This is a genomic window from Castellaniella sp. GW247-6E4 (genome assembly GCF_040276065.1).
In the GTDB taxonomy this organism is placed as follows: Bacteria; Pseudomonadota; Gammaproteobacteria; order Burkholderiales; family Burkholderiaceae_B; genus Castellaniella.
On the sequence record NZ_JBELOI010000011.1, the window covers coordinates 57,335 to 114,243 of the forward strand.

The 56,909-nt window shown below is 66.1% G+C and carries 51 protein-coding genes and 1 tRNA gene (2 of these 52 running past the window's edge); 33 read left to right on the forward strand and 19 right to left on the reverse strand.

Annotated features, from left to right (window positions below):
* On the forward strand, positions 1-320 hold the 3' portion of the coding sequence (locus ABS761_RS13715) for a UvrD-helicase domain-containing protein (RefSeq protein WP_350408901.1). The gene continues 1,990 nt to the left of window position 1, outside the view; the window shows 320 of its 2,310 coding nt (coding positions 1,991-2,310); its start codon lies off the left edge, out of view; its stop codon occupies positions 318-320.
* Here the strand turns inward: ABS761_RS13715 and ABS761_RS13720 are convergent.
* The 10 genes from ABS761_RS13720 to ABS761_RS13765 form a co-directional block, all read right to left on the reverse strand.
* On the reverse strand, positions 317-1,093 hold the full coding sequence (locus tag ABS761_RS13720) for an ABC transporter permease (RefSeq protein ID WP_502881441.1): 777 nt from the start codon (positions 1,091-1,093) through the stop codon (positions 317-319). The two genes, ABS761_RS13715 and ABS761_RS13720, sit on opposite strands and share 4 nt — an antisense overlap.
* Entirely contained in the window at positions 1,093-2,310 is a 1,218-nt protein-coding gene (locus ABS761_RS13725; protein WP_350408902.1) for an ABC transporter substrate-binding protein, read from the reverse strand. Before ABS761_RS13725 ends, ABS761_RS13720 begins: the two co-directional genes overlap by 1 nt.
* Positions 2,311-2,332: 22 nt before the next feature.
* Positions 2,333-3,157 carry an ABC transporter ATP-binding protein gene (locus tag ABS761_RS13730; RefSeq protein WP_350408903.1) on the reverse strand — a complete coding sequence of 275 codons (825 nt, stop codon included), beginning with the start codon at positions 3,155-3,157 and terminating at the stop codon, positions 2,333-2,335.
* 4 nt (positions 3,158-3,161) lie between these two features.
* Positions 3,162-4,268 carry an acyl-CoA dehydrogenase family protein gene (locus ABS761_RS13735; RefSeq protein WP_350408904.1) on the reverse strand — a complete coding sequence of 369 codons (1,107 nt, stop codon included), beginning with the start codon at positions 4,266-4,268 and terminating at the stop codon, positions 3,162-3,164.
* A gap of 17 nt (positions 4,269-4,285) precedes the next feature.
* The gene (locus ABS761_RS13740) at positions 4,286-4,828 is read right to left on the reverse strand and encodes a carboxymuconolactone decarboxylase family protein (protein WP_350408905.1); all 543 of its coding nucleotides are present in this window, start codon (positions 4,826-4,828) and stop codon (positions 4,286-4,288) included.
* Positions 4,829-4,973: 145 nt separating this feature from the next.
* Positions 4,974-6,914, reverse strand: coding sequence for an ABC-F family ATP-binding cassette domain-containing protein (locus ABS761_RS13745; RefSeq protein ID WP_350408906.1), 1,941 nt, complete (start codon positions 6,912-6,914; stop codon positions 4,974-4,976).
* Entirely contained in the window at positions 6,911-7,807 is an 897-nt protein-coding gene (prmB, locus tag ABS761_RS13750; RefSeq protein ID WP_350408907.1) for a 50S ribosomal protein L3 N(5)-glutamine methyltransferase, read from the reverse strand. The genes ABS761_RS13745 and prmB overlap by 4 nt, the downstream gene beginning before the upstream one ends.
* A gap of 31 nt (positions 7,808-7,838) precedes the next feature.
* Entirely contained in the window at positions 7,839-8,981 is a 1,143-nt protein-coding gene (dapE, locus tag ABS761_RS13755; protein ID WP_350408908.1) for a succinyl-diaminopimelate desuccinylase, read from the reverse strand.
* Complete coding sequence (gene dapD, locus ABS761_RS13760) at positions 8,981-9,805, reverse strand: 2,3,4,5-tetrahydropyridine-2,6-dicarboxylate N-succinyltransferase (RefSeq protein WP_350408909.1); 825 nt, start codon at positions 9,803-9,805, stop codon at positions 8,981-8,983. The genes dapE and dapD overlap by 1 nt, the downstream gene beginning before the upstream one ends.
* Positions 9,806-9,927: 122 nt before the next feature.
* On the reverse strand, positions 9,928-10,635 hold the full coding sequence (locus ABS761_RS13765) for a TerC family protein (protein ID WP_350408910.1): 708 nt from the start codon (positions 10,633-10,635) through the stop codon (positions 9,928-9,930).
* Between the two features lie 493 nt (positions 10,636-11,128).
* Between ABS761_RS13765 and ABS761_RS13770 the strand changes: the two genes are divergently transcribed.
* The 8 genes from ABS761_RS13770 to ABS761_RS13805 all read left to right on the forward strand — a co-directional run bounded on the left by ABS761_RS13770 (position 11,129) and on the right by ABS761_RS13805 (position 20,670).
* Positions 11,129-12,286: an alanine racemase gene (locus ABS761_RS13770; RefSeq protein ID WP_350408911.1), complete on the forward strand. Its 1,158-nt coding sequence runs from the start codon at positions 11,129-11,131 to the stop codon at positions 12,284-12,286.
* A gap of 322 nt (positions 12,287-12,608) precedes the next feature.
* Entirely contained in the window at positions 12,609-13,268 is a 660-nt protein-coding gene (locus ABS761_RS13775; RefSeq protein WP_350408912.1) for a GntR family transcriptional regulator, read from the forward strand.
* A 201-nt stretch (positions 13,269-13,469) separates the two neighbouring features.
* Entirely contained in the window at positions 13,470-15,497 is a 2,028-nt protein-coding gene (locus ABS761_RS13780) for a hydantoinase/oxoprolinase family protein (RefSeq protein ID WP_350408913.1), read from the forward strand.
* Between the two features lies 1 nt (position 15,498).
* The gene (locus ABS761_RS13785) at positions 15,499-17,514 is read left to right on the forward strand and encodes a hydantoinase B/oxoprolinase family protein (protein ID WP_350408914.1); all 2,016 of its coding nucleotides are present in this window, start codon (positions 15,499-15,501) and stop codon (positions 17,512-17,514) included.
* Between the two features lie 60 nt (positions 17,515-17,574).
* Positions 17,575-18,360 (forward strand): ABC transporter permease, encoded by a 786-nt coding sequence (locus ABS761_RS13790; RefSeq protein WP_350408915.1) that lies wholly within the window; start codon positions 17,575-17,577, stop codon positions 18,358-18,360.
* Positions 18,357-19,160: an ABC transporter ATP-binding protein gene (locus tag ABS761_RS13795; protein ID WP_350408916.1), complete on the forward strand. Its 804-nt coding sequence runs from the start codon at positions 18,357-18,359 to the stop codon at positions 19,158-19,160. The genes ABS761_RS13790 and ABS761_RS13795 overlap by 4 nt, the downstream gene beginning before the upstream one ends.
* Before the next feature lie 24 nt (positions 19,161-19,184).
* Entirely contained in the window at positions 19,185-20,153 is a 969-nt protein-coding gene (locus ABS761_RS13800) for an ABC transporter substrate-binding protein (protein ID WP_350408917.1), read from the forward strand.
* Between the two features lie 247 nt (positions 20,154-20,400).
* A complete protein-coding gene (locus ABS761_RS13805) occupies positions 20,401-20,670 on the forward strand; it encodes an I78 family peptidase inhibitor (RefSeq protein ID WP_350408918.1) in 270 nt (89 codons plus the stop codon).
* Between the two features lie 309 nt (positions 20,671-20,979).
* Here ABS761_RS13805 and ABS761_RS13810 read toward each other — a convergent pair.
* Positions 20,980-21,064 (reverse strand) — tRNA-Leu (locus tag ABS761_RS13810).
* A 120-nt stretch (positions 21,065-21,184) separates the two neighbouring features.
* Here ABS761_RS13810 and tig point away from each other — a divergent pair.
* The 4 genes from tig to lon all read left to right on the forward strand — a co-directional run bounded on the left by tig (position 21,185) and on the right by lon (position 27,081).
* Positions 21,185-22,495: a trigger factor gene (gene tig / locus ABS761_RS13815; protein WP_350408919.1), complete on the forward strand. Its 1,311-nt coding sequence runs from the start codon at positions 21,185-21,187 to the stop codon at positions 22,493-22,495.
* Positions 22,495-23,154, forward strand: coding sequence for an ATP-dependent Clp endopeptidase proteolytic subunit ClpP (clpP, locus tag ABS761_RS13820; protein WP_350408920.1), 660 nt, complete (start codon positions 22,495-22,497; stop codon positions 23,152-23,154). Before tig ends, clpP begins: the two co-directional genes overlap by 1 nt.
* A 10-nt stretch (positions 23,155-23,164) precedes the next feature.
* Entirely contained in the window at positions 23,165-24,457 is a 1,293-nt protein-coding gene (clpX, locus tag ABS761_RS13825) for an ATP-dependent Clp protease ATP-binding subunit ClpX (protein ID WP_350408921.1), read from the forward strand.
* A gap of 164 nt (positions 24,458-24,621) precedes the next feature.
* Entirely contained in the window at positions 24,622-27,081 is a 2,460-nt protein-coding gene (lon, locus tag ABS761_RS13830; protein WP_350408922.1) for an endopeptidase La, read from the forward strand.
* Between the two features lie 114 nt (positions 27,082-27,195).
* On the opposite strand, the gene lexA is transcribed toward lon, so the two are convergent.
* Complete coding sequence (gene lexA / locus ABS761_RS13835; protein ID WP_350408923.1) at positions 27,196-27,891, reverse strand: transcriptional repressor LexA; 696 nt, start codon at positions 27,889-27,891, stop codon at positions 27,196-27,198.
* A 106-nt stretch (positions 27,892-27,997) separates the two neighbouring features.
* Entirely contained in the window at positions 27,998-29,203 is a 1,206-nt protein-coding gene (locus ABS761_RS13840) for an amino acid aminotransferase (RefSeq protein ID WP_350408924.1), read from the reverse strand.
* Between the two features lie 105 nt (positions 29,204-29,308).
* Here ABS761_RS13840 and uvrB point away from each other — a divergent pair, with 105 nt between their 5' ends.
* From uvrB to iscA, 6 genes are all read left to right on the forward strand, one after another.
* The gene (gene uvrB, locus ABS761_RS13845) at positions 29,309-31,345 is read left to right on the forward strand and encodes an excinuclease ABC subunit UvrB (protein ID WP_350408925.1); all 2,037 of its coding nucleotides are present in this window, start codon (positions 29,309-29,311) and stop codon (positions 31,343-31,345) included.
* 226 nt (positions 31,346-31,571) lie between these two features.
* Entirely contained in the window at positions 31,572-32,063 is a 492-nt protein-coding gene (locus tag ABS761_RS13850; RefSeq protein WP_350408958.1) for a low molecular weight protein-tyrosine-phosphatase, read from the forward strand.
* A 223-nt stretch (positions 32,064-32,286) separates the two neighbouring features.
* Entirely contained in the window at positions 32,287-32,799 is a 513-nt protein-coding gene (gene iscR, locus ABS761_RS13855) for a Fe-S cluster assembly transcriptional regulator IscR (RefSeq protein ID WP_350408926.1), read from the forward strand.
* A 12-nt stretch (positions 32,800-32,811) separates the two neighbouring features.
* Positions 32,812-34,035: an IscS subfamily cysteine desulfurase gene (locus ABS761_RS13860; RefSeq protein WP_350408927.1), complete on the forward strand. Its 1,224-nt coding sequence runs from the start codon at positions 32,812-32,814 to the stop codon at positions 34,033-34,035.
* Entirely contained in the window at positions 34,035-34,424 is a 390-nt protein-coding gene (locus tag ABS761_RS13865) for an iron-sulfur cluster assembly scaffold protein (protein WP_350408928.1), read from the forward strand. Before ABS761_RS13860 ends, ABS761_RS13865 begins: the two co-directional genes overlap by 1 nt.
* Before the next feature lie 3 nt (positions 34,425-34,427).
* Positions 34,428-34,751, forward strand: coding sequence for an iron-sulfur cluster assembly protein IscA (gene iscA / locus ABS761_RS13870; RefSeq protein ID WP_350408929.1), 324 nt, complete (start codon positions 34,428-34,430; stop codon positions 34,749-34,751).
* A gap of 8 nt (positions 34,752-34,759) precedes the next feature.
* Here iscA and lysS read toward each other — a convergent pair whose 3' ends face one another.
* Positions 34,760-36,283 carry a lysine--tRNA ligase gene (lysS, locus tag ABS761_RS13875; RefSeq protein WP_350408930.1) on the reverse strand — a complete coding sequence of 508 codons (1,524 nt, stop codon included), beginning with the start codon at positions 36,281-36,283 and terminating at the stop codon, positions 34,760-34,762.
* 106 nt (positions 36,284-36,389) lie between these two features.
* Positions 36,390-37,494 (reverse strand): peptide chain release factor 2 gene (prfB, locus tag ABS761_RS13880; RefSeq protein ID WP_350408931.1). Its coding sequence is split into 2 segments (ribosomal slippage): positions 36,390-37,412 and positions 37,414-37,494, totalling 1,104 coding nucleotides; the frame shifts between segments, so codons are not numbered across the junction.
* A gap of 128 nt (positions 37,495-37,622) precedes the next feature.
* Between prfB and ABS761_RS13885 the strand changes: the two genes are divergently transcribed.
* Positions 37,623-38,735, forward strand: a complete 1,113-nt coding sequence (locus ABS761_RS13885; RefSeq protein ID WP_350408932.1) for a tellurite resistance/C4-dicarboxylate transporter family protein — start codon at positions 37,623-37,625, stop codon at positions 38,733-38,735.
* A gap of 57 nt (positions 38,736-38,792) precedes the next feature.
* On the opposite strand, the gene ABS761_RS13890 is transcribed toward ABS761_RS13885, so the two are convergent.
* Positions 38,793-39,323, reverse strand: coding sequence for a hemerythrin domain-containing protein (locus ABS761_RS13890; protein WP_350408933.1), 531 nt, complete (start codon positions 39,321-39,323; stop codon positions 38,793-38,795).
* Between the two features lie 235 nt (positions 39,324-39,558).
* Here ABS761_RS13890 and ABS761_RS13895 point away from each other — a divergent pair, with 235 nt between their 5' ends.
* The 4 genes from ABS761_RS13895 to ABS761_RS13910 all read left to right on the forward strand — a co-directional run bounded on the left by ABS761_RS13895 (position 39,559) and on the right by ABS761_RS13910 (position 42,984).
* The gene (locus tag ABS761_RS13895) at positions 39,559-40,335 is read left to right on the forward strand and encodes an ABC transporter ATP-binding protein (protein ID WP_350408934.1); all 777 of its coding nucleotides are present in this window, start codon (positions 39,559-39,561) and stop codon (positions 40,333-40,335) included.
* Entirely contained in the window at positions 40,332-41,327 is a 996-nt protein-coding gene (locus ABS761_RS13900; RefSeq protein WP_350408935.1) for an ABC transporter substrate-binding protein, read from the forward strand. Before ABS761_RS13895 ends, ABS761_RS13900 begins: the two co-directional genes overlap by 4 nt.
* A 72-nt stretch (positions 41,328-41,399) precedes the next feature.
* Entirely contained in the window at positions 41,400-42,173 is a 774-nt protein-coding gene (locus ABS761_RS13905) for an ABC transporter permease (protein ID WP_350408936.1), read from the forward strand.
* A 22-nt stretch (positions 42,174-42,195) separates the two neighbouring features.
* Positions 42,196-42,984 (forward strand): type 2 periplasmic-binding domain-containing protein, encoded by a 789-nt coding sequence (locus ABS761_RS13910; protein ID WP_350408937.1) that lies wholly within the window; start codon positions 42,196-42,198, stop codon positions 42,982-42,984.
* Positions 42,985-43,044: 60 nt separating this feature from the next.
* On the opposite strand, the gene infA is transcribed toward ABS761_RS13910, so the two are convergent.
* Positions 43,045-43,305, reverse strand: a complete 261-nt coding sequence (gene infA / locus ABS761_RS13915) for a translation initiation factor IF-1 (protein ID WP_350408938.1) — start codon at positions 43,303-43,305, stop codon at positions 43,045-43,047.
* Between the two features lie 296 nt (positions 43,306-43,601).
* On the opposite strand from infA, the gene ABS761_RS13920 reads away from it, so the two are divergent.
* Positions 43,602-44,510: a DMT family transporter gene (locus tag ABS761_RS13920; RefSeq protein ID WP_350408939.1), complete on the forward strand. Its 909-nt coding sequence runs from the start codon at positions 43,602-43,604 to the stop codon at positions 44,508-44,510.
* Positions 44,507-45,409: a DMT family transporter gene (locus ABS761_RS13925; protein ID WP_350408940.1), complete on the forward strand. Its 903-nt coding sequence runs from the start codon at positions 44,507-44,509 to the stop codon at positions 45,407-45,409. The genes ABS761_RS13920 and ABS761_RS13925 overlap by 4 nt, the downstream gene beginning before the upstream one ends.
* 1 nt (position 45,410) lies before the next feature.
* Here the strand turns inward: ABS761_RS13925 and recJ are convergent, their stop codons facing one another.
* Positions 45,411-47,129 carry a single-stranded-DNA-specific exonuclease RecJ gene (recJ, locus tag ABS761_RS13930; protein WP_350408941.1) on the reverse strand — a complete coding sequence of 573 codons (1,719 nt, stop codon included), beginning with the start codon at positions 47,127-47,129 and terminating at the stop codon, positions 45,411-45,413.
* Positions 47,114-48,028 (reverse strand): hypothetical protein, encoded by a 915-nt coding sequence (locus tag ABS761_RS13935; protein ID WP_350408942.1) that lies wholly within the window; start codon positions 48,026-48,028, stop codon positions 47,114-47,116. Before ABS761_RS13935 ends, recJ begins: the two co-directional genes overlap by 16 nt.
* A gap of 37 nt (positions 48,029-48,065) precedes the next feature.
* On the opposite strand from ABS761_RS13935, the gene ABS761_RS13940 reads away from it, so the two are divergent.
* The 7 genes from ABS761_RS13940 to ABS761_RS13975 form a co-directional block, all read left to right on the forward strand.
* Positions 48,066-49,337, forward strand: a complete 1,272-nt coding sequence (locus ABS761_RS13940) for a lipoprotein-releasing ABC transporter permease subunit (protein WP_350408943.1) — start codon at positions 48,066-48,068, stop codon at positions 49,335-49,337.
* Complete coding sequence (locus ABS761_RS13945; RefSeq protein ID WP_502881442.1) at positions 49,330-50,049, forward strand: ABC transporter ATP-binding protein; 720 nt, start codon at positions 49,330-49,332, stop codon at positions 50,047-50,049. Before ABS761_RS13940 ends, ABS761_RS13945 begins: the two co-directional genes overlap by 8 nt.
* 76 nt (positions 50,050-50,125) lie before the next feature.
* Complete coding sequence (locus ABS761_RS13950) at positions 50,126-50,944, forward strand: TatD family hydrolase (RefSeq protein WP_350408944.1); 819 nt, start codon at positions 50,126-50,128, stop codon at positions 50,942-50,944.
* A gap of 270 nt (positions 50,945-51,214) precedes the next feature.
* A complete protein-coding gene (locus ABS761_RS13960) occupies positions 51,215-53,779 on the forward strand; it encodes a DNA internalization-related competence protein ComEC/Rec2 (protein ID WP_350408945.1) in 2,565 nt (854 codons plus the stop codon).
* A gap of 141 nt (positions 53,780-53,920) precedes the next feature.
* On the forward strand, positions 53,921-55,150 hold the full coding sequence (locus ABS761_RS13965) for a 3-methyl-2-oxobutanoate dehydrogenase (2-methylpropanoyl-transferring) subunit alpha (protein ID WP_350408946.1): 1,230 nt from the start codon (positions 53,921-53,923) through the stop codon (positions 55,148-55,150).
* Between the two features lies 1 nt (position 55,151).
* Complete coding sequence (locus ABS761_RS13970) at positions 55,152-56,192, forward strand: alpha-ketoacid dehydrogenase subunit beta (RefSeq protein WP_350408947.1); 1,041 nt, start codon at positions 55,152-55,154, stop codon at positions 56,190-56,192.
* On the forward strand, positions 56,192-56,909 hold the 5' portion of the coding sequence (locus ABS761_RS13975) for a dihydrolipoamide acetyltransferase family protein (protein WP_350408960.1). It continues 542 nt past the right edge of the window; 718 of the gene's 1,260 nt are visible here — the first part of the coding sequence; it begins with the start codon at positions 56,192-56,194; its stop codon lies off the right edge, out of view. Before ABS761_RS13970 ends, ABS761_RS13975 begins: the two co-directional genes overlap by 1 nt.

Sequence of the window (56,909 nt, forward strand, 5' to 3'; positions counted from 1 at the left end):
ACCTGAAATGGCTCACGCCCCGCGCGCGCCAGACGTCCGATCGGCCCGCCTGGAGCGGGGCGTTCCGGCGCGGTGCGGGCTGGCATGCCGAGGGCGGCAGCGCCTTTGCGCCGCGCGAGCCGCGCACGGCCTCGAGCGGGGTGATGGTGGGCGATCAGCGTTTTCGCGTCGGCCTGGGCGTGCGCCATGCCCGCTTCGGCGAGGGGATCGTGGTGAGCCTCAGCGGCTCGGGGCAGGAAGCCCAGGCCCGGATCGAGTTCCGCGATGCGGGCGCAAAGACCCTGGCCCTGGGCGTGGCAAAGCTCGAGATCCTCGACTAGCGCCCGCGTGCCCAGCGCCGGTGCAGCTTTTGCGCAACGGTATCCAGCATGAAGCCCAGCGCGCCGATCAGCACGATCACGGCCATCAGCTCGGAGTAGGCCAGGCGGTCGCGGGTATCCAGAATAAAGTATCCCAGGCCCGAGCTGACGCCCAGCATCTCGCAGGGCACGAGAATGATCCATACGATGCCGATGGCCAGGCGCAAGCCCGTCAGGATGTGGGCCATCGAGCCCGGCAGCACGATGCGCCAGAGGATTTCGCGGCGGGTGGCGCTCAGGCTTTGGGCCAGCATCAGCCAGCGGGCATCGAGCTGCCGCACGCCGGCGCTGGTGTTCAGGATGATGGGCCAGACCGCGGCGAAGCTCAGCAGGAAGTAGATCGGCGCATCGCCGATGCCGAACAGCATGACGGCAATCGGCATCCAGGACAGTGGCGAGATCATCCGCAGGAACTGGAACGCCCCGCTGGTGCCCGATTCGAGCTTGCGCGAGGACCCGATGGCCAGCCCGATGGGGATGCCGAACAGCAGGGCCCAGAACAGGCCGACCGCGACCCGGCGCAGGCTCACCAGCGTGTGCACGGTCAGCTCATTGCCGATGATCAGGTCGCTCAGGCTCGAGAGCGCCATGCCCGGCCCGAACAGACGCGCCATGCCCTGGTCCTGGCCCATCAGGGCGATACCGCCGGCCCACAGGATCAGCAGGGCCAGCAGGCCGCAGGCGCTCAGGGCGAGGCGGCGGCGGATGGGAAGGGCGGCTATTCGGCTGTTCATCAGGTCACCGAGAAGGTTTCTGTGCGGGTAAAGGATTCAGGCAGCCCGAAGGTGGCCATGCCGCCGGCCGCCTGGATCGCCTGCTTGACGTAGCGGTCGTCGACCAGATCGCGAGCTGCAAAGGCCGGGTCCAATTCCTGGAGGAAATCGTTGCGGCCCAGAACGTAGGTCGTCTTCAGCAGTTCAACCAGCTTTTCGGTATAGCTCGGGAACGGGTAGGGCTGGAAATCGATGCGTTTTTCCCGCCAATCGGGGTGGCGGATGGCTCCGGTTCTGGCGTATTCCGCGTCCAGTTCGGCCGAGGGCAACAGCACCCGCCCCAGCGTCTCGCGGGTGTGTGGCGTGTAGTCGGCGGCGTTGTCGCGCGACAGGATGTCCACCGCCTCGGCGCGATGGCCGCGCGTCCAGATCTGCGCCTGGACGATGGCGTTGACGACCTTTTGCGACCAGTCGGGGCGCTCTTGCAGATCGCGCTCGTGCATGGTCACCACGCAGCAGGCGTGGTTGCGCCAGACATCGCCCGTGAAGCGCCAGACCTTGCCGACCTTGAGCAGTTCGGCCATGGCATTGAAGGGTTCGGCCACGATGTAACCCGAGATGCGGCGCGACCCGAGGGCCGGCAGCATGTCGCCCGGCGACATGACCACGAGCTTCACCTGCTTGGCGCCGGGTTCGCCTTCGCTGATGGACTCCAGCCCGGCATGCCGCAGGATGCGCTGCAGGACGATGTTGTGGACCGAATACCAGAACGGGATGGCAACGGTGGTGCCGCCCAGGTCCTCGATCTTGCCGATATCGGGCAGGACGGTGAGGCAGGATCCCTCCATGTGATTCCAGGCCACCACCTTGGCGGGGGAGCGGCTGCCGTAGCGCGACCAGATCGTCATCGGCATGAGCAGGTGCACCAGATTCACCTGACCCGCGAGGAAGGCCTCGACGATCTGCGACCAGCTACGAAAACGCCGCGGCTTTTCGACTTGCAGGCCCTGCGCCTCGAACAGCTTGTTGTGGTGCGCGACCAGCAGCGGCGTGGCGTCCGTGATGGGCAGGTAGCCGATGCGCACGGGTGCGTCGGGCTCGGCGGCGCGCGCCGCGCGGCCCGCCTGCAGCAGGGGCAGGGCGCCGGCAACGGTGAACAGCGATGACAGTTTCAGGAATTGGCGGCGGCGCGCCAGGGTGCCCTCTTCGGGGCCGCAGCACAGATCGAGCAGTTTCATTGGTTTCGGGTTCTTTGTGGTTTCAGGTTCTTCGGGTTGGGCGCGTGGCGCGCAGTTTCTGGACGATTTCGATGCGGATCGCGGTCAGGCGCGGGTCGACCTCGTCACGGGGGTGCGGCTGATCGATCGCCCATTGGGCGATCAGGCGACCAGGTTGCCCGCTGATCAGCAGGATGCGGTCGGCCAGGATCAAGGCTTCGTCGATGTCGTGGGTGACGAGGATCGCAGCCGTGCCGTGGCGTTGGTTGATGCGCAGCAGCAGGCCCTGCATTTCCTCGCGGGTCACTTCGTCCAGAGCGCTGAAGGGTTCGTCCAGCAGCAGGATCTCGGGCTCCCGCGCCAGCGTGCGGGCGAGCGCCGCGCGTTGGGCCATGCCGCCCGAAAGCTCATCCGGATAGCGTTTGCGCGCCGTGACCAGGTCCACCTCGGCGATGGCGCGGTCGGTGCGCCTGGCCCGCTGCGCGGCGTCCAGGACAGGCTGGTGCTTGAAGTCCAGCCCGAAGCCGACGTTCTCCTCGAGGGTCAGCCAGGGCAGCAGGCTGGGGTCCTGGAACACGAACCCCAGCCGTGGGTGCGGACCGCGCAGGACCTGGCCATCGACCTGGACTTGACCGCGCTCGGCCTTCTGCAGGCCGGCCAGCACGCGCAGCAGCGAGGACTTGCCCACGCCGCTGGGGCCCAGGATCGCGACGATTTCGCCGCGCCGCAAGGCGAGCGAGAATTCGTGCAGCACGATCAGAGGCGCATCGTGCGGTCGTGGGTAGCTCAGGACGATGTCCCGGGCCTCCAACAGCGCGGCGTGCACGTGCGCGCCGGAGCGTGCAGGGTCGATCGACAGCGTGTCCATGGCGTCAGGCGGCTTGCTGTTCTTCTAGCGCATGGATTTCCTTGCGCAGGTGCTTGAGGGCCGGGGTGACGATGGCGACAAACAGGGCCTCGCGCAAGCGGCGCTGGGCCGGGTGGCGCATCAGATAGCCCTTGGCGCCGGCGTGCAAGGCGGCGGATTGCGCCGCCCGCAGGGTCAGCTCGGAGGCGTGCGCCCGGGCGCGCAGGATGTCCAGCGGCCGGGCCGCGGCATCCAGATCCGCCAGCGCGCCGGCGGCATCCCGCAGCCCTTGCAGCTCGGCCTCCAGCGTCCCGGCCTGATCGTCCAGGAACCTGTTGACGTGGCCGAGCGCTCCGTTGCTCTCGCGGATGATCCGCAGGCAGGCTTCGGCGATCCCCAGGCCGATGCCGATCTGCGTGAGCACGAAGCCGGGCTTGATCCGCAGGATGTAGTCTTTGAATTGCGCCGGGTGGGCGATGACGTCGTGCGCAGGGATGAAGGCGTCCTTGAGGCGCACGTTGAAAGTGCCCGAGCCCGCCAGCCCCGCGAAATCCGGGCAGTCGTGCAGGATCAGGCCGGGCGTGCCCGGAGGCACGGCGAACATGATGTAGCCGTCGTTCTCGACCTGGGCGGCGACGATGATCAGGTGGCCTTCGCCGATGTTGGACACCCAGGGCAGCGAGCCGCTGACGCGGTAGCCGTCGCCCTCGCGGCGTCCGCGCAGGTTGATGCGCTCGATGCCGGCCAGGTGCTTGACCGCGTTCGACATGCCGGTGCCCGCCAGCAGTTCGCCGGCGGCGATCGGACGCAGATAGCGCTCGCGCGGACCCGCATTGGACGAGTGCAGCAGGTACCAGGCGCAGGCCGATTGGCACCAGGCGAGGAAGGCCGTCGAGCCACAGGCGTGGCCGACCAGGGCGATCGCTTCGATCTGCGCGGCCAAGCCCTGGCCTTGGCCCCCATGGGCCCGGGGGATGGCGGCTGAGAAACCGCCCAGGCGCCCGAAGGCATGGAGGAATTCGTGGGGATACAGGCCTTCGCGGTCGATGGCCTGCGCCTGCGGGGCAAGCGATTCCCGAACTAGGGTTTCGAGGGATTCGCTTTGCGCCGCGGACAGTCGTGCGGTGCTCATGGCGGGCGTCTCCGGGATCAGGCGAAAGCCTGGAGTTCTGGGTTGATTGGGGTCTTGGCCAGGTTGTTGGCGTAGTTGCACAGCGTGGCGAGGCTCACGCCCAGCACCACGTCCAGGGCGTTGGTTTCCGTATAGCCGGCGTCTTTGAAGACGGCGATGGCTTCGTCCGGGACTTGGCCCTTGTGTTCGAGCACGCTCAGGGTGAAGCGTGCCAGGGCGTCGAGCTTGGGGTCGGACAGCCCCTGGATATTGCGCAAGGCCTCCACGAGGGGCTCGGGAAGCTGCAGCTTTTTATAGGCGATCTTGGTGTGGCCCGCGACGCAGAAGCCGCAGCCGTTGTAGGTCGCCGCCGTGATCTGGACGACTTCGCGTTCGGTGGGCGTGAGGCTGTTGCGGCCGTTGATGGCGCCCACGACCTGGTAGGTCTCGAGGGCGGTGGGGGCGTTGGCCAGCACCCCCAGCAGATTCGGCAGGAAGCCGTTGGCTTGTTGCGCGGCGCGCAGACGGTCTTGCGCATCGGCATGCGCGGTTTCGACGGATTGGATGGTGAGGCGGCTCATGATCGGCAAACTCGGAATGAAAGTTAAAACGCTTTTTCATTCTAGGGACGCCGTTCTCCATACCGAACGAATATAACGGTATTAGATTATTCAGGTCTGGAATATGATGGTATTGAGTGATTCGTCCGGGCCTGGCCGCCGGGACTCAGGCGGGGTCCGCCTCGCGCTCGATCGCCTCGATGTCCTCCTGCACCTTCAGCCAATCGTCCTCGAGTGCCTGGTGGGCCTTGCTGAGCTCGCCGTGCTCGGCGAGCAGGGCGGGGCGCGCCTCCTTGTGCGCGTCCGTGTAGAAATCCGGGTCGGCGATCCGCGCATCGATTTCCTCGAGCCGGGCGCCGGTGCGGGCCATGTCGGACTCGATCCGGCGCAGGCGTTCCTCGAGGGGCTTGCGGAGCGCCGCAAGCTGCTGGCGCGCCTGGGCCTGGAGGCGGCGCTGGGCCTTGCGGTCCGGCTCGGGGCGGGTGTCGATACGCGCATCCTCGCGTGCCTGTGCCCGCGCGGCCGTGCCGCGCCGTTGCAGCCAGTCGCGATAGTCCTCGAGGTCCCCATCGAAGGGCTCGACGCGGCCGTCAGCCACGATCCAGAACTCGTCCACCGTGGTGCGCAGCAAGTGGCGATCGTGCGAGACCAGCAGGACGCTGCCGGGAAAACCCGCCAGGGCATGCGCCAGCGCCTCGCGCGTATCCACGTCCAGGTGGTTGCTGGGCTCGTCGAGCAGCAGAAGATTGGGTTTGCGCCAGACGATCAGCGCGAGGGCGAGGCGCGCCTTTTCGCCGCCGGAAAAAGGCGCCACCGGTGTGTCCACCATGTCGCCGCCGAAGCCAAAGCCGCCCAGCATGTTGCGCAGCGCCTGCTCGCGCGCGTCCGGTGCGATCCGGATGAAATGCTGCAGGGGCGTGAGCGCGGGGTCCAGGACATCGAGCTGCTGTTGGGCGAAATAACCGATCTCCAGGCCCTTGGCGGGCCGGTAGTCGCCGGCGAGCGGCGCGAGCTCGCGCGCCAGGGTCTTGACCAGCGTGCTCTTGCCCGCGCCGTTGGCGCCCAGGATGCCGATGCGGCTGCCGCCGCGCACGACGAGGCTGATGCCGGCGAGCACCCGCCGAGTCTCGCCGTTCGCCGCGTCGTATCCCAGGTCGGCCTCCGCGAGCGTCAGCAGCGTGTCGGGTGTCTGGACCGGATCGGGCAGGCGGATGTCGATCCCCGATTCCACGGCCAGCGGGGCGAGCGTCTGCATGCGCGCCAGCGCCTTGACGCGGCTTTGTGCCTGCCGGGCCTTGGTTGCCTTGGCCTTGAAGCGGTCGATAAAGGATTGCAGATGGGCCGCCGTGCGCGCCTGGCGCTCGCGGGTGAGTTGATTCTGGCGTAACCGCTCGGCGCGCTGCTCGAGAAACGACTCGTAGCCACCCTTATAGCGCACGAGCTTGCCCTGGTCGAAATGCAGGATGACTCCGGCGATGGCGTCGAGGAATTCGGTGTCATGCGAGATCAGCAGCACTGTTCCCGGATAGGCCGATAGCCAGCGCTCCAGCCAGAGCATGGCGTCCAGGTCCAGGTGGTTGGTCGGCTCATCGAGCAGCAGCAGGTCCGAGGGCGCCATGAGCGCGCGCGCCAGGGCGATGCGCATCTGCCAGCCGCCTGAGAAGCTCGCGACGGGGCGCTGCCACTCGTCCGGGCCGAATCCCAGGCCGGCCAGCAGTTGCTCGGCGCGCGACGGCGCGCTCCAGGCCTGGACCTCGACCAGCGCGGCCTCGAGCTCGGCGATGACCTGGCCGTCCTCGTCCGGCGTCGCCGCGCGGCGGGCCTGGAGCGCACGCAGCCGGGCATCGCCGTCCATGACGAACTCACGGGCCGCCCGACCGGTATCGTGCAGGATCTGTTCCACGCTGGCCATGCGCCAGCCGGGGGGAATATCGAGGGTGCCGGCATCGGGATCGAGTTCGCCTTGCAAGAGGGCGAACAGGGTCGATTTGCCGGCGCCGTTTTTGCCCACGAAGCCCACGCGTTCGCCGGGGTGCACGACGAAGTCGGCGCCCTCCAGCAGGATCTTGACGCCGCGCCGGACGGTCAGGCCGCTGGCCCGTATCACGGTTCGAGCTGCTCGCGCTGGAGCAGCATGATTTGATCCGTGGTGGCTTCGGTCTCGACCCATACGGGGTCGAGTTGCGGAAAGGCCGCCTCGAAATGCGTCCGCTCGTGGCCGATCTCGAGCACCAGCAGACCCTCTGGCGCGAGGTGGCGCGGGGCATCGTGCACGATGCGGCGCACCAGGTCCATGCCGTCGGCACCGCCGGCCAGGGCCAGTCGCGGTTCATGCCGGTACTCGGGCGGCAGCGCCGCCATGGATTGCGTGTTCACGTACGGCGGGTTGCAGAGGATGACGTCGTAACCCGTTCCTGCCGGCACCTGATCGAAACCATCGCTGCGCAGGGCGTGGACACGGTGCTCCAGGCCGTGGAGCGCGATATTGGAGCGTGCGACTTCCAGTGCGTCCTCCGAGATGTCCGCCGCGTCGACTTGTGCGGATTCGAAGGCCAGCGCCGCCAGGATCGCCAGGCAACCCGACCCGGTGCACAGATCCATCACCCGGCTGACCGACTCCGGTTCCGCGACCCAGGGCGACAGCGCCTGGGAGAGCAGTTCGGCGATGGGCGAGCGCGGCACGATCACGCGCTCGTCCACCAGGAAGCGCCGCCCCTGGAGCCAGGCTTCGCCCGTGAGGTAGGCGGCGGGCTTGCGGGTGATGATCCGCTGTTGGATCAAGTCGATGCAACGCTGGCGCTCGCGCTCGAGCAGGCGGGCATCGAGAAAAGGTTCCAGCGTGTCGAGCGGCAGGTGCAGGCCGTGCAGCAGCAGGTAGGCGGCCTCGTCCCAGGCGTTGTCGCTGCCGTGGCCGAAGTGCAGTCCGGCCGCGCGAAAGCGGCTGATGGACCAGCGCAGCAGGTCGCGCAGCGTGAGCAGTTCGGAATGCGGTGTAGCCATTGGGGCGATCTCTGGAAAAGGCGCCGGGTGTTCAGGGCGCGTCCGGCAGCAGGCGTTCGAGCGCGCGCCGGTAGATGTTCTTGAGGGGCTCGAGCGTATCGAGGCGGATGTGTTCGCCGGACTGGTGGATGGTCGCGTTGATCGGGCCGAATTCGACGACCTGCGGGCAGATGTGCGCGATGAAGCGTCCGTCCGAGGTGCCGCCGGTGGTCGAGAGGTCGGCCTGGACGCCGGTTTCATCCAGGATCGCCCCTTGCAGCGCGTCGCACAGGGTGCCTCGGGGGGTCAGGAAGGGCAGGCCGCCAATGGTCCATTCCAGGCCGTACGCCAGGCCGTGGCGGTCCAGGATCGCGGCGACGCGCGCCTGCAGGCCCTGCGGCGTGCTGGCCGTGGAAAAGCGGAAATTGAACTCGAGGATCGCCTCGCCCGGAATCACGTTGCCCGCACCGGTGCCCGCGCGCATGTTCGAGACCTGGAAGGTGGTCGGTGGGAAGTACTCGTCGCCTTCGTCCCAGTGCGCGCCGGCCAACTCGGCCAGGGCGGGTGCCACGTCGTGGATCGGGTTGCGGGCGAGGTGGGGATAGGCCACGTGGCCCTGGATGCCGCGCACCGTCAAGCGTCCGGACATCGAGCCGCGCCGGCCGTTCTTGATCGTGTCGCCCAGTGCCCGGACACTGGTGGGCTCGCCCACGATGCAGTAGTCCAGGGTTTCGCCGCGCTCGCTCAGCCGCTGGCAGACGTGCACCGTGCCCTCGATGGCCGGGCCTTCCTCATCGGATGTGATCAGCAGCGCGATCGAGCCCCGGTGGCGGGGATGGGCGGCGATGAATTCCTCGGCGGCGACGATGAAGGCCGCGATCGAGGATTTCATGTCGGCCGCGCCCCGGCCCACGAGCAGGCCGTCGCGCTCGGTGGGCCGAAAAGGCGGGCTCGCCCAATCCTCGAGCGGGCCGCTGGGCACCACGTCGGTGTGCCCGGCAAAGACCAGCACGGGCGCTTCGGTGCCGCGCCGCGCCCACAGATTGGCCACCGGACCGCTGTCCATGGATTCGCAGGCGAAGCCCAGGGGTTCGAGCCTTTGCGCGATCAAGGCCTGGCAGCCCGCATCCTCGGGCGTGACTGAAGGCAGGGCGATCAGCGCCTCGCACAGGGCGCGCACGGGGGAGCCGGACATCAGGCCCTCAGCAGGTCGTTGATGCTGGTCTTGGCGCGGGTGCGGGCATCGACGCGCTTGACGATCACCGCGCAGGCCAGGCTGTGGCTGCCGTCGGCCGCCGGCAGCGAGCCGGGCACCACCACCGAGCCGGCCGGCACCCTGCCGTAGCTGATCTCTCTGGTCGCCCGGTCGTAGATGCGGGTGCTTTGCGAGATGAACACCCCCATCGCCAGGACCGAGTTTTCTTCGACGATCACGCCCTCGACGACCTCGGAGCGCGCGCCGATGAAACAGTTGTCCTCGATGATGGTGGGGCCGGCTTGCAGAGGCTCGAGCACGCCGCCGATGCCCACGCCCCCCGACAGGTGGACATGGCGCCCGATCTGGGCGCAGGACCCCACCGTCGCCCATGTGTCGATCATGCTGCCTTCGCCGACGTAGGCGCCGATGTTGACGTAGGAGGGCATCAGCACCACATCGCGGGCGATGTATGCGCCCCGGCGCACCGTGGCCGTGGGCACCACGCGAAAGCCGTCGCGCCGGAAATCGTCGGGGCCGTAGTCCTCGAATTTCAGCGGCACCTTGTCGTAATAGAGCTGGGGCGCCTGGCCCATCACGCGATTGTCCTCGAGCCGGAACGAGAGCAGGACCGCCTTCTTGATCCACTGGTGCACCCGCCAGCCACCGTCGACCTTGTCGGCGACGCGCAGCGTGCCGCCGTCCAGGTCGGCAAGGGTCGCGGCGACCGCCTCGCGCACGTCGGCGGGCGCCTGGCCGGAATGCAAGGACGCGCGGCCCTCCCAGGCGGCTTCGATGATGCCCTGTCGTGAGCGTGTGTCCATAGTGGGCTCGCGGTGCTTGCGCACGGTATGTGGATCGAGGCATGGAGGCCATTGCCCCGATCCGTTTGCAAAAGAGGCCATTATTGTAGCGGATGGCATCCACGAGCCCGCGGCATTTTGCGTCAGGCCCGCGCCTGCCTGGCCTTCTTGCGCCCCGCCAGAAATAGGCCCAGGCCGACGACCAGTAGCGCGCCCGCGATTTCGGCCGAGACCTTCAGCAGGGTGGTGGGCTCGCCCAGGCTTTCGGTGATCACGATGTCCGTGACCAGCATGCCGCCCGCGATCCAGCCCAGCAGGGCCGCACCGAACGTGACGACCAGCGGGTAGCGATCGATCAGCTTGAGCACCAGCGTGCTGCCCCAGATGATGATGGGGACGCTCACGAGCAGCCCGAACACGACCAGCCCGATCTGGTGGTCCGCATGCGCGCCCTGGGCGGCGCCGGCGATGGCGATGACATTGTCCAGGCTCATGACAAAGTCGGCGATCAGGATGGTCTTGACGGCGGTCATGATCGAGGCGCCGCCCGCGATATTGCCGTGCGAACCCTCCTCGGGCATCAGGAGCTTGACCCCGATCCAGAGTAGCAGCAGGGCGCCGATGATCTTCAGGTACGGCACGCTGAGCAGCGTCAGGGCGAAGGCGATCAGCGCCACGCGCAAGCCGATGGCTCCCGCCGTGCCCCAGAGAATGCCTTGCAGGCGCTGCTTGGGCTGCAGGTTGCGGCACGCCAGGGCGATCACCACGGCATTGTCGCCGCCCAGCAGGATGTCGATCATGATGATCTGAAAGACGGCGGCCCAGCTTAATGTTTGGAAGAGTTCAAGCATCGATTCCCCTTGGGAGGATGTTGTGGATCACGAAAAATCGCCGCGCCGCGTCTTCGGTTTGTCGCCGCCCGCGGAGGGCGGCGGGTGCCTCGGGGCGGCCCGGCGGCAAAAAAAGCAGTCCCGACCCTGCGCCGCCGCCCCGAAAGAGGCGCCAGAAACAAAAAGGCCTGAACCCCCGAGGGCCAGGCCTGTCATGAAGAGAAGACGCACCTTGCCCTGAGGCAAGGTCTTGCTCGCAACCATCGGTTGCCGGGGCGCCGGGCACCTGCAGGCAGGATGACCGTATTGACGACGCCGCGAAGCTGAGCTACTCCCCTTGAAGCGTGAATTATAAACTAATTGCCCATCCTTGCGATGGACGCGCATGCACAACGTGTTCCCTTCACGCACTCTCGCCGCGTGCGGGGCCAAAGGCCCGTCGGGCTATACTCCGGGTGCCCCGCCACGGGCGCCGCCGGCCGGCGGGGCGATGACCAAAATCCGGAATGCTGATATGCCTGAGCCCCTTCCTGGTGCCGCCGCACCGTTTCCCAATGCCGGCCTGGTCGGCCGCGCGGACGCTCGGGCACGCTTGCTGACACCGGCGCTGCTGCTCGAATGGGAGCCGCTCGAGGCGAACCTGGCCCGCATGCAGGCACATGCCGACCACGCCGGGGTGGCGCTCAGGCCCCACGCCAAGGCGCACAAGTGTCCGGAGCTGGCGCGCTTGCAACTGCGGCACGGGGCCGTGGGCGTATGCGTGGCAACCCCGGGGGAAGCGGCGGTGTTTGCCGCAGCCGGCTGCAGCGATATTCTCTTGACCTCGACGATCGGCACCCGCCAGGCCTTCGAGCGGGTGGCCGATCTGGCGACCTGGATCCGGACGCTGACGGTGGTCTTTGACCATCCCGCTTGCGTCGAGGGTCTGGCGCAGGCGCTCGCGCGGCGTCAGGCGAGTGTGCGCGCGCTTGTGGATCTGGATCTGGGCGGACATCGCTCCGGCGTGGCCGACCCTCGCGCAGCCCGCGATTTGGCCGAGAAAATCGCCCGCTATCCCTGCTTCGAGCTGGTGGGGGTGCAGGCCTATGCCCACCACCTGTCGCACTGCCGCGTGAAGGCGGAACGCGAACGCCAGATGCAGGTGGTCGGCGCGAAAATCCATCAGACTTTGGCGGCGCTCGGTCCGCTGCTGCCGCCGCGGCCGGTGGTGACGGGGGCCAGCACCGGCGCCTTCCTGCAGGAACTGGCGCTAGGCGTCTATACCGAACTGCAATGCGGCAGCTACGTCTTCATGGATGCGGAATACGATCTGGTTGATGCCGACGGCTCCGGCACGCCGATGTTCGGAACCTCGCTGTTCGTGCTTACGGCCGTGATCAGCGCCAACCACCCTGGCCAAGCCACGACCGACGCCGGCGAGAAGCGCTTCGTCTCCAAGCTGGGGACCCGACCGGTCATCGTCCGCGGTGCGCAGGCAGGGGCGAGTTACCTGCCCAGCAGCGATGAGCACGGCACGGTCACTTTGCCGGCCGGGGGGCGGCTCGCCGTGGGCGATCTGCTCGAAGTGCAGGTGCCCCATTGCGATCCCACCGTGAATCTCTACGACTGCATCCACGTCATGCGGGGCGATGCCCTGCAGGCAATCTGGCCTATCGCCGCCCGCGGGGCCTGATCCCTTCCGAACGATCCGCGCGGGGCGCCGCGTGATGCACGCCCCAGCGGCCTTCGTCGTCGCGCTGCCCAAGGCCCTTCTGCGCAAGGTTGCCAAACGAACCTCGGACCCCTTGTGAACCCCGATCGGCAGGGCCCTTGATCTGTGGACGTCCCTAGTCCGCAGTCGCGGGGCGGCATTGCGCAAGATCTCCTGAAAGCTCTGAAACGATGGGTACAAACCCTGGATTGCTAGGCCTTAAGGAATATAGGACACTGGACTTTGGATCCAATTTGGGGACGGCGCGATGATGGCTCTCGAAGACGCTAACGCTCCGCCATTCATGACTGCCGAGCAGCACGTCTATCGGCAATTGAGGGCCGAAATCCTGTCGGGTCGGCTGGCCGGCGGTATCCGCCTGAACCAGGATGAAATCGCCAAGCGCCTGGGGGTCAGCCGCACGCCGGTGCGCCATGCTCTGCGCCGGTTGGGCAGCGAGGGGTTCATCACCAACCGGCCGAATTACGGCAGCGTCGTCACCAGCCTGAGCAGCCGGGACATCTTGGAGCTTTTCGAGATGAGGTCCCTGCTCGAGGGGTTCGCCGCTTCCTGCTCGCTCGCGAACCTGACCGATGCCGACATTGGCGCCCTGCTCGAGATGGCCGAACGGCTAGACGGCCTGTCGCTCACGTCCAGGGAGTGGCTCAAGAAGCACAACAAGCTGCACAGCACGATCTGCGGCTACGCCAAGCGCCCGATGTTGCAGCAGGCGGCCTGGGAGCTGCAGCAACGCACTGAACCTTACGTCAGGCTCTACCTGAGCGATAAAAAAGATACCGGCAGCAAAAGGCATCGGCACATCACGCTGATCAATACCTTATCGAGGAGGAACACCGAGGAGGTGGAGCAAGTCATGCGGATGCACGTCATGTCGTCGGCGCGCGGCGTGATCGATCTCCTGGCCTCACAGGAAATCCGGGCCGCCCATGACAAGCATCCCTGAGCCGGTCCCGCCCGCGACGGTACTCTCGCCTGCGTCAACGCAGGGTTGACGCAAAACCCTCCAACCAGTCCGAGGCCGGATGGGCCCGGGCGGCATTCACTGAATACAGTCTCTGCAGTAGATCGTCGAAGCAATCTTGTTGGTTGATGACTGAGGCCGATCGTCTGTCGGCCGGGTCGATTATTCCAGGGAAATGATGGTATGAACTCAGATGAGAATTTCAGGATTGGCGTGGATATCGGCGGGACCTTCACGGACATCACGCTGATGGACGCGGGCGGTGCGCTCGTCATGCTAAAGACGCCGTCCACGCCCAGCGCACCCGCCCGCGGGGTGGTCCGGGGCATCACCGAGATCCTGCAAAAGGCCGGCCGCAGGCCCGAGAATTGCCTCGACTTCGTCCATGGGTCGACCATCGGTGTCAACACGATCATCCGCCGTGATGGCGCTTGTGTCGGCCTGCTGATGACCAGTGGGTTCGAGGACATCCTGGAGCTTGCGCGCTGCAAGATGCCCAACCCCTTCAGCTTGTTTTCCTCGCGGCCCCTGCCGCTCATCCGGCGCAACTTCGTCAGAGGTATCCGCGAGCGCATCAACGGCAGTGGCCAGGTGGTCACCGCGCTCGATCCGGCGCAGCTAGAGGCGGCGGCCCGTCAACTGATGGAGCAGGGCGCCGAGCAACTGGCGATCTCGTTCCTGCATGCGTATCGCAATCCCGTCCACGAGCGGCAGGCCCGTGATTTCCTGGCACAGAAGTTCCCCTCGCTGAACATCACGATTTCCAGCGACATTTGGCCGCAGATACGAGAGTACGAGCGCACCACAGTGCTGACCATGAACAGCTACATCGCGTCGCGCGTGACGCAGTACCTGAACGAACTGAATGCCGAGAAAGGCAGGATCGGCCTGCATTGCCCGTTCTATATGACCAGCTCGAACGGCGGGCTGGTGCCCTTGCAGCACGCCATCGAACAGCCCATCAAGACGCTGCTGTCGGGCCCGTCCTCGGGCGTGACCGCCACCCTGCAGCTCATGAAAGACTGCGCCATCGACCGCGCGATCACGATGGACATCGGCGGCACCAGCGCCGACATCTGCGTGCTGGACGGCCATCACGTGCCGTATGCGTGGGACCAGGAGGTCGCCGGCCTACCCATCATGCTGCCCAGTGTCGACGTCTCGTCGATCGGCTCGGGCGGCGGGTCGATCGCCTACATCGACAACCTGGGCCTGCTGAAGGTGGGGCCGCAAAGCGCGGGGGCCGACCCGGGGCCGGTGGCCTACGATCTCCAGGGCACCGAGCCGACCCTCACCGACGCCTACTTGGTTGATGGCTACATCGATCCAGACAATTTCCTCGGGGGCGAGCTGGCGCTGCGCACCGACTTGTCCTATACGGCCATTGGCGAGCTCGGCAAGCGGCTGCGGCTATCGCCGGAAGCGGTGGCCGACGGCATCATCAAGATCTCTACCTCCAACCTGGTTGCGGAGATCAGCCGGCTGGCCGCCAAGAAGGGCCTGGATATCCGCGATTTCATCATGGTGCCCTATGGCGGGGCCGGTGCCACCCAGGCCTGCTTCGCGGCCGACGAACTGCACATCAAGAAGATCGTCATCCCGCCGACGCCCGGCACCTTCAGCGCCATCGGGGCGATTTTGTCGGATTTCCGGCTCGACTACGTAAAGAACCTGTTTTCGCCCTTCAACAAGCTGGACCATGCGGTGGTGCACGACTGGTTCCGGGAAATCGAGATGCGCGGCCGTGCGACCCTGAAGGATTCGCTTGACGTGGTCACGGAGATCGCGGTCATCCGCGCGGTCGGTGTCCGGTATCAGGGTCAGGGCTTCGAGGTCCCGGTCACCTTCGAGCACATCGACGACATCCCCCGGCTCTTTGCCGAGGAATACAGCCGCCTGTACGGACCGCGACTCGATGATGGGCCGCTGGAGGTCATCAGCCTGCGGGGCACCGTCGTCGGCGTGCGGCGAAAGCCTGGGTTGACGGTGATGCGCCAGGACACCGGCGAGGCCCAGGGCGCGAAGCGCAAGATCATCACGAACGGCCAGGTGATCGAGTGTCCGGCCTACCGGCGCCAGGCACTGGGGTCCGGTTGGCGGGGCATGGGGCCCTTTGTGATCGACCAGGCCGATACCACTATCGTCGTCACGCATGGCTGGCGCGCCCACGTGGACGCTGCCGCCGTGATCCATCTGGAAAAGGAGTTCTGAAATGAAAGTCGAGAACCCGATCGAGCTGTCAATCTTCAACAACATGGTGGGTGCGATTGCAGAGGAAATGTGCGCCATCGTGGAGCGTACGGCCTACACGACCTTCATCAAGGAAACCAATGATTTCGGTGCCGCGCTGGCCACCCCGCAGGGCCTGTTCTTCGGTTACCCGCGCAAGGCGGGCACCACCTCCCAGCTCGCCGGCGACATCAGCGATGCCATCAAGTGGGTGGACGAATGGCGTGAGGGCGATATTGTCCTTACCAACGACCCCTTCGCCACGGGCGCCATGGTCACCCACCTGCCTGACCTGACCCTGCTCGCTCCTATTTTCTTCGAGGGCGAGATCGTGGCTTACTGCTGGGGCTTCATCCACTCCTCGGACGTGGGCGGGCGCGTGCCGGGCAGCGTCGCGCCCTCGAACCAGGAGATATACCAGGAGGGCCTGCGCATCCCGCCGACCAAGCTGTACCGCGCCGGCGAACTGAACAAGGATCTGTTCGACATCCTCGAAGCCAACGTCAGGATTCCCTACCAGGTGTGGGGCGACCTGAAGGCCCTGATGTCGGCTTTTCACGTTGCCAAGCGCCGGCTGATGGACCTGTTCAGGAAAAACGGCCTGGCCAGGTCCAAGGCCTTGATTCAAGAATCCATGGATTACGCCGAGGCCAAGGCACGTCACGTCTTCTCTGAAATTCCCGACGGGACCTACCGCTTCTGGGACTATATCGAGGATGACCTCGTTTCCGACAATCCAGTGCGCATAGACCTGGCCCTGACCATCGAGGGTAGCAGCGTGCATCTGGACTACAGTGGCACTGATCCGCAGATCCTGGCGTCTTTCAACATTATCAGCGCCAGCAAGCCGCATCAGTGGCTGACACAGGGCATGGTCCACTACTTGCTGAGCAACGACCCGACCATCCCCGCCAATGGCGCCATCAAGCGACCCATCCGGGTCACCGCACCGGCGGGTTGCCTGCTCAACGCCGTCCTGCCGGCAGCCACAGGCTCGCGGATCACCACGGCCCTGAAGCTGATGGACATCACGATGGGCGCATTGGCGCAGGCCGTGCCCAAGAACGTGCCGGCCGCGGGCTCGGGTAACGGCATGCTGGGCGTGCTCGCGATGCCCGACGTCGTCAATGGCGGCAAAAAGGTGAACGTCTATCCGGTGCTGATCGGCGGCTCGGGCGGGCGCGCTGAATCGGACGGATATGACGGCACCAACGCCACGTTTGCATTCCTGCGCAACACGCCCATCGAAGCCATCGAATCGGAAATGGACATCTTGGTGCACGAATACCGCTACGTGCCGGATTCGGGCGGCCCAGGAGAATTCCGCGGCGGGCTGGGGGTGGGGCTCAAGCTTGAGGCGCTGTTGCCCGAAACCAGCTTCGCGATGCGTGGTATGGGCCGCACCCGCTTCGCGCCCTGGGGCGTTCACGGTGGCGAGTGCGGCGCCAAGACCAAGCTGGCTCTACTGAATGAAGGCAAGCCGAACGAGACCGCCATCCCGAAGCTCGACATCCTGCGCCTGGATCGCGACGACACCCTGACGCTGTCGAGCTCTGGCGGCGGGGGCTATGGTGATCCTAGGCGACGGGCGCTGGCGGCCATTGCCGACGACCTCAAGTTCGGTTTCATCACCCGTGAGCAGGCCGAGCGCGTCTATGGCGTCGTGTTCGACCCTACGACGGGCGACATCGACCGCACGCGATCCGAGCGCAACCGGCTGTCGGGGGCGGCGCCGGACGCCACCGGGGACCCGCGCTATGCCTATGGCGTGGATCGCGAGGCCTACGACCGCCTGTGGACACCGGAAAGCCGGCAGGCGCTGCTGCAGATACTGGATTCTTTGGCGATCTTGCAGCGCTCCTACGTCAAGAACATGATCATGGACATGGCCACTGCCCTGAGTCGGGAGCGCTCCCTGGCCGCCATCGGCGGCGAGCAGATCCGCGAATGCTGGGACACGGTTCGGCTACGGCTGGGAGAACAGCCGGAAACCGCCTGATCAAGACTCTTTGATGACCGGGTCCCGATGGGGCCCATGAATGGTCGGGAACCCAACGCGATGAAAAGAAAGGTTCTAGCAAAGCGCTTGTCTCATTCGGGCCAGATTGTCCTGTCGTTGGTCCTCGCCGCCGTGATCTGGGAGGTGATGGGACGGTTCGTCGTCGTCAGCCCGTTGCTGTTCGTGCCCCTGTCCGAGGTGATTGCCCGAGGCATCGAGCTGTGGGAGGCGGGCGAGCTGCAGTTGCACGTCTGGATCAGCTTTATCGAATTCCTCGGCGGCTATTCCCTGGCCGCCTTGGTGGGCATCCTGCTCGGCGGTCTGCTCGGCAGCTCGATGCGGCTGCGGACCCTGTTCGAGCCCTGGGTGTCGATGTTGTATTCCACGCCCGTGATTGCGTTGGGTCCACTGTTCATCCTCTGGCTGGGGATCGGGGTTGGCTCGAAGGTCGCCATCATCTTTTTGACCTCGGTATTCCCCATCCTCATCAACACCTCCATCGGGCTGGTGACGACCGACAAGACGCTGCTGGAGGTGGCACGCTCCTGTGGCGCGACCGGCCTGCAGCTGTTCTGGAAGGTGCGCATGCCATCGGCGATTCCCTACGTCATCGGCGGCCTGCGCCTGGGCGTGGCCAGGGCACTGGTGGGGGTGGTGGTCGCGGAGCTGTTCGGCGCCCGAGCGGGAATCGGCTTCATGATCATGAACTCGACGCAAAGCTTCGATACCGCCTCGCTGTACGTGGGCGTGCTCATCTTGGCCGTGGCGGGGGTGACTTCCGTCGGCCTGCTGAAACTCCTGGAAGAGAAGATCACCCCGTGGCGCATGACCGGAGAAGACGAATGAAGGTGGAAAAGCTGGTGACAGAGCGGCTCTGCAAGAGCTACACCAAGCAGGATGTCAAGCTGGAGGTGCTGCGCGACATTTCGCTCTCGGTCAGGGATGGCGAGTTCGTCAGCATCGTCGGGGCGTCGGGTTGCGGCAAGACGACCTTCCTGCGCCTGGTCGACGGCCTCATCACGCCCACCTCCGGTTCCGTGAGAGTCGATGGCAGAGAGGTCACCCTGCCTGGCAAGGAGATGGCTTTCGTCTTCCAGCAGGACGGGCTATTCCCCTGGCGCACGGTGCTCAACAACACCGTGCTTGGCCCAGAACTGCAAGGCCGCTCGCGCCGCGAATACAAGGAGCAGGCGCGTCAGATCCTGAAGCTGGTCGGCCTGGCGGGGTTCGAGAATCACTACCCCCATGAGCTTTCGGGAGGCATGCGCCAGCGTGTGAACATTGGCCGGGCGCTGGCGATCGGTGCCGACATCCTGCTCATGGACGAACCCTTTGCAGCACTGGATGCGCAGACGCGCACCATCATGCAGGACGAACTGATCCGGATTTGGCGCGAGACGAAGAAGACGGTGTTGTTTGTGACGCACCAGTTGGAGGAGGCCGTGTATCTGTCGGATCGGGTCTTCGTCTTCACCGCCCGTCCAGGGCGGCTCAAGGAGATCATCGAGATTGATCTACCCCGGCCGCGCAGCCTGGACATCAAGTGGACGAAGGAGTTCGTGGATTACACGAACCACATATGGACTTCCATCGAGGAGGAAGTGCGGATGGGCATTGGACTTGAAATCGAGAAGGGCATCAACTGACGAAAACTACGACTTTGGAGAGACATGATGAAAACGGGAATCACCACCAAGTGGGTCCATTTAATCTCTGCAGCCTCATTGTTGGCCTTTGGCCCGCTGGCATTCGGCCAGACGAAGCCCATCGTGGCGAGCATCAACGCCAACATCGGCCTGTACTGGCCGCAGCTGGCCGCCAACGAGCGCCAGGGCTCGTTGCCGGCGGATTCGAAGTTCGACATGGTCCTGGTCGGCAATGCGGCCCAGCAGTTGCAGCAGTTGGTCGGCGGCTCGCTGGATATCGCCTATACCAACTGCGACCTCGCGATGAAGGCGAAGGACAAGGGCGGGGACGTCGTCATCGTGGGCGGCGCGGTCAACATCTATCCCTACACCATCATGTCGGCCCCCGATGTTCACCAGCCGAAGGATCTGGTCGGGAAGAAGGCCATCCTGCCGTTCAAGACCTCGCTCCTGACCCTGTTCCTGAACCAGTGGCTGCAGGAAAACGGCGTGGACCCGTCCCAGGTCGATGAGGTGTTCGACGGCGCCACGCCTAATCGGTACGCGGCCCTCAAAAATGGCATCGTGGCGGCCGCCGTGGTGTCCCAGCCGTTCGATTTCCGGGCCAAGGAGGAAGGCTTCAACAAGTTCTTCAGCTATTCGAAAATCGGCGAGTTCGGCTTCACGTGCGCGGTCGTGAACAGCGGCTGGGCGCACGAGAACGCCGACAAGCTGCGCAGGCACCTGAAAGTCATGGCCGACATTACGGACTGGCTCTACGACCCCAAGAACAAGGATGAAGCGGTCGCCATCCTGACCAAGGTTTCCAAGCAGCCCGAGCCCCTGGTCGTCGAGACCTATGATTACTATTTCAATGAGCTCAAGCCCTTTTCCAAGGGGATGAAGGTCACCAAGGTGGGCCTGGAAAAGCTGATGGGAGTCCTGAAGGACAACGGCGATATTGACAAAAAGTGGCAGATGGCCGATTTCATCGATGAGAGCTACTTGCCGTAGGCGGCCGGCTCCGAACGGGCGGCCTGGCATCCCATCAGCGGCGCGTGCATTCAAAGCTGGCGTGCCAGTGACGCCAGCTGAATGACTCCGCAAGCCCCAAAGACATGGATGCCAGGCTGGAATGTGCATCCCCTGAAGGGGCAGGATCTGGAAGGCCACTGGTCTGCCAGGGTCAGCGGGAACTACTGGCTCAAGATTGAAAGAGGGTGGGGTGTATAAATGGTCCATACTTTTTGACGGAGCCACAATGAAATTCATCCTCGCCGCGATCCCGCTCGTGCTGCTTGCCGCCTGCCAGTCGCCAACCGCAGGCCTGCTTGAGAACCCGGATCTGTGCAAGGCGGGCGCGAGGCAGAGCCTGGTCGGGACACCGATATCGAGCCTGGATCAGTCCGCGCTGCCGAAGCTCTCGCGAGTCATCCATCCCAAGTCGGCAGTCACGATGGACTACCGTCAGGACCGGCTGAACGTGTACGTGGGCGAAGATGGGAAGATCGAAAAAGTGACGTGCGGGTAGGGTGAGGCTTGTTGGGCGCGTAGTTCCCGTTCGCGGTCTGCCGCCCATTGGATGCGTCACGTCGATTGGGAGATAGGCCGCTGTCGCGGACGATTTTTCCGTGAACGCGGAATTTGATCTGGGCGCGGCAGCCGTACGGTGATTTCTGTATGGATGCCATGGAATTGTTTTGGGGCCAGACGTGGGGCCATTTTGGGGCCAAAGGGTTAAAAAACCCGATGTCAGGCTATCAAGCAGCTCCAGGGATATCTCGTAACCCACTGATTTTGCTGAATATTGATGTTATGCTGTCAGCTATATTAAGATCAGTGGTGCGAACGGAGAGACTCGAACTCTCATACCTTGCGGCGCCAGAACCTAAATCTGGTGCGTCTACCAATTCCGCCACGTTCGCACGGCAAGCCGAGTATTATAACGGGATTTCCCCGGGCTCCCGGGGTGGCCGCGAGCAGTCCCCGTTTCCGTTAAAATACCTCGCTTACCGTCTAAATTCTCTATCTCAAATAGGTTCCTAATGCAGCCTGTGGTTGAAAAACTTTCCGGCCTTGAGCGCCGAGTCGATCTGACCGTCTCCGTTGCCGACATCGAAAAGGAAGTCCAGGCGCAACTCAAGCGCGTCGCCCGCACCGCCAAGATCCAGGGCTTTCGCCCCGGCAAGGCGCCGTTGTCGGTCATCGAACGCAGCCATGGCCCCGGCGTGCGCTATGAGGTGATCAACTCCGAGATCGGCAAGTCCCTGGACAAGGTCATTGGCGAGGCCAAGCTGCGCGTGGCCGGCACCCCCAATCTGGAGCCCAAGACCGAGGGCGTGGGCGAGGACGTGCTGGCCTTCTCGGCCACCTTCGAAGTCTACCCCGAAGTCGAGCTGCCGGATCTGGCGACTCTCCAGATCACCCGCAGCGAGGTCGAGGTGGGCGATGCCGAGGTGCAAAAGACCATCGATATCCTGCGCAAGCAGCGCACGGCCTTCAAGCCCGCCGACGGGCGCGCGGCACAGGATGGTGATCGCGTGACCCTGGACTTTGCGGGCACCATCGACGACGTGGCCTTCGAGGGTGGCACCGCCACTCAGTTTCCCTTCGTGTTGGGCGAGGGCCGCATGCTGCCCGAGTTCGAGCAGGCCGTCACCGGCATGCAGGCCGGCGAGGAAAAGACCTTTCCCCTGACCTTCCCGGCCGACTACGGCAGCGAGGCCGTCGCCGGCAAGACCGCTGAATTCAAGATCACGGTCACCGAGGTCGCCGAGCCCGAGCTGCCCGAGGTCGATGCCGAATTCGCCAAGTCCCTCGGCCAGGCCGAGGGCGATGTCCAGGCCCTGCTCGCCGACGTGCGCGGCAACATCGAGCGCGAGGCCAAGGCGCGCGCCAAGAACCTCACCAAGGCCAGCGTGATGGACGCTCTGGCGGCCGCCTGCCAGTTCGATCTGCCCAAGGCACTGGTCGAGCGCGAGATCGAAAGCCGCACTGCCGCCGCCCGCGAAGAGCTCAAAAATCGTGGCCTGCCCAATGCGGACTCCATCCCCATTCCCGCGGACACTTTCAAGGCCGAGGCCGAGCGCCGCGTCCGCCTCGGGTTGCTGGTGTCCGAGCTGATCCAGTCCGCCGACCTGCAGGCCAAGCCCGAGCAGGTGCGCGCGCGCATCGAGGAGTTCGCCCAGAGCTACGAGCAGCCGGCCCAGGTCGTGACGTATTATCTGTCTGATCGCCAGCGCCGCGCCGAGATCGAATCCCTGGTGCTCGAGGATAATGTCGTCGAGCATGTGCTGGCGGCCGCTCAGGTCAGCGCCGAGGCCGTCGAATTCGATACTTTGATGGGGACCCGCTAATGTCCAGGTTCACCGATTTCTATGCCTCCATGTATGGCGGGGATTCGGTCGTCCCCACGGGACTGGGTTATGTCCCCATCGTCATCGAGCAGTCCGGCCGCGGCGAGCGGTCCTACGACATCTACTCGCGCCTGTTGCGCGAGCGGGTGGTGTTTTTCGTGGGGCCGGTCAACGATCAATCGGCCAATCTGGTCGTGGCGCAGTTGCTGTTCCTGGAATCGGAGAACCCCGACAAGGACATTTCGCTCTACATCAATTCGCCGGGCGGATCGGTCTATGCCGGCATGGCGATCTACGACACCATGCAGTTCGTCAAGCCCGACGTGTCGACCCTGTGCACCGGGCTTGCCGCCAGCATGGGCGCGTTCCTGCTGGCCGCCGGCGCCAAGGGCAAGCGCTACGCCCTGCCTAATTCGCGTATCATGATTCATCAGCCTTCGGGCGGCGCGCAGGGGCAGGCTTCCGATATCCAGATCCAGGCCAAGGAAATCCTCAGCCTGCGCGAGCGCCTCAACGCGATCCTGGCGGAACGCACCGGGCAGGATATCGAGCGCATCGGCGTGGATACCGAGCGCGATAATTTCATGTCGGCCGACGAGGCTCGGGAATACGGCCTGATCGACAAGGTCCTGATTTCACGTACCGACGAGGCGAGCTGAGTACAGGTTTATGACGGAAAAAAAGGGTTCAAGCGACGACAAGGCGCTGCATTGTTCCTTCTGCAACAAGAGCCAGCACGAGGTGCGCAAGCTCATCGCCGGGCCCTCGGTGTTCATCTGCGATGAATGCATCGACCTGTGCAATGAGATCATTCGCGAGGAAACCCAGGAGGCCGCGCGCGAGGCGGTGCGCAACGAGCTGCCCGCCCCGCACGAGATCAAGACTTTCCTCGATGGCTATGTCATCGGCCAAGAGACGCCCAAGCGCAACTTGGCGGTCGCGGTCTACAACCACTACAAGCGCATCCGCTACGCCGATGCCAAGGGCGGCGACGTCGAGCTCTCAAAGAGCAATATTCTGTTGATCGGCCCGACCGGCTCGGGCAAGACCCTGCTTGCGCAGACGTTGGCGCGCCTGCTGGACGTGCCCTTTGTGATGGCGGACGCTACGACGCTGACCGAGGCGGGGTATGTGGGCGAGGATGTGGAAAATATCATCCAGAAGCTCCTCCAGAATTGCAACTACGAGCTCGACAAGGCCCAGCGCGCGATCATCTACATCGACGAGATCGACAAGATCGCGCGCAAGTCCGACAACCCGTCGATCACCCGCGACGTCTCGGGCGAGGGTGTGCAGCAGGCGCTGCTCAAGCTCATCGAGGGCACGGTCGCCTCGGTGCCGCCGCAAGGCGGGCGCAAGCACCCCAACCAGGATTTCGTCCAGGTCGATACGACCAACATCCTGTTCATCGTGGGCGGCGCCTTCGACGGCCTGGAAAAGATCATCCGCGATCGCAGCGAGCGCTCCGGGATCGGCTTCTCGGCCTCGGTGCGGGCCAAGACCGAACGCGGCGTGGGCGAGCTTTTCGCCGAGGCCGAACCCGAGGATCTGATCAAATTCGGCCTGATTCCGGAACTGGTCGGCCGCCTGCCGGTCGTGGCCACGCTCGAGGAATTGCAGGAAGACACCCTGGTGCGCATCCTGACCGAGCCGCGCAACGCGGTGGTCAAGCAATTCCAGAAGCTCTTCGAGATGGAGGACGTCCAGCTCGAGGTGACCCCGGATGCGCTGACCGCGATCGCGCGTCGCGCCATCAAGCGCCGCACCGGCGCACGCGGCCTGCGTTCCATCATCGAGCAGGCGCTGCTGGGCACCATGTACGACCTGCCGTCGCGTCGCGACGTCAACCGCGTCATCCTCGACGAGGACGCGGTCGAGGGCCGCCAGCCGCCCACCCTGGTCACCGGCCCGCGCGACGCCCACGGATCCGACGACAAGCCCCTGCGCACCGCCGCGGCCTAGGGATGCCCCCGGCCCCACGGGGCCGGAAAATCCTCTTATACTGAACTGGCGGCGAGGCCTTGAAACCTCGCCGCCAGTCGCCATATAACACGCAGGCAATGCACGCAAAAGGGGCTTTCCAGCGTCCTTTTGCATCCGGAAGTCATCAGTTTAAGGAAGCAACCATGTCTGCTACCCAAATCATCGCTCAGGAGCCCGTCGAGCTCCCGCTGCTGCCGCTGCGGGACGTGGTGGTGTTCCCCCACATGGTCATCCCGCTGTTCGTGGGGCGGCCCCGCTCGATCAAGGCGCTCGAGATCGCCATGGAGGCGGGCAACAGCATCATGTTGGTTGCCCAGAAATCCGCCGTCAAGGACGAGCCCTCGCCCGAGGACCTCTACGAGATCGGCTGCGCCGCCAGCATCCTGCAGATGCTCAAGCTCCCCGACGGGACGGTCAAGGTCCTCGTCGAGGGCCTGCAGCGCGCCCGCATCCTCGAGGTCACGGACGTCGAGACCCACTTCGCCGCGCACGTGGCCGGCGTCGACGAGGATCATTCCCAGAACGCCGAGGCCGAGGCCTTGCGCCGGGCGGTGGTCGCCCAGTTCGAGCAATACGTCAAGCTCAACAAGAAAATCCCCCAGGAAATCCTCACCTCGCTCTCGGGCATCGAGGATGCCGGGCGCCTGGCCGACACCATCGCCGCGCACCTGCCCCTCAAGATCGAGCAAAAGCAGGTCATGCTCGAGACCACCGGCGCCGCCGGCCGCCTCGAGGCGCTGCTGGCGCAGCTCGAGGCCGAGATCGACATCCTGCAGGTCGAAAAGCGCATTCGCGGCCGCGTGAAAAAGCAGATGGAAAAGAGCCAGCGCGACTACTACCTCAACGAGCAGGTCAAGGCCATCCAGAAGGAACTGGGCGAAGGCGAGGAAGGCGCCGACATCGAGGAGATGGAGCGCAAGATCGCCGAGGCGCATCTGCCCAAGGAGGCCCAGAAGAAGGCCGCCGCCGAACTCAAGAAGCTCAAGCTCATGTCGCCCATGTCCGCCGAGGCGACCGTGGTGCGCAACTATATCGATACGCTGCTGGGCCTGCCGTGGCGCAAAAAGAGCCGCGTCAACAATTCCATCAAGAACGCCGAGGAAGTCCTCGACGCAGACCACTATGGCCTGGAAAAGGTCAAGGAACGCATCCTGGAATACCTCGCCGTGCAGCAGCGCGTCGACAAGCTCAAGGCACCGATCCTGTGCCTGGTCGGGCCCCCGGGCGTGGGCAAGACCTCGCTGGGCCAGTCCATTGCGCGCGCGACCAACCGCAAGTTCGTGCGCATGGCCCTGGGCGGCGTGCGCGACGAGGCCGAAATCCGGGGCCACCGCCGCACCTACATCGGTTCGATGCCCGGCAAGATCCTCCAGAACATGGCCAAGGTCAGTGTGCGCAACCCGCTGTTCCTGCTCGACGAGATCGACAAGATGGGCGCGGATTTCCGCGGCGATCCGTCCTCGGCGCTGCTCGAGGTGCTGGATCCCGAACAGAACCACACCTTCCAGGACCACTACATCGAGGTCGACTTCGACTTGTCGGACGTGATGTTCGTGGCGACCAGCAACACCCTGAACATTCCGCCGGCGCTGCTGGACCGCATGGAGGTCATTCGCCTGTCGGGCTACACCGAGGATGAAAAGGTCCACATCGCCTTCGACCACCTGCTGCCCAAGCTCATGAAGAACAACGGCGTGCAGGAAGGCGAACTGACCATCACCGAGGACGCCGTGCGCGACATCGTGCGCTACTACACGCGCGAGGCGGGCGTGCGCGCCCTCGAGCGCGAGATCTCCAAGGTGTGCCGCAAAGTCGTCAAGCAGCTGCTCGCGGCCAACCCGGTGACGCGCGGCCGCAAGGCGGGCGTGATCACCGAGCGCATCACGGTCGATGCCGCCAATCTCAACGACTACCTGGGCGTGCGCCGCTATACCTTCGGCATTGCCGAGAAGGAAGACCGCATCGGCCTGGCGACGGGCCTGGCCTGGACCGAGGTGGGCGGGGAACTGCTGACCATCGAGGTGGCCGACATGCCCGGCAAGGGCGCGGTGGTGCGCACGGGTTCGCTGGGCGACGTGATGAAGGAATCCGTCGAGGCGGCGCGCACGGTGGTGCGCGCGCGGGCCCAGAAATGGGGCATTGCCAACCAGGCCTTCGAAAAGCGCGACCTGCACGTGCACTTTCCCGAGGGCGCCACGCCCAAGGACGGCCCCTCGGCGGGCATCGCCATCACCACGGCCATGGTATCGGCGCTCACGGGCATCCCGGTGCGTTCGGACGTGGCCATGACCGGCGAGATCACCCTGCGCGGCGAGGTGCTGGCCATCGGCGGCCTGAAGGAAAAGCTGCTGGCGGCTCACCGCGGCGGGATCAAGACCGTCATGATTCCCGAGGAAAACGTCAAGGACCTGGTCGAGATCCCCGACAACGTCAAGAACCACCTGGACATCATTCCAGTGCGCTGGATCGACCGGGTCCTGGAGGTGGCCTTGCAGCACATGCCCACCCCCTTGTCCGACGAGGAGGTCGCGCGCCTGGCGGCCGAGGCCGTGGCAGCCTCGCGTCCCGCGGAGTCGAGCAACGGCGACGTGACCAAGCACTGAGGTTGCGCGTGGTATAGGCGCAAAAAACCCGGGACGGTTTTCCGTCCCGGGTTTTTTGGATTCAGGTTCGAGGCCGGGCCGTGTTCTGTATCGCGCGAGGCCCGCGGGCCTGGGTCAGTGCAGGGCGTCGGTGCGGATCAGGCCCACCGCGATCCCTTCGAGGGCGAAATCGTCCCCTGGGCCAACCAGGATGGGCTGGAAGTCGGGATTTTCGGGTAGCAGGCGCAGGCGGCCACCCTGGCGTTCGAGGCGCTTGACCGTGACCTCGGTGCCCAGGCGGGCGACGACGATCTGTCCGTTGCGGGCCTCGGGGCTGCGGCGGACCGCGAGCAGGTCGCCGTCCAGGATGCCGACATCGCGCATGCTGGCGCCGCGCACGCGCAGCAGGTAATCCGGTGTCTGGGAAAATAGGCCCGCACCCACCGGGATTTCGCGTTCGACGTGCTCGGCGGCCAGGATGGGATGGCCGGCCGCCACGCGCCCGACGATCGGTAGCAGCAAGTGGTCGGCGGCCTGGGCGAGGCGCACCGGCGGCGCGTCGTCGGGGGCATGGTCCCTGGGTGCGCGCCGCAGTGCCTGCGTCGCATCCTCGTTTGCCTCGACGAGCTGAATGCCGCGCGAGGTGCCCGCCGACAGGCGGATCACGCCTTTGCGCGCGAGGGCGCGCAGATGGTCCTCGGCGGCGTTGGCCGAGCGAAAACCCAAGGTATCGGCGATTTCGGCGCGGGTGGGCGGACGGCCATCGACCGCGATGGCCTGGCGGATCAGGTCGAGGATCTGGGATTGTCGCGCGGTGAGCTTGAGGGCCATGGTCTTGGGCTGTACATAAACACAGTCCGAATTGTGGCCGATGGAGCCGCAAAAGGCAAGTCGGCCCGGGGGACCCGGGCCGGCTCGGTGCGGCGGTGCGCGGTGGTCAGCCCTTGATGACGCGGGCGATGGCCTCGGCCACGTAGTCGATGTTGCCGCTGTTGAGGGCGGCCACGCAGATCCGGCCGCTGCCGACCGCATAGATGCCGAATTCGTCGCGCAGGCGCTCGACCTGGGTTTTGTTCAGGCCCGAATACGAGAACATGCCGCGTTGCGCCATGACGAAACCGAAGTCCTGGTCCACGCCGGCAGCCTGGATTTTCTCGACCAGTTGGCGGCGCATGCCGCGGATCCGCTCGCGCATGCCCGCGAGCTCGCCCGCCCAGGTGGCGTAGAGCTCGGGCGTGTTGAGCACCATGGATACGATGGCGCCCCCGTGGGTCGGGGGGTTGGAGTAGTTGGTGCGAATGACGCGCTTGAGCTGGCTGAGCACCCGCGCGCTTTCGTCGTCGCTGCCGGTCACCAGCGTCAGGGCGCCGACGCGCTCGCCGTACAGCGAGAAGGATTTCGAGAACGAGGAACTGATGAACATGGTCAGGCCCAGGTCCGCGAACTGGCGCACCACGCTGGCATCCTCCTCGATCCCCGCGCCGAAGCCCTGGTAGGCGATGTCGAGGAAGGGCACGAGTTGGCGGGCCTGGATGGTCTGGGCGATCCGCGCCCATTGCTCGGCCGTGGGATCCACCCCGGTGGGGTTGTGGCAGCAGGCGTGCAGGACCACGATCGTGCCCGCCGGCAAAGCCTCGAGCGAGGCCAGCATGCCTTCGAAGTTCAGGCCGTGCGTCGCGGCGTCGTAGTAGTCGTAGCTGACGACGGGGAAGCCCGCCGCCTCGAACAGCGCCTGGTGGTTGGCCCAGCTCGGGTTGCTGATGGCCACCCGGGCGCCGGGCAGGACCTGGCGCAGGAAGTCGGCCCCGACCTTGAGCGCGCCCGTGCCGCCCAGCGTCTGGACCGTCAGGGAGCGGTGTTCGGACATGAGCGGCGAGCCCTTGCCCAACAGCAGGGTTTGCGCCCCGGTGTTATAGCCCGGGATCCCGTCGATGGGCAGGTAGTTGCGGGGCTCGGCGCGTTCGAACAGTCGGGTTTCGGCCTGGCGCACGGCGTTCAGCAGCGGGATGCGGCCCTGGTCGTCGTAGTACACGCCCACCCCAAGATTGACCTTGGTGTCGCGGGTATCGGCCTTGAATTGTTCATTCAGGCCCAGGATGGGGTCGCGCGGAGCGAGTTCGACGGAAGCGAAAAGGGAGGACATGTGATTTGGAGGAAGGGCTAGGGAAGAAAGGTGGGGTTCGAGGGCCGATCTTTGTTGCGGGAGGCAATGATGGGATAATAAGGGGTTTCCCGAAGAGGTGTCCAGTTGCCCACGACTCAGGCCGCACCCGGATTCATCCGTTACCCGGACAGTCCGTTCCAGCTCTATCAGCCGTATCCGCCCGCGGGCGATCAGCCGGCCGCGATCGCCGCCCTCGAGGAGGGGATACACGATGGCCTGATGTTCCAGACCCTGCTGGGTGTCACGGGGTCGGGCAAGACCTACACCATGGCCAACCTCATCGCCCGGACCGGGCGGCCCGCCATTGTGCTCGCGCCCAACAAGACCCTGGCGGCGCAGCTCTACGCGGAGATGCGCGAGTTCTTTCCGCGCAACGCCGTGGAATATTTCGTGTCCTACTACGATTACTACCAGCCCGAGGCCTACGTGCCCTCGCGCGACTTGTTCATCGAAAAGGACTCGTCGATCAACGAGCACATCGAGCAGATGCGCTTGTCCGCCACCAAGAGCCTGCTCGAACGCCCCGACACCATCATCGTGGGCACCGTGTCCTGCATCTACGGGATCGGCAATCCCGGGGACTATCACGCCATGGTCCTGACCCTGCGCAAGGGCGACCGCATCGCCCGCCAGGAAATCCTCGCCCGGCTGGTGGCCATGCAGTACGAGCGCAACGATGCCGAGTTCGCGCGCGGGGTGTTCCGCGCGCGTGGCGAGGTGATCGACGTATTCCCGGCCGAGCATGCCGAGCAGGCGCTGCGCATCACCTTGTTCGACGACGAGATCGAATCGCTGGACTTGTTCGATCCCCTCACTGGAAAGATCACGCAGGCATTGTTGCGCTTCACGATTTTTCCGAGCTCGCACTACGTCACGCCGCGCGAGACCGTGTTGCGGGCCATCGAGACGATCAAGGAGGAATTGCGTGAGCGGCTGGCCGTGCTCACCGCCGAGCAGAAGCTGGTCGAGGCCCAGCGTCTCGAGCAGCGCACCCGCTTCGACCTCGAGATGCTGCAGGAGCTCGGATTCTGCAAGGGGATCGAGAACTATTCCCGCCACCTCTCGGGTGCGGCGCCGGGCGAACCACCGCCCACGTTGATTGATTACCTGCCGGCCAGCGCCCTGATGTTCATCGACGAGAGCCACGTGACCATCGGCCAATTGGGCGGGATGTACCGGGGCGACCGCTCGCGCAAGGAAACGCTGGTGCAATTCGGCTTCCGCCTGCCCTCGGCTCTGGACAACCGGCCCCTGCGGCTCGAGGAATTCGAGGCGCGCATGCCGCAGTGCGTATTCGTGTCGGCCACGCCGGGCTCCTATGAGGTCGAGCACGCCGATCAGGTGGTCGAGCAGTTGGTGCGGCCCACCGGCCTGGTGGATCCCGAGGTGGACCTGCGGCCGGCGGTCACCCAGGTCGATGATCTGCTGGGCGAGGCCAAGCTGCGCATCGCGCGCAACGAGCGGGTGCTGGTCACGACGCTGACCAAACGCATGGCCGAGGATCTTACCGAATATCTCGGCGAAAACGGCCTCAAGGTCCGCTATCTGCACTCGGATATCGACACGGTCGAGCGTGTCGAGATCATCCGCGACCTGCGGTTGGGGGCCTTTGACGTGCTGGTCGGCATCAACCTGCTGCGCGAAGGGCTGGATATCCCAGAGGTATCGCTGGTGGCCGTCCTGGATGCCGACAAGGAGGGCTTTCTGCGTTCCGAGCGCAGCCTGATCCAGACCATGGGGCGGGCGGCCCGCAACCTCAATGGCCGGGCGATTCTGTATGCCGACCGCGTGACGGACTCGATGCGCCGCGCCATGGATGAGACCCAGCGGCGGCGCGAGCGGCAGCTCGCCTTCAACAAGGAGCACGGCATCACCGCGCGCGGCGTCAGCAAGGCGGTGCGCGACCTCATCGACGGGGTCTCGGCTGCGGCCTCCGGGCGCCAGGCCGCGGCGGCCGTGCCGTACGACGAGGCCGCCCTGCACGACGAAAAGGCCCTGGCGCGCGAAATCCGCCGCCTCGAGGAAAAGATGCTGGATCATGCCCGAAACCTCGAATTCGAGCAGGCCGCATCCGCCCGCGACGCCCTCAAGGCCCTCAAAGAGCGCGCCTTGCTGTCTTAGCGCCGGCATCATGCCGATGCGTGGACGGGAACCGCATCGACGGCCGGGCGGCGATGCGTTGGAAAAAACCGACAGTTGGCGACGAGGCCCGATACCGCCTGGAATGCTGCCACGCAGCAAAATCGGGATTCCCGGGGTTCCGGCTTGCCGCAGGGGTGGCTGCGCCCACTATGGAAACTCTGGAAATTGCTTGCCAATTTCGGGGTTTTCCCTCACACTTTCACCTATCATGAATAAAGTACTTTTCGTCTGCACGGGCAACATCTGTCGCTCCCCCAGTGCGCAAGGCGTCTTTCAGCACATGATCGACGAGGCGGGCCTGGCGGATGTCGTTGGTGTCGATTCCGCGGCCACACACAATTTCCACGTGGGCGAGGCGCCCGATCCTCGGGCCCAGACGGCGGCGCGCAAGCGCGGCTACGATTTGTCCGCCCACGTCGGCCGCCAGATCTCCGCGCAGGATTTCCGCGACTTCGATCTGATCCTGGCCATGGACTGGGAAAATCTTTCGGCGCTGCAGCAACAGTGCCCCAAGGTCTACCAGCACAAGCTCATGCTGCTCATGCGCTTTTCGAACGAATACGAGGAGGCCACGGTGCCCGACCCCTATTATGGGGCGCCCGAGGGCTTCAACAAGGCGCTCGATTACATCGAGGACGCTTGCCAGGGCGTACTCGAGCTGGTCCGCAAGCGCGCGCTCCAATACCAGGCCGCCTGAGGGCGGATGCAGTGTCCGGGCGCCCCGAAAGGGGCGTTTGGCATTTTCGGCGCCGCATTTTCAGACCCTGCATGCGAACTGCATGATTTAAATCAATTTTAGTGGTCAACATAACCCTAAAAGCCGAGTGTTTTAGTCAAGTATATTGATATACTTGACTCGAACAGTCGGGTAACGCCGATTGGGCCACCCCTTATCACCCCCCCCAGGCAAGGAACACACCATGCGTTTAACGACCAAAGGACGTTTTGCGGTAACCGCGATGATCGATCTGGCGCTGCGTCAGCACAGCGGGCCCGTGACATTGGCCGCGATCAGCGAGCGCCAGAATATTTCTTTGTCCTACCTCGAGCAATTGTTCGGCAAGTTGCGTCGCCACGAGCTCGTGGAAAGCATCCGCGGTCCGGGCGGCGGCTATACGCTCGCGCGCACGGCGCGCCACATGACCGTGGCCGACATCATCTTTGCGGTGGACGAGCCGCTGGACGCCACCAGCTGCGGCGGCAAAGAGAATTGCAATATCGGGCGCAATGGCAATGCCGGCAAGTGCATGACCCACGACCTGTGGGCCACGCTTAGTCGTAAAATGGTCGAGTATCTGGATTCCGTGTCGCTGCAGGATCTGGTCGATCAGCAGCGCATGCGCCAGTTGCACGAAGCCAACCAGGCGCGCTCGATTCAGATCAAGCCCGCCGCCGCCGATATCTTCCCGCGCAACGAGGTCGTATCGGCATGATCCGGAGTCCCCATGGCCGCAAGCCCCCCCGTCTACCTGGATTATTCCGCAACCACGCCTGTTGATGAGCGGGTGCTGCAGGCCATGCTGCCCTGGCTGAGCATGCGCTTCGGCAACCCGGCCTCGAGCAGCCACGCCTACGGCTGGGACGCCGAGGATGCGGTAGAGCGCGCGCGCAGGCAGGTGGCCGCCCTGGTGGGCGCCGACCCGCGCGAGATCGTCTGGACCTCGGGCGCCACCGAATCTGACAATCTCGCCATCAAGGGCGTGGCCGAATTCCATCGCGACCGGGGACGCCACATCATCACGGTCGCCACCGAGCACAAGGCGGTGCTGGACCCCTGCCACGAGCTTCAGCGCCAGGGCTTCGAGGTCACCGTCCTGCCGGTGGCGGCGGACGGCCTGCTCGATCCCGAGGTGCTGCGCGCGGCCCTGCGTCCAGATACGATCCTGGCCTCGGTCATGCTGGTCAACAACGAAATCGGTGTGGTGCAGGATATCGCCGCGCTGGCGGCCATCTGCCACGAGCGCGGTGTCCTGTTTCACTCCGACGCGGCCCAGGCCACCGGCAAGGTGGCCATCGACGTGCGGGCCATGGAGGTGGACCTGATGTCCTTCTCGGCCCACAAGACCTACGGGCCCAAAGGCGTGGGGGCGCTGTACGTGCGCCGCAAGCCGCGCGTGCGCCTGGCGGCGCAGATGCACGGGGGGGGCCACGAGCGCGGCCTGCGCTCCGGAACGCTGCCCACGCACCAGATCGTCGGCATGGGCGAGGCCTATGCTCTGGCCGCTCAAGAGTTCCCGGCCGAGGTTGCCCGCGTGCGCGCCTTGCGCGATCGCCTATGGCGGGGCCTGCGCGATATCCCTGATCTGTACCTGAATGGCGATATGGACCAGCGAGTGGCGCACAACCTGAATGTCAGCGTGGCGCACATCGAGGGCGAGGCGCTGCTGATGGCCTTGCCCGAACTCGCGGTCTCCAGCGGTTCGGCCTGCACCTCGGCCAGCCTCGAGCCGTCCTACGTGCTGCGCGCCCTGGGCCGCAGCGATCCGCTCGCGCACAGCTCGCTGCGCCTGACCCTGGGCCGCTACACCACCGAGGCCGAGATCGACCGGACCATCGGGGCGCTGCGGACCCAGATCGAGCGCCTGCGGCAGATTTCGCCCTTATGGGAAATGCGCGAGCAGGGTCGCGACGTCGAGGCGGTCGCCTGGGCGGGGACGGAGGGGTCCTGATGGCTGGTGTACGTAGTTATAGCGCCCGGGTCCTGGATCATTATCGGAACCCGCGCAACGTCGGCTCTTTCGACCCGCAGGACGCGCGGGTCGGCACCGCGATGGTCGGGACGCCCGCGCTCGGCGAGGTCCTCAAGCTGCAGATTCGCCTGCAAGGCGCTACTATAGAGGATGCCTGTTTTCGAGCGTTTGGCTGCGGATCGGCGATCGCGGCAGGGTCGCTTGCGACGGTCTGGCTCAAGGGCCGGTCCATCGATGAGGCGCTGTCCATTGATAGCCAGGATTTTGTCCGCGAACTCGAATTGCCGCCACTCAAGGCGCACTGCGCGATGCTGGCCGAGGATGCCATCCGCGCCGCGGTGGCCGACTATACCCAAAAGCAGAGGTAAACCATGGGAATCATTCTGACCGAACAAGCCGCCCAGAACATTCAACGTCGCCTGGAAAAGCGCGGCAAGGGCCTGGGCCTGCGGCTGGGCGTCAAGCCCTCCGGATGCTCGGGCATGTCGTACCAGCTCGAATACGTGGACGAGGCGTCCGCCGAGGACCGCCTGTTCGAGCAATTCGGGGCTCGTGTCTATATTGATCCCCAGAGCCTGCCCTTCCTCGAGGGCCTCGAACTCGACTACGCCCGCGAGGGGCTGAACGAGGGCTTCCGCTTCAACAACCCCAACGAAAAGGCGGCCTGCGGCTGCGGGGAATCCTTTACGGTGTAAATCCGGGCTCAGTCCTCGGGACGCAGGTGAGGAAACAAGATCACGTCGCGGATGTTCGGGCTGTCGGTCAGCATCATGACCAGGCGGTCGATGCCGATGCCGCAGCCGCCCGTGGGCGGCATGCCGTATTCCAGGGCGCGCACGTAGTCGGCGTCGTAGTACATGGCCTCCTCGTCGCCCGCGTCCTTGGCGGCGACCTGCGCCAAGAAGCGCGCGGCCTGGTCCTCGGGGTCGTTCAGTTCGGAGAATCCATTGGCGATCTCGCGCCCGCAGGCAAAGAGCTCGAACCGCTCCGTGATCCCGGCGCGCGTGTCCGAGGCACGCGCGAGCGGCGAGACCTCGACTGGATAATCGATGATGAAGGTCGGGTGCCAGAGCTTGGATTCGGCGGTTTCCTCGAACAGCGCAAGCCGTAGGGCGCCCAGGCCGGCCTGGGCCAGCGCCGGGCCATCGACCTCGGCGCCCAGGCGCCGCAGCTCGGTGCGCAGAAAGGCCGCGTCCTCGAGCTGCGTGGGCTGGTAGTCCGGCGCGTACTTGAGGATGGCTTCGACGATGGTCAGGCGATCAAAGGCGCGCCCCAGATCCAGATCCCGGCCTTGGTAGCTCAGCAGCGTGGTGCCGCGGGTGCGATCGGCGGTTTCGCGAATCAGCTCCTCGGTGTAGTCCATCAGCCAGCGGTAATCCGTGTAGGCCGCGTAGAACTCCATCATGGTGAACTCGGGATTGTGGCGCGGGCTGACCCCCTCGTTGCGGAAATTCCGGTTGATCTCGAAGACCCGCTCGAAGCCGCCCACGATCAGGCGCTTCAAGTAGAGCTCAGGGGCGATGCGCAGGTACATGCCCATGTCCAGCGCGTTGTGGTGCGTGATAAAGGGCTTGGCCGCCGCGCCGCCGGGGATGGGGTGCAGCATCGGGGTCTCGACCTCGAGGAAATCCGCGTTCAGCATGATGTCGCGGATGGCGGCGATGATCCGGCTGCGGGCGAGGAAGGTCCGACGGGTGTCCGGCGTCATGATCAGGTCCACATAGCGCCGGCGGTAGCGCAGTTCCTGGTCGGCCACGCCGTGGAACTTGTCGGGCAGCGGACGCAGGGACTTGGACAGCAGCCGCAGGGCGGTCACGTGGAGCGACAGCTCGCCCTTGCGCGTCTTGAAGACGCGGCCCTCGGCGCCGATGATGTCGCCGATGTCCCAGGACTTGAATGCCGCGTAGGCCTCGTCGCCCAGCACGCCGCGGTCCAGATAGAGCTGGATGCGGCCGCTGCCGTCCTGCAGGGTTGCGAAGCTGGCTTTGCCCATGATGCGCTTGAGCATCATGCGGCCGGCCAGCCGCGCCTCGCGGCCCAGGGCTTGCAGGGCCTCCTCGTCCAGGGCGCCGCAATCCTCGTGCAGGGTCGCCGCGTGGGTGTCGGGGCGGAAGTCATTGGGGTAGGCGGGGCCGGTTTCGCGCAGCCTGTCGAGTTTGGCGCGGCGCTCGGCGATGAGGCGGTTTTCGTCGGGGGCTGCTGCGGTTTCGGTATGCGAGGCGCTCATGGCTTGTGGGGTGCGTCGTGCTTAGGGGTGAGGAGAATCGTCATATCTCGGTGAGGTCCGGGGCCTGCATCGCGCCCCCGTGGTGCGGGGGGCGCGCGGGGTGGCCCTAGACACCTTGTTTGAGACTGGCGGTAATGAAGGGGTCGAGGTCGCCGTCCAGCACTTTCTGCGTGTTGGAGATCTCGACCCCGGTGCGCAGGTCCTTGATGCGGCTCTGATCCAGAACGTAGGAGCGGATCTGGTGGCCCCAGCCCACGTCGCTTTTGGAGTCCTCGAGCTTTTGTTGCTCGGCCAGGCGGTTGCGCATCTCGAGCTCGTAGAGCCTGGACTTCAGCATCTGCATGGCTTCGGCCCGGTTGCGGTGCTGCGAGCGGTCGTTCTGGCATTGCACGACGATTCCCGTGGGCTCGTGCGTGATGCGTACCGCCGAGTCGGTCTTGTTGATGTGCTGGCCGCCGGCGCCGCTGGCGCGGTAGGTGTCGATGCGCAGGTCCGCCGGGTTGATCTCGACTTCGAAGGAGTCGTCGATCTCGGGATAGACAAAGACGCTGGCAAACGAGGTATGGCGCCCGTTGGACGAGTCGAAGGGGCTCTTGCGCACCAGCCGGTGCACGCCGGTCTCGGTGCGCAGCAGGCCATAGGCGTATTCGCCCTCGACCTTGATCGTGGCCGACTTGATGCCGGCCACGTCGCCCTCGGAGGTTTCGAGGATCTGGATCTTGAAATCCTTGTGCTCGCCGTAGCGCAGGTACTGGCGCAACAGCATGGAGGCCCAGTCCTGGGCCTCGGTGCCGCCGGCGCCCGCCTGGATGTCGACGAAGCAGTTCAGCGGATCGGCGGGGTTGGAGAACATCCGGCGGAATTCGAGGGCCTCGAGCTGTTCACCCAAGGCATGGCAGTCTTGCTCGATGGCCGCCAGCGTGGCATCGTCATCGTCGGCGCTGGCGAGCTCGAACAGCTCGCGCGCATCGTTCAGCCCACGTTCGATCGCAGCCAGGGCGTGCACAGTGGTTTCGAGGCTTTTTTTCTCGCGTCCCAGATCTTGGGCATGCTGGGGATCGTTCCAGATATCGGGGTTTTCCAGTTCCGCGTTGACGACGTGCAGGCGCTCGGCCTTGGCATCGTAGTCAAAGAAACCTCCGCAAGAGACTCTGCCGCTCGGCGTAGTCCTCGATATGGGCGCTGATCTGGTTCTGGCGTTCGGCTTCCATGGTCATCCTGTGAGAGGGCGCCGCGCGGCGGTGGCCGCGCGGGCATTGAACTTGCGGGGTCAATCCGCTATTTTAGCGCGTGCGGCACCGGTGCCGCACGGCGGGCCACGGGCCGCGGGAGAAAGGGCATGAATTCAAGGGATGACAAGGATCGCGCGGCCTTGCCGGTCGCTGCGGCGGCGCGCGAGGTATTGGCGCCGGTGGCCGGCGGCCCGTCGTCCGCGCTTGCCGGCCTGTCGCCGGGATACTTCGGCCTGGTGATGGCCACGGGCATCATTTCGCTCGCCGCCCACATGATGGGTCTTCCGTGGATCGCCGCCGCCCTGTTTTACCTGAACATCGGGCAGTACGCCGTGCTCTGGGTGCTCTATGTCCTGCGCGCGGCGCGCTATCCAGGACGGTTCTTCGGCGACATGATCGATCATTTGCGGGGTCCCGGCTATTTCACCATGGTGGCCGGTACCTGCGTACTGGCGAGCCAGTTCATCGTTCTGCGGGACGATTTGCCGGCGGGCTTTGTCCTGTGGTTGATGGGCGTCGCGCTGTGGCTGGGCCTGATGTACACAGTGTTTCTGGCCCTGACGGTCAAGCCCAGCAAGCCGGCCCTGGACAAGGGGATCAACGGCGGCTGGCTGCTCGCGGTGGTGGCCACCCAGTCGGTGGCGGTCTCCAGTGCGCTGGTCGCCGCGCGCATCGGTCAGCCCTACCGGCTGGAACTGAACTTCCTGGCCCTGTCGATGTGGTTGTGGGGCGGCATGCTGTACATCTGGATGATGTCGCTGATCTTTTACCGCTATACGTTCTTTCGCCTGTTGCCCGGCGACCTGGCGCCGCCATACTGGATCAATATGGGGGCGATGGCGATCTCGACGCTGGCCGGATCGCTGCTGATCCTCAACGCGGGCGATGCGCCGTTCCTGGTGTCGCTGATGCCGTTCCTCAAGGGATTCACCGTCTTCTACTGGGCGACCGGCACCTGGTGGATCCCGATGCTGCTGCTCCTGGGGGTCTGGCGCTATGGGATGCAGCGCTTCCCGTTCGAATATGATCCCCTGTATTGGGGCGCGGTGTTTCCCTTGGGCATGTACGCGGCCTGCACGTTCGAGATGAGCCGCGCCCTGGATCTGGACTTCCTGGCCGGCCTGCCGCAATTTTTCCTGGCCGTGGCCATACTGGCCTGGGCGATCACCTTCCTGGGTCTGCTGCGGGCGGTGGCAAGGAACCTGCGGTCGGCAGGCTAGCCGCGCCGCCACGGGCGGGCGCGTCGTCCCCGTGCCGCCGCCGGGGGCGGGCGGTATTCAGGCTCGCGGGGCGGCCTGCGCCTCGCGCCAGCGTGCGCTGAGCTCGGCCAGGACGTCATCGGCGAGCAGGCGCGCCGCCATCGGCAGCAGTTCCTCGTCGGCCATCTGGAGGTGGCGGTGAAAATCCTCGGCCCAGGCGCCGGCCTCGGCCTCGTCGAGGGTGGTCGGGGCGCCCGCCGCCATTTGCGCCAGCGCCGGGCGCATGCGCGCGCGCCAGATGCCGTCCAGGCGAGCGCGCTCGGCGCGCAGGCCCTCTGTCATGCCGCGCAGGCAGACCGCATCGGATCCCGCCATGGATTCGATCAGTGCCGGGAACAAGTCCTGTTCCTGGTCCTCGCGTGCCTGGCGGGCCGGGCCGTCGAAATAGGCCAGCAGTTCCGCGGCGCGCTTGGCACCGGTGGCCGCGCCGCCGCCTGCGGCCAGCCGCCGCAGGGCCTCGCAGTGCCGCCGCGTCTCAGCGTGCCGCGCCGCCAGCGCCTCAATGGGATCGATGGCGGGCGGGAGGGGTGGGGTGGCGGCGGTGGGCATGGCAGGATCGTTCCAAAGCGGGCGACGGTGCATCCATGGTAGCGCAAGCCTTTCGCCGCCGGTATTCCCGGGGCTGCTCGAGGGAGGTGTGGCCTTCTTCATATGACCATTAGATATATAAAAATCATTATAAATTCGTTGTTTGGTAATAAGATCGGCCGTTAAATGGCTGTTGTCAGCACATAGAAATTCCCCTGCTTCCCGGCCCCTGGCATGGCGCGACAGGGGTTGAACCATGAATCTATCCTTCAAAAACGTTGAAAAGCATTTCGGAACGCTGCGCGTGGTCGAGCAGTTCTCGAGCGACATCGCCCCCGGTGAACTGGTCGCCCTGGTCGGCCCGTCGGGTTGCGGAAAATCCACGCTGCTGCATCTCGCCGCAGGCCTCGAGAAGGTCTCGCAGGGCGAAGTCCTGGCCGATGGGCGCCCCATCACCGGGCCCGACCCCAGCCGCATGTTGATGTTCCAGGAAAACGCGCTTTATCCCTGGCTTACGCTGGCGCAGAACGTGTCCATGGCGCTCGAACTGCAAAAGGTCGGCCGCGCCGAGGCCCGCACCCGGGCGGTGCAGTGGCTCGAAAAGGTCAAGCTCAAGGGTTTCGAGGATTATTTCCCGCACCAGGTCTCGGGCGGGATGCGCCAGCGTTGCGCCTTGGCGCGAGCCTTCATCACGGCGCCCGAGGTGCTGCTGCTCGACGAGCCGTTCGGTGCCCTGGACGCCCTGACGCGCATGACCTTGCAGGATGCGCTGCGCGCCCTGATTCGCGAGACCCGGCCCACCGTTCTGCTGGTGACACACGACGTGAATGAGGCGCTGTTCCTGGCCGACCGCATCGTGGTCTTCAGTCAGCGCCCGTCGCGCGTGCTCAAGGAATTCAATCTCGCGGCGCGCGAGAAATCCCATGACCTGTCCGATTTCGCCGGCTTGCGCCGGGAAATCCTTGGCCTGCTGGGCATCGAAACCGAGCGCACCGAGGACGAAACATTTACTTCCGAGGAAATTGCAGCATGAAACTGACCCGTATTCTCGTTCCGGCGCTGGCTGCGCTGGCCATGGCATCCCAGGCGGTCGCCGCCGAGCCCTTCAAGGTGGGCTATATCCGCGTCATGGACGACGCGCAGGCGATCGCGGCATATGAGGGCGGTTTCTACAAGCAGCAGGGCCTGGACGTGCAACTGGTGGAATTCAAGTCCGGCACCGACTTGATCAAGGCGATCGTCGGCGGGCAACTGGACACCGGCGTCCTGGGCTTTACCAACGCGGCCTCCTGGTCTTCGCGCGGCGCCGACCTCAAAGTCGTCGGCGGCGCGCAGCGGGGCTACCACGCGCTGGTGGCGCGCAACGACGCCGGGATCGACAAGGTCGAGGACCTCAAGGGCAAGACCCTGGCGTCGCAAAAGGAGGGCAGCACGGCCGACACCGTTCTCAAGGGCGTGGTCCTGAAGGACGCGGGCCTCGAGACGAGCGACCTGTCGATTCTGGGCGTCAGCCCGCAGGTGGCCGTGCAATCGCTGGTGGGCAAGCGCGTCGACGCGGCCTTCCTGTTCGAGCCGCAGGCAAGCATCGCGCAGCTCATCGCCCCGGTCAAACAGATCTATGAGATCGGCGAGGTCTGGCCGTTCCCCTGCATGGTGACCATCACGTCCGGCGAGACGCTGCGCACCAAAAAGGACGAGGTGTGGAAATCCCTGGATGCCCAGCGGCAGGCCATCGAGCTGCTGCAATCCAAGCCCGACGAGGCCGCCAAGTTGATCGCCGGCTACTTCATCGCCGAGCCCACGCTCAAGACCCTCGAAAAGGGCGAGCTGCCGCGCGAGCAGGTCATCAGCCAGGCGATTCGCACCCAGACGTTCAATGCCGCGCTGGATGCCGCCGATCTGGCGCGCATGCAAGAGGTCGCCGACATCATGCAGGCCCAAGGTGCGCTCAAGACCAAGGACGGCTCCGCCTTCAAGGTGGACACGATCCTCGATCTCGAGTGGCAGCAGGCGCGCAAGCTCTGATATCGGATGCGATAATCGAACGTTTCGAACGAGCCTAAGGCCGGCCGGGCGCGCCCGGCCGCCTTCATTTGTATGAGCAGAAAACAACGCGTATCGCCGCTTGCCCGCAAGCTCGCCATGTTGATCGCCATGGCCGCCATCCTGCTGTTTTGGCAGGCAGCCGCCTGGACGCTGCCGGATTTCCTCATGCCGGGCGTGCCGGCGGTCGCACAGCGCCTGTGGCAGGACATCCAGTCCGCCGAGTTTCGCCAGGCGCTGTCCGGCAGCCTCGGGCGCTTGGGCGCGGGCTATGGCTTCGCCTTGCTCTTTGGCATCGGCTTTGGCCTGGTGGGCGGCCTGCTGCTGTTCTTTCGAGAGGTGCTCAAGGCCGCGATCATCATCCTGCAGTCCATCCCCTCGATCGCCTGGGTCCCGCTGTTTCTGATCCTGATGGGTTTTGGCAATCTGCCGATCATCGTGGTCATCGCGCTGGCGGCGTTCTTCCCCGCCGCGCTTTCGGTCATGAATGCGACCGAGAGCGTGCTGCAGACCCATGTGTCGGCGGCGCGCGTCATGGGCGCGAGCCATTGGGATATGCTGCGGCGCGTGTACTTGCCCGCGGTGATGCCCGAGTTGATCACCGGCGCTCAACTCGCCTTCGGCAATGCCTGGCGTGCGCTGATCTCGGCCGAGATGTTGATCGGTTTTGGCCAGGGCCTGGGTCGCTCGCTGGCATATTCCGGGGAAACCGCGGACATGCTCGGCGTGATGGCCAACATCCTCACCATCGCGGTGCTGGCGACCCTGATCGACCAGGTATTTCTGGAAAACATCAAGCGCAGGGTCTTGCGTTATCAATATGTCTGACCAGCCAATCACGAGAATATCCATGAATCGCGGCTCTGCCGCCCCGTGGGGCTTGCGCGCGGGTCTGGCACTGTGCGCGGCACTGGGGCTCGCCACGCTCGGACCCCTGGCGGGCGCGAGTGCCGCCGAGGCCGTCGGCGTGGCCCGGATCCCGGCGGCCGCGGCGCCCGGGGCCAAGGTGCGCACGCCGGCGCGCATCGAGGTGCTGGCGGGACGCGACGTCGCCGGGTCTCAGGGTACGCTGGTCGCGGTCGAGGAGCCGACGCGCTGGTCAGCCATGGTGGCGGACGGCAAGCTCGGAGGCTGGCTGGGTGTGGTTGCCGAGGGGGCCAGCCTGGACGAGAGTGTGCGCTCAGTGGCGCTGGGCTACTCGGTGAGCCCTCTGGCGATCCTGCGCACCGACACCGACATCCATGACTGGCGTGCCTTGTCGGGTCGCACGGTCTGTCTGGCAGCCGACGGCCGCTATGTGGGCGAACTGGCGGCGCGGTATGGAGCTATCGAGCAGATCTACCCCTCGACAACCGATGCCTTGTTGGGTGTGCGCACGGGGCTGTGCGATGCCATGGTGCACGACCAGGCGTTCCTGGAAGCCTTGCTGGCGTTTCCCGAATGGAAGAAATTTTCCGCGCGGCTCGAGCCTTATCGAAAGGTTGATCTCATGCGGGTGACGGCAGCGGCGCGCCCCGGTGCCGTGCGCGGCTTGCTCGAGGCGACGTCGCCCAGGCATTTGGCGGCGCTGACGGCCGGACAGGCGAGGGATATCGCCTTCGAAGTTTATCTGGACCAGGTCGTCCCCGATTGTCACTAGGGCCGGCTGGCGCGGGCCTTACCCGGTCGGTGTCCCCGCGCTTGCCAGTCGCGCGACGGATCAGTGGCGGCGGCGCGGGCCCGGGCTGCCACCACCCGTGCGGTTCAGGTGACGGAAGGTGATGCGGCCCTTGCTCAGGTCGTAGGGCGACATCTCGAGCGTGACTTGGTCGCCGGCCAGAATGCGGATGTGGTGCTTGCGCATCTTGCCGCCGGTATAGGCGATCACCGGGTGCCCATTGTCCAGCGTCACGCGGAATCGCGAGTCGGGCAGGACTTCGGTGACGGATCCGTGCATCTCGAGCAGTTCTTCTTTGGCCATAGGGGGCTTTCTCCGGTGAGGGTTGGCAGGCGATCAGCGGCCGCCGTTCGCCATGCCGCCGGCAGTCGGCGGGCCTGTACGGTGTCGCGAGGAGGCGATCGGGTTGGGCGACGCACACAAGGCGCGTGGGCGGTTGTTGCGGGCCGATGCAACCTGGCCCAAAAGACGGGCCAAAGTCCGGCCCGAACTGAAAAACCACTGATGAATCAAGCGCTAAAGGATAAAGCAAGGGGCGCATTATGTCAAGCGTAAATCGTCCGGTTTAGAATGCAGCGTGGTCCGCCCCGGAATTCGGCATGAATCAAAAGCTCACTCCATCGATCGCAATCCTGCTGCTGGTCCCCCCCCTGATGTGGGCGGGCAATGCCGTCGTGGGTCGCGCCGTCGTGTCGATCATTCCGCCGTTCACACTGAATTTCCTGAGATGGTTCGTGGCCCTCGCCCTGTTGCTGCCACTGGGCTATCAGGTGTTGCGCGCCGGCTCGAGTTTGTGGCCGCAGTGGCGGCGCTATTCCATGCTGGGTCTGCTCGGGGTGGGGATGTACAACAGCCTGCAATATCTGGCGCTGCACACCTCATCGCCGGTGAACGTGACGCTGGTGGCCGCCAGCTTGCCGATCTGGATGCTCATTGTCGGACGGGTGTTCTACAGGACGCCGGTCCAGCGCGCACAGGTCCTGGGATCGGCGCTGTCACTGGCCGGGGTCGCCGTGGTCCTATCCCAGGGCAGTTGGCAGCATCTGCTGATGCTGCGGTTCGTGGCGGGGGATCTGCTGATGGTGATGGCCACGATTTGCTTTGCTTTTTATAGCTGGCAGCTCACCCGCGTCGATCCCGATGACCCTTTGCGCGCTCATTGGGCGGGTTTCCTGGTGGCTCAGATCGCCTATGGCACAGTTTGGTCGGGCGTGCTGGCGGGTGTCGAATGGGTGGCCGTCGACGTGTATATCGAATGGGGCTGGACGGCGGTGCTGACCATTCTTTACGTGGCGGTGGGTCCTGCGATCCTCGCGTTCCGGTGCTGGACCATCGGCGTGCAGCGTGTGGGACCGACGACCACGGGGTTCTTCAGCAACCTCACGCCGCTGATGGCCGCGCTCATGTCGCTCGGGCTGTTGGGCGAGATTCCGCGGCTCTATCACGGCCTGGCCTTTGCCCTGATCATTGGCGGCATCGTGCTGTCGTCGCGCCGGGCGGCCGCGTGACGCGGTCTCCGAGGCTGCTGGCCTATGCCTGTCTGGCCAGCAGCATGTTCATCGTTGGTTCGTACGTGGCGCTCAGCAAGCCGTTGGCCGCCGTCTTTCCGGTGTTCCTGCTGGGGTGGCTGCGTTTTGGCATCGGTGGCATCGCCATGCTGCGCTGGCTGCGCAAACCGGGCACCGAGCCCCGGCTGGACTGGCACACCCGCCTGTTGATCTTCCTCGAAGCCTTCGTGGGCAGCTTCCTGTTCACGGTCTGCATGGTGCTGGGCGTCAGCCGCAGCAGCGCCGTGGCCGCGGGCGTGATCATGTCGGCGATCCCGGCAGTCGTCGCCCTGTTGAGCCGCGTGGTGTTGCGTGAGGAGGTGCGTCCGGCTACCTGGGCCGCCGTCGCCTGCGGGGTGGTGGGCATCGCCTTGCTGGCCTGGGCCCGCCCCCACGCTGAGGTCGAGGCCCCCAACCCCGAACGCTGGCTGGGCTATACGCTGCTGTTCGGCGCCGTGCTCTGCGAGGCTTCGTATGCGGTGATCGGCAAGCGGCTCACCGCCGTACTTTCGCCCAAGCGGATCAGCGCCATGGTGAACCTCTGGGGATTCGTCCTGATGCTCCCGCCGGGCCTGGCCATCGCCTGGACTTTTGATTTCGGCGCGGTGAGCCCCCCGATCTGGGGCCTGTTGCTGTTCTATGGCCTGGCCGCGAGTGTCTGGACGGTGTGGCTGTGGATGACGGGCCTGCGCCACGTGCCGGCCTCGCGCGCGGGCATGTTCACGGTGATGCTGCCCATCGGCGCGGCGATGACCGGTGTCGTGCTGTTGGGCGAGTCCTTCAGTGGCCTGCAGGCGCTTGCGTTCGGCATCGCGCTGCTTGGGCTGCTGCTGGCTTCCTGGCCGGGCCGGCGCGCCTGAGTCAGTCCGTCCGGCCCGCGCCGCGGGCGTGCTCGATCAGCAGTTGCGCCTCGGCGCGACCGCCCCATTCGTTGCGCTCGAGGCGGTAGACCGCCTCGATGTGCTCGGGCAGGGGCGCGTCGTGATTGAACCAGATGGCGTCGATGCGCTGTGCGCCGCGCTCGAGATAGAGCTTCAGGTGCCTGTCCTTGAGCAATCGCTGGTGGACGACGCGGAAGGTGTCGTGGAACACCGGCGCGGGGAAGCCCGAGCCCCAGACCTGGGCCTGCAGCATCGCCGCGACCTCGGCGTTCAGATAACCGGACTCCAGCGAGCCATCGGTGTCGATCCGCGGTTCGAATGTCTCGCGGCCGCTGAGCCGACGCACCGCCTGGTCGAAATGCTCGACGAAATCCGGATAGGCGCCCGCGCGCAGCGTCAGGCCGGCGGCCATGGCGTGCCCGCCGAACTTGAGGATGGCCTCGGGCAGGCGCTTGGAGACCAGATCCAGCACATCGCGCAGGTGGACCTCGGGAATCGAGCGTCCCGAGCCGCGCAGCTCGCCCTCGTCCGCGGGGGCGAAGGCCAGGGCGGGGCGCCCATAGGTTTCCTTCAGGCGCGACGCCACCAGGCCGATGACGCCCTGGTGCCAGTCTTGCTGGTAGACGCAAACGCTGGCGGCACGGGCCTGGGCTCCGGCGTCGATGCTCGCCAGCGCCTGTTCGCGCATGGTGGATTCCAAGTCGCGGCGCCGGCTGTTCATGGCGTCGAGTTCGCGGGCCAGTTCCATGGCGCGCCCTTCGTCATCCTCCAGCAGGCAGCGAATTCCCAGGCTCATATCGGCGAGGCGGCCAGCGGCGTTGATGCGAGGACCGAGGAAGAAACCCAGGTCCTGTGCACCCGCCTTGCGCGCTTCACGCCCCGAGACGGCGAACAGGGCCCGGACCCCAGCCTGCATGCGGCCCTCGCGGATGCGCTTGAGCCCCTGGGCGACCAGCAACCGGTTGTTGGCATCCAGCCGCACCACATCGGCCACCGTGCCCAGCGCCAGCAGGTCGGCGAGCTGTTCCAGGCGCGGGCCCGCATTGGCAGCCAGGACGCCGCGCTCGCGCAGCACCGCGCGCAGCGCCAGCAAGAGATAGAACATCACGCCCACGCCGGCAAGATCCTTTGAGGGAAAGCCGCAGCCGGGCTGGTTCGGGTTGACGATCGCCAGCGCGTCGGGCAGCGCCTCCCCGGGCAAGTGATGATCGGTCACGATCACCGCCATGCCGGCGGCCCGCGCCGCGGCCACGCCTTCGAGGCTGGCAATGCCGTTGTCCACCGTCACCAGGAGGTCGGGCTTGCCGCCCGGGTGCGCACAGGCCAGTTCGACCACCGCCGGCGACAGGCCGTAGCCGGTTTCAAAGCGGTTGGGCACCAGGAAATCGACGCACGCGCCCATGGCGCGCAGCCCCCGCAGCGCCACCGCGCAGGCGGTCGCGCCGTCGCAGTCGTAGTCCGCCACGATGAGGAGGCGGTCGTTGCGGGCGATCGCGTCGGCCAGCAGCTCCGCCGCGTGCCGCGCGTGCGTCAGGCGATCCGGCGGGATCATGGCGCCCCATCCGGCGGCGGCCGTCGCCGGATCGTCCAGGCCGCGCGCCGCCCAGAGGCGCGCCATCAGGGGGTGGGTCCCTTGGCGAATGAAGGCGGCGACGCGCGCTGGATCAGCCGCCCGCGCCTGGATCAGGGGTGGGACCACCAGGACCTCCAGTCGTCTTTGCGCAGGCGAGCGAACCAGCCCGTCCGCGCGGCGAGGGTGGCCACGCGCTCCCGTCCAGTCAGCACCAGCGTGGGTTGACGTTCTTGCTGCGGGGCAAAGACCGCGGCTTCGAGCGCACGCAGTGCCTCGAGCCAGCCGCCCCAGTCCTGAGCCAGGGCCGGCGCGTATAAATCGTCGTGGATCCGGGTGTCGTCCGGCAGGGGTCGCGCGAGCTGGCTGGCGCGTGCGCCCCCATACAGCCACAGGCTGTTGATGGGCGCCCGGCCCGCGCGTGCGCGCTCCACATTGACCGGGTGCTCGTGCCATTGCATTTGCAAGAAGTTGACCAGGCGCCGCCAGGGGCGGGCCGCGTCCTCCTGCGGCCACCAGTCGTTGACCGAGCTGGCCGCGACCAGGGCCGGGCTGGCACAGGGCAGGGTAAAGCCCTCGGGCCAGCGCACGCGCCACCGGCCCTGGTCGCCGTAGTCCATCGCGATGCCGATTTCCTCGAGCGCGTCGCGCGCCGATTCGAACAGCGCCCGCGCCTGGGCGTCGGTGATGTCGAGGGTGTCGGCCGTCAGCAGCGCCGCGCCGTCGCGCGAAGGCGCCATGTGGGTGAGTTCGGCCAGCCAGATTGGCTCGTCGTCCGTGAGGCCGGGTGCGCGCAGCGGCCCCAGTCCTGCGCTAAGATGCTGAGCGTGTGCCGCCCTGAAGCCGCGGGCTTCGAGCAGCCAGTGCTCCAGCGGGGTGCAGCGGGTATCCGCGGCGTGGCTGATCAGGGTTTCGGCGCGCGCGCGCTCGAGCCAGCGCGCCAGGGTGGGCGCGACCTCGGCCAGACGCGATGCGAGTTCAGTCGCCGCACCGGGATCGGGCAGCGCACCGGGGAGTACGATGTGCATTCTGGAATTGTAGAGTCAATCGGGTATGCCGACGAAAATGTCATATGAGTGGTGGATAGGCGCGCGTTACGCCGGGCTGTCCAGGGCCGGGCGGGGCGGGCGCCGGGGCGACCGCTTCGTGTCCTTTGTCGCCAGCAGCTCGATGGCGGGCATTGCCTTGGGCGTGGCCGCGCTGATCATCGTGCTGTCGGTCATGAACGGATTCCAGACCCAGGTCCGCGACCGCATGCTGTCCGTCCTGCCGCATATTGAATTGTATGTCGCCGGCGCCGATCACCAGCAGGTCCTCGAGCACTGGCAAGACCTGGCCCGGCGGGCCGAGGCCAATCCCGAGGTGCGCGGCGCGGCCCCCTTCGTGGCGGCGCAGGGCATGCTCGCCCGCGGGCAAGCCCTGTCCGGCGTGCAGATCCGCGGAATCGATCCCGCCATGGAGCCGGGCGTCTCGGACCTCGCCGGACAGATGGTCATGGGGACCCTCGACAGCCTCGCGCCGGGCACGTTCAACATCATCATCGGCAACCAGCTCGCCCAGTCCCTGGGCCTGGATGTGGGTAGCACGGTGCTGGTGCTGGCGCCGCAGGGCTCGATCTCGCCGGCCGGCTTCTCGCCGCGCATGCGCCGCTTCACGGTATCGGGGATTTTTTCCACCGGCTATTACGAGTACGACGCCTCGCTCGCCTTTGTCGACGTGCAGGATGCGGCCCGGGTGTTTCGCGACAGCGGTGTGGCCGGCGTGCGCCTGCGCATCGCCGATATGCAGCGTGCCCCCGAGGTCGCACACGCGCTGCTCGGCAGTTTGCCGCCAGGCGCCCGAGCCCAGGACTGGACCCAGAACAACCGCACCTGGTTTGCGGCCGTCAAGACCGAAAAGCGGATGATGTTCCTGATCCTCGCTCTGATCGTGGCGGTGGCGGCCTTCAATCTGCTGTCCTCGCTGGTCATGGCCGTCAAGGACAAACGCTCGGACATTGCCATCCTGCGCACGCTGGGGGCCACGCCGCGCGAGATCGCCCGGATTTTTCTGGTGCAGGGCGCGCTGATCGGCGTGGCGGGCACCGTGGCCGGCGTGCTGCTGGGCACTTTGACGGCCTACAACATCGACGTCATCGTGCCTTTCATCGAACGGTTGTTTGGCGTGCAGTTCCTGCCGCAACAAATCTATTTCATCAGCGAACTGCCCTCCAACCCGCAGACGAGCGACATCATCGCCGTCGGCGCGACCTCCCTGGTGCTGTCCTTATTGGCCACCTTGTACCCGAGCTGGCGCGCATCGCGCCTGCAACCCGCCCAGGTGCTGCGCCATGACTGATGCGATGTCCGATCCGGTACGCGCGGATGCCTCGAGTGCCCCGGTGCTGGTGGCCAGGGACCTGGTCCGGACCTATGACGAGGGGGCCGGGCGGGTCGAGGTGCTGCGCGGTGTGAGCCTGCATGTGGATCGCCACGAGATGGTGGCCATTGTCGGCGCCTCGGGCTCGGGCAAGAGCACGCTGTTGCACGTGCTGGGCCTGCTGGATCTGCCCGATGCCGGGCAGGTTGTGATCGAGGGGCACGACACCGCCGGCCTGTCCGAGCGCGCGCGCAGCCGCATGCGCAACCGCTATCTGGGATTCGTCTATCAGTTCCATCACCTGCTGCCGGAGTTCTCCGCGCTGGACAATGTCGCCATGCCCCTGATCGTACGGCGCGAACCCCGCGCCCGTGCGCGGGAGCAGGCGCGCGCGATGCTCGAGCAGGTCGGCCTTGCCGCGCGGATCGCCCATTTCCCCGGCCAACTGTCGGGCGGCGAGCGCCAGCGCGTTGCCCTGGCGCGCGCCCTGGTCGCCCGTCCGGCCTGCGTGCTTGCCGATGAGCCCACCGGCAATCTGGACCGCGACACCGCCGGTTCGATGTTCACGCTGCTGCGGGACATCAATCGCACCTTGGGCACCGCTTTCATCATCGTCACCCACGATCCGGCCTTGGCCGCCTTGGCGCACCGCCGCTTGTCGATGGACAAAGGACGACTGGCCGACGTCTAGTATCCTGTTCGCCGGCGGGTCCGATGCCGGGCGGCGCACCGGGATCGCCGTCGGCGAGGGCCTTGCGGGGGAAACCATGCTGATCGATACGCATTGTCATCTGGATGCCCGGGAGTTCGACGCCGACCGCGAACGGGTGATCGCCCGTGCGCAGGCGGCGGGTGTGGGCGGGATCGTCATTCCGGCGGTTGCGCGCGGGAATTTCCAGGCGGTGCGCGAGTTGGCCCATCGCGTGCCGGGCGGGGCCTATGCCCTGGGCATACACCCGATGGCGGTGCCGCGAGCACAGGACGAGGACCTCGAGGCCCTGGCGCTCGAGGTCGAGCGGGCGCTGGACGATCCACGTTTTGTGGCGATCGGCGAGATCGGCCTGGATTTTTTCGTGCCCGCGCTGTGCGAGCCCGCCGCGCGCGCCCGCCAGGCGCATTTCTATCAGGCGCAACTGGATCTCGCGCAGCGCCATGGCCTGCCCGTGCTGCTGCATGTGCGCCGCTCGCAGGATGAGGTGCTCAAGCACGTGCGCCGCCGCCCACCGATCGGCGGCATCGCGCATGCCTTCAACGGCAGTTTCCAGCAGGCCGGTCAATTCACCGATCTCGGGTTCGTGCTGGGGTTCGGCGGGGCCATGACCTTTGCCCGCGCCTTGCAGATTCGCCGCCTGGCCGCGCAGTTGCCGGCCGAGGCGCTGGTCCTGGAGACCGATGCGCCCGACATCCCACCCGCATGGCTGGGGCGCGCGCCCGACGATCCGCCATCGGCGCGGCGCAACGAGCCGGCCGAGGTCGCCGGTATTGCCCGCGTCCTGGCCGGGCTGCGGGGCGAGGCGGTCGAAGACACGGTGGCCGCCTGCCACCGGAACGCCTGTCGGGTGCTGCCGCGGTTGACGGCCGTCTGATCCAGCGCTATGCCTTGTTCCCGCATCTGAACGTCTTCGAGAACGTGGCCTACCCCTTGCGCATGCGCCGGGTGCCGGGCCGTGAGATCGAGCAGCGCGTCGGCGAGGTGCTTGCCATGGTGCAGAGGGGGGAGCTCGGGTTCCCGAAGTGTTCGGAGCGTCCCAACCAGCAGCCGGGCGCGCGCCTGGGACGCTACGCTGAGTCTCTTTGCGTTCCCGCGTTTGCGTTCCCGCGGGGCGCCGGGGCGCACGGGCGCGCGGGGAGGGCACATGATTGGCCGGTTGACCGCGCTCGGTTTCGTTGCGGGGGTAGCGGCTGTGCACGGACTGGACGAGCTGCCCAGCGCAGGCTGGACGGCGCTTGCGGCTTTGTCGGGGGCCGCCGCGTGGCTGGCTGCAAGTGGGGTGCGTGGACGTCTGGGCGGCGCGGCGGGCGGGCTTGCGCGGTACGCAGCGGGTGGCGCCCTGATCTGGTTGGCGGCTTGTGGCGGTTTCGCCTGGACGGTCGCGCAGGCGCAAGCCCGCTTGGGCGATGTGCTGGTCGACGGGAACGTCAATCGGGTGACCCGGGTCGACCTGCGCGTCGTCGGACTGCCACGCCTGGACCCGGACCGGCGACAGTTCGAGGCCGAGGTCCTGGCGGCGCGCCCCGAGGGGGTCCCGAGGCGCATCCTCGTCACCTGGGGGGCTCCGGGATGGCGCGGGCCGTACGCGTCGCCCGCCGAGCCGGTGCAGCCTTTTCCGCTGGTGGCGCCAGGGCAGATCTGGCGCATGGCGCTCGTGACGCGCCCGGTGCGTGCCGCTGTCAATCCGCACGCCTTCGATTACGAGCGCCACACCTTTGCGCAGGGAATCCGCGCCACCGGCACCGTGCGCGGCACCCCCCGGCTGTTGGGCGATGATCCCTGGGCGAGCCTCGAGGTCCTTGCCCAGCGCGCGCGGCATGCGGTGCGTGAGGCACTGCGTCCGCGCCTGGCGGGCATGCGCTACGGGCCGGTGCTGCTCGCCCTGGCGATCGGGGACCAGGACGGCGTGGCCGACGAGGACTGGCGCGTCTTCAATCGCAGCGGCATCACGCATCTCGTTTCCATCAGCGGTTCGCATATTACGATGATCGCGGCCTTCGGGGGCCTGGCGGCGTACGCCGCGTGGCGGCGCATCCGGTGGCGCGGCAAGGCGTTGGCCGAGTATGTGCCGGCGCAGATCGCAGCGGCCTGGGCGGCGCTGGCGGTGGCGTGGCTGTATTGCCTGCTGGCCGGTTGGGGGGTGCCGGCCCGGCGCACGTTCATGATGCTGGCGGTGGCCGCCGCCAGTCGTGTCCTGCGCATCCGCCTGGGCGGATCCCGCATTCTGGCATTGGCGGCGGTGGCGGTGCTGGTCCTCGATCCCTGGGCGGTGCTCGCGAGCGGGTTTTGGCTGTCCTTCGGCGCAGTCGCCGTACTGCTCGCGGTGGGCGCCCGCGTCGATGCCGACGCGCCGCGCCCGCGCGGCCTCGATCCGCGCCCCGGCACCGCCGCGCCGCGGGGAGCCGTCGGTGAATCAAGGCCCGGCCCGGCCGCTCGCGCCGGCCGGATGCTGTCCCTGGCGGTGCGCGCCCAGATGGCGGTGACCCTGGCCCTGATGCCACCGCTGGCCTGGCTGTTTCATGAGGTTTCGGTGGTATCGCCCTTGGCCAATGCCTATGCGATCCCTCTGGTCGGCTGGGTCATCACGCCGCTGTCCCTGCTGGCGGCGGCCTGCGCCGTGGCGCCGGGCGGGGCCGGACTGTCGCAGGTCTTTGCCAGTCTCGGGCATGGGGTGCTGGAGGCCATGATGCGGCCCACCGAGTGGCTGGGATCACTGTCCGCGGCGCATTGGCCGGTGGCGGCCGCACCCGTGTTCCCGAGCCTGGTGGCATGCGCCGGTGCGGCTTTGGCCTTGTGGCCGCGAGGCGGCCGTCATCGCCGGCTGGGATGGCTGGCGCTGCTGCCCTTGCTGTTCTGGGTGCCGTCGCGGCCCGCGGAGGGCGAATGGGAACTGTATGCCCTGGATGTCGGGCAGGGCAGCGCGCTGGTGCTGCATACGGCGCGTCGCACGCTGGTGTTCGATGCGGGGCCGCGGCGCAGCGCCCGCGCGGACGAGGGCGCGCGCACGCTGCTGCCTTTTCTGCGGGCCCAGGGGGTGCGCAGGCTCGACGTGCTGGTCGTCTCGCACGGCGACGTGGACCATGCGGGCGGGGTGCGCAGCCTGCTGGAGGGGCTGCCGGTGGCGCAGTCCTACAGCTCGTTTCCCCTCGAGCCGTGGCTGGCGCGCGAGGCGCGCAAGCTCGGCGCGCAGCGGCCGCCCATGCCCCTGGCCAGCGTGCCCTGCCGGTACGGCGCGAGTTGGCGGGTGGACGGGGTGTCCTTCGAGTTTCTCTGGCCCTTGGACCAGGCGCGGCGCGGGCGGCGCGACCCTGGCGCCAATGCATCCAGTTGCGTGCTGCGGGTGCGCGGCGCCCATCACACGCTGCTGCTGACGGGGGATGTCGAGGCCCGTTCCGAGGCGGCCATGCTGGCGCGCGGCCTGGGGCCGGCGGACGTGGTGGTGGCCGCGCACCACGGCTCGGCCACCTCGTCCTCGCAGGCCTGGGTCGATCGTCTGGGCGCCGCCCACGTCATCGTGCAGGCTGGCGCCTGGAATCGCCACGGCCATCCTGCGCCTCCGGTGGTGGCGCGCTGGATGCGGGCGGGCGCGCGCCTCTGGCGCACCGACCGCGATGGCGCGGTCCTTGCCCGATCGCGTGCCGGGGGACTATCGTTGTATAGCGTATTGGAGTCGTCGCGGCGGTACTGGCACGGAGGGCGGCTGCAATAGTGTGCGGCTTGACGATCCGCACACTAGTGATTTCGCCATCTTGCGCGTCGACGCGAGATCGGCGATGATGCGGCTGCCGTCCACAAGACGACCCTGGATTCCCGTTGGGAACTGTGAAAAATCCAAAAGATTTTTACGACCATGAAACAGAAACCGCTAGCATTCCATGTGCCCGAGCCCTCGGGCCGTCCCGGTCACGCGACCGACTTCTCGTACCTGCGCCTGCAGCCGGCCGGCACCGCGCACAAGCCCCCCATCGACGTTTCCCCCTACGACACCCGTGATCTGGCGGTCGGTCTGATCCGCGTGCTTGACGAGCACGACGAGGCTGTCGGGCCCTGGGCCGCCGACATTCCAGACGATGTCTTGCGCAAGGGCCTGCTGTCCATGATCAAGACGCGCATCTTCGATGCCCGCATGCTGATCGCCCAGCGCCAGAAAAAGACGTCCTTCTATATGCAAAGCCTGGGCGAGGAGGCCATCTGCATCGGCCAAGTGTTGGCCATGCGCGACGGCGACATGCATTTCCCGTCCTATCGCCAGCAGGGTCTGCTGATCGCGCGCGATTATTCGCTCGTCGAGATGATGTGCCAGATCTTCTCCAACGACAAAGACCCCCTCAAGGGGCGCCAGTTGCCGGTGCTGTATTCCGTGCCGGACATGGGGTTCTTCACCTTGTCGGGCAACCTGGGCACGCAGTTCCCTCAGGCGGTGGGCTGGGCCATGGCCTCGGCCATCAAGGGCGATACCCGGATCTCGTCGGCCTGGATCGGCGACGGCGCCACGGCCGAATCCGACTACCAGACCGCGCTGACCTTCGCGCACGTGTACCGGGCTCCGGTGATCTTGAACGTCATCAACAACCAGTGGGCGATCTCGACCTTCCAGGGCGTCGCTGGCGGCGAGGGCATCACCCTGGCGGCCCGCGGGATCGGCACGGGCCTGGCGTCGCTGCGGGTGGACGGCAACGACTTTCTGGCCGTGTACGCGGTCTCGAAGTGGGCGGCCGACCGCGCGCGCAACAACCACGGCGCCACGCTGATCGAGTGGGTCAGCTACCGCGCCGGCCCGCACTCGACCTCGGACGATCCTTCGAAATACCGGCCCGCCGACGATTGGGCGCGTTTTCCCCTGGGGGATCCCATCATCCGCCTCAAGCAGCATCTGATCCGGCGCGGCCTCTGGTCGGAACAAGAACACCAGGCCGCCCAGAAGGCCTTCGAGGCCGAGGTGATCGCCGCCCAGAAGGAGGCCGAATCCCACGGAACGCTCGCCAGCGGCCGGACGTCCAGTGTGGCGACCATGTTCGAGGAGGTCTACAAGGACATGCCGGCGCACCTGCGCCGCCAGCGCCAGGAACTGGGGGTCTGACATGGTGGAAAAGACCAAACTCAAGACACGGCCGATGACGATGATTCAGGCTCTGCGCTCGGCCATGGACATCATGCTCGAGCGCGACGAGAATATCGTGATTTTTGGCCAGGACGTCGGATACTTCGGCGGCGTGTTTCGCTGCACCGAGGGCTTGCAGGCCAAGTACGGCACCTCGCGCGTGTTCGATGCGCCGATTTCCGAAAGCGGGATCGTCGGCGCGGCCATTGGCATGGGCGCCTATGGCCTGCGCCCGGTGGTCGAAATCCAGTTCGCCGACTATTTCTATCCCGCCACCGATCAGATTTTTTCCGAAGCGGCGCGACTGCGCTACCGCTCGGCCGGCGGCTATACGGCGCCCCTGACCATCCGCATGCCTTGCGGGGGCGGAATCTTCGGCGGGCAGACACACAGCCAGAGTCCGGAAGCCCTATTCACCCACGTTGCCGGATTGCGCACGGTCATGCCGTCCAATCCCTACGATGCCAAGGGACTGCTGATCAGCTCGATCGAAAACGACGATCCGGTCATCTTTCTCGAACCCAAGCGCCTGTACAACGGCCCCTTTGACGGCCACCACGACCAACCCGTCGTGCCCTGGTCCAAGCATCCCCTGGGCGAGGTGCCCGAGGGCTATTACACGGTGCCGCTGGACAGCGCCTCGCTCTACCGCGAGGGCAAGGAGCTCACCGTCATCACCTACGGCACCATGGTCTACGTCGCCGAGGTGGCGGCCCGCGAGGCTGGCATCGACGCCGAGATCATCGACCTGCGCAGCATCTGGCCCTTGGATTTGGAGGCCATTCTGGCGTCGGTGCGCAAGACCGGGCGCTGTGTCGTGTTGCACGAGGCCACGCGCACCAGCGGTTTTGGCGCCGAGTTGGTCGCCCTGGTGCAGGAACACTGCTTCTACCACCTCGAGGCGCCGATCGAGCGCATCACGGGTTGGGACACGCCGTATCCGCATTCGCATGAATGGGCTTATTTTCCGGGGCCCAAGCGGGTGGCCGAGGCGTTCAAGCGCGCCGTGCGGGAGGCATGATGGGTATTTTCGTGATCAAGATGCCGGACATCGGTGAGGGGATCGCCGAAGTCGAGTTGGTCGAATGGCACGTCAAGGTTGGCGATCCGGTGGTCGAGGACCAGGTGCTGGCCGACGTCATGACCGACAAGGCCACCGTCGAGGTGCCGTCCTCGGTGCATGGCACCGTGGTCGCCCTTGGCGGCCGGGTCGGCGACGTCATGGCGGTGGGCGCCGAACTCATCCGCCTCGAGGTCGAGGGCGAGGGCAATGCGCGCGCGGCGCCCAAGGCAGGCGTGCGGGCGGGTGCCTCCGTGTCGGATACCGCCCCTGTGGTTGCCGTGGCGCCGGCAGTGCGCGGGGCGAGCCCCGCCCTGCGGGCGCCCGCGCGCCCCGCGGGGCAAAAACCCCTGGCCTCGCCGGCGGTGCGCCGGCGCGCCTGGGACCTGGGCGTCACCCTGCAATATGTCCCCGGCAGCGGCCCGGCGGGCCGCATCACGCATGGCGACTTGGACGCATGGCTGGCGCGCGACCGCAACGACACTTCGAGCCGCACGACCGCGATGCTCTACGAGTCGCACAACGAAGAGACCCGGGTCCCGGTGATCGGCCTGCGGCGCAAGATCGCGCAAAAGATGCAGGAATCCAAGCGCCGCATCCCGCATTTCACGTATGTCGAGGAAATCGACGTGACCGAGCTCGAGGCGTTGCGCCAGACGCTCAACCAACAGCGCGCCG

Coding starts and splice junctions, on each gene's coding strand:
- ABS761_RS13780 (WP_350408913.1), top strand. CDS start 13,470: ATGAACTCAGATGAGAATTTCAGGATTGGCGTGGATATCGGCGGGACC.
- ABS761_RS13885 (WP_350408932.1), top strand. CDS start 37,623: ATGAATTCAAGGGATGACAAGGATCGCGCGGCCTTGCCGGTCGCTGCG.
- ABS761_RS13730 (WP_350408903.1), bottom strand. CDS start 3,157: ATGGACACGCTGTCGATCGACCCTGCACGCTCCGGCGCGCACGTGCAC.
- ABS761_RS13805 (WP_350408918.1), top strand. CDS start 20,401: ATGAAATTCATCCTCGCCGCGATCCCGCTCGTGCTGCTTGCCGCCTGC.
- ABS761_RS13910 (WP_350408937.1), top strand. CDS start 42,196: ATGAATCGCGGCTCTGCCGCCCCGTGGGGCTTGCGCGCGGGTCTGGCA.
- ABS761_RS13960 (WP_350408945.1), top strand. CDS start 51,215: ATGATTGGCCGGTTGACCGCGCTCGGTTTCGTTGCGGGGGTAGCGGCT.
- ABS761_RS13765 (WP_350408910.1), bottom strand. CDS start 10,635: ATGCTTGAACTCTTCCAAACATTAAGCTGGGCCGCCGTCTTTCAGATC.
- ABS761_RS13720 (WP_502881441.1), bottom strand. CDS start 1,093: ATGAACAGCCGAATAGCCGCCCTTCCCATCCGCCGCCGCCTCGCCCTG.
- lexA (WP_350408923.1), bottom strand. CDS start 27,891: ATGGCCCTCAAGCTCACCGCGCGACAATCCCAGATCCTCGACCTGATC.
- ABS761_RS13890 (WP_350408933.1), bottom strand. CDS start 39,323: ATGCCCACCGCCGCCACCCCACCCCTCCCGCCCGCCATCGATCCCATT.
- ABS761_RS13785 (WP_350408914.1), top strand. CDS start 15,499: ATGAAAGTCGAGAACCCGATCGAGCTGTCAATCTTCAACAACATGGTG.
- prmB (WP_350408907.1), bottom strand. CDS start 7,807: ATGGCTACACCGCATTCCGAACTGCTCACGCTGCGCGACCTGCTGCGC.
- lon (WP_350408922.1), top strand. CDS start 24,622: ATGTCTGCTACCCAAATCATCGCTCAGGAGCCCGTCGAGCTCCCGCTG.
- ABS761_RS13770 (WP_350408911.1), top strand. CDS start 11,129: ATGCCTGAGCCCCTTCCTGGTGCCGCCGCACCGTTTCCCAATGCCGGC.
- clpX (WP_350408921.1), top strand. CDS start 23,165: ATGACGGAAAAAAAGGGTTCAAGCGACGACAAGGCGCTGCATTGTTCC.
- ABS761_RS13945 (WP_502881442.1), top strand. CDS start 49,330: ATGACTGATGCGATGTCCGATCCGGTACGCGCGGATGCCTCGAGTGCC.
- ABS761_RS13735 (WP_350408904.1), bottom strand. CDS start 4,268: ATGAGCACCGCACGACTGTCCGCGGCGCAAAGCGAATCCCTCGAAACC.
- ABS761_RS13865 (WP_350408928.1), top strand. CDS start 34,035: ATGGCTGGTGTACGTAGTTATAGCGCCCGGGTCCTGGATCATTATCGG.
- ABS761_RS13790 (WP_350408915.1), top strand. CDS start 17,575: ATGAAAAGAAAGGTTCTAGCAAAGCGCTTGTCTCATTCGGGCCAGATT.
- ABS761_RS13840 (WP_350408924.1), bottom strand. CDS start 29,203: ATGTCCTCCCTTTTCGCTTCCGTCGAACTCGCTCCGCGCGACCCCATC.
- ABS761_RS13800 (WP_350408917.1), top strand. CDS start 19,185: ATGATGAAAACGGGAATCACCACCAAGTGGGTCCATTTAATCTCTGCA.
- ABS761_RS13895 (WP_350408934.1), top strand. CDS start 39,559: ATGAATCTATCCTTCAAAAACGTTGAAAAGCATTTCGGAACGCTGCGC.
- ABS761_RS13920 (WP_350408939.1), top strand. CDS start 43,602: ATGAATCAAAAGCTCACTCCATCGATCGCAATCCTGCTGCTGGTCCCC.
- lysS (WP_350408930.1), bottom strand. CDS start 36,283: ATGAGCGCCTCGCATACCGAAACCGCAGCAGCCCCCGACGAAAACCGC.
- ABS761_RS13725 (WP_350408902.1), bottom strand. CDS start 2,310: ATGAAACTGCTCGATCTGTGCTGCGGCCCCGAAGAGGGCACCCTGGCG.
- ABS761_RS13970 (WP_350408947.1), top strand. CDS start 55,152: ATGGTGGAAAAGACCAAACTCAAGACACGGCCGATGACGATGATTCAG.
- ABS761_RS13965 (WP_350408946.1), top strand. CDS start 53,921: ATGAAACAGAAACCGCTAGCATTCCATGTGCCCGAGCCCTCGGGCCGT.
- ABS761_RS13775 (WP_350408912.1), top strand. CDS start 12,609: ATGACTGCCGAGCAGCACGTCTATCGGCAATTGAGGGCCGAAATCCTG.
- ABS761_RS13860 (WP_350408927.1), top strand. CDS start 32,812: ATGGCCGCAAGCCCCCCCGTCTACCTGGATTATTCCGCAACCACGCCT.
- dapE (WP_350408908.1), bottom strand. CDS start 8,981: ATGTCCGGCTCCCCCGTGCGCGCCCTGTGCGAGGCGCTGATCGCCCTG.
- ABS761_RS13740 (WP_350408905.1), bottom strand. CDS start 4,828: ATGAGCCGCCTCACCATCCAATCCGTCGAAACCGCGCATGCCGATGCG.
- iscR (WP_350408926.1), top strand. CDS start 32,287: ATGCGTTTAACGACCAAAGGACGTTTTGCGGTAACCGCGATGATCGAT.
- iscA (WP_350408929.1), top strand. CDS start 34,428: ATGGGAATCATTCTGACCGAACAAGCCGCCCAGAACATTCAACGTCGC.
- clpP (WP_350408920.1), top strand. CDS start 22,495: ATGTCCAGGTTCACCGATTTCTATGCCTCCATGTATGGCGGGGATTCG.
- ABS761_RS13795 (WP_350408916.1), top strand. CDS start 18,357: ATGAAGGTGGAAAAGCTGGTGACAGAGCGGCTCTGCAAGAGCTACACC.
- ABS761_RS13935 (WP_350408942.1), bottom strand. CDS start 48,028: ATGCACATCGTACTCCCCGGTGCGCTGCCCGATCCCGGTGCGGCGACT.
- tig (WP_350408919.1), top strand. CDS start 21,185: ATGCAGCCTGTGGTTGAAAAACTTTCCGGCCTTGAGCGCCGAGTCGAT.
- ABS761_RS13940 (WP_350408943.1), top strand. CDS start 48,066: ATGTCATATGAGTGGTGGATAGGCGCGCGTTACGCCGGGCTGTCCAGG.
- ABS761_RS13905 (WP_350408936.1), top strand. CDS start 41,400: ATGAGCAGAAAACAACGCGTATCGCCGCTTGCCCGCAAGCTCGCCATG.
- infA (WP_350408938.1), bottom strand. CDS start 43,305: ATGGCCAAAGAAGAACTGCTCGAGATGCACGGATCCGTCACCGAAGTC.
- ABS761_RS13900 (WP_350408935.1), top strand. CDS start 40,332: ATGAAACTGACCCGTATTCTCGTTCCGGCGCTGGCTGCGCTGGCCATG.
- dapD (WP_350408909.1), bottom strand. CDS start 9,805: ATGGACACACGCTCACGACAGGGCATCATCGAAGCCGCCTGGGAGGGC.
- ABS761_RS13950 (WP_350408944.1), top strand. CDS start 50,126: ATGCTGATCGATACGCATTGTCATCTGGATGCCCGGGAGTTCGACGCC.